Source organism: Halodesulfovibrio marinisediminis DSM 17456 (genome assembly GCF_900129975.1).
Lineage (GTDB): Bacteria > Desulfobacterota > Desulfovibrionia > Desulfovibrionales > Desulfovibrionaceae > Halodesulfovibrio > Halodesulfovibrio marinisediminis.
In genome coordinates this window covers 115343-172308 of record NZ_FSRG01000008.1, presented here as the reverse complement: position 1 = coordinate 172308, position 56966 = coordinate 115343, and the positions used below count along the sequence as shown (strand labels likewise).

Sequence of the window (56966 nt, the reverse complement as noted above, 5' to 3'; positions counted from 1 at the left end):
CTTTCCAAAGAACTGACTGACCCGACATATTTTTCTTGGTGGCCATGGAGGTTGGGGTACACCCGATCCCATTCCGAACTCGGAAGTTAAGCCGACCATCGCCGATGATACTGCAGGGGAGCCTGTGGGAAAGTAGGTCGCTGCCAAGATTTATTTCTAAGACCGCGTTTCAAGCGAAACGCGGTCTTTTTTTGTTTCGATTTTTTATTTGTTAGAGATAAAAAAAAGCCGGTTGTCATAAGGCAACCGGCTTATCTTTTGATTGGTTGAATTAATCTTTCGCACAGCCTGGATTGAACGCTAAGGTTGCTTCTGCAATCTTGTGACCGTACTCAACGCATGCTTGAAGTTGTGCTTCGTCTGGTACGAATTTGATACGTAACCCGTCATCTACACGTTTTATTTTCAGATCATCAAGAGTGCTATTGATTTGGCGTACGCCTTCGCCACCCCAGCCGTAAGAGCCGAAACCGGCACCGAGCTTATTCTTAGGCTTGAGGCCTTTGATATAGTGTAGGAAAGCTGCCATGCTTGGGATAACTCCGTTGTTAATGGTTGGGCTTCCCATAACTATGGTGCTTGCGGTAAGGAATTCTTCCATGATTGCACCACGGTGCCATGTTTTAAGGCTACAGATTTTAACTGGCACATTTTTTTCTTCAATGCCTTGGGCAATGGCGTTAGCCATGAGTTCTGTAGACTTCCATTTAGTGTCATACACAATTAAAACTTCTTTGGAATGCTTCTGGCAACTCCATTCAGCGTAGGCTTCCAAAATTTTTTCTGGATGGCTGCGCCAAATGTAGCCGTGATCTGGCGCAATCATGCGAATGCCTAAGTTCATTGCCTCCAGTGCACGCAATGTCTTTTTAATAAGCGGGGAAAGAAGGTTGAGGTTATTTGCATAGAAGAATTTTGCTCCCTTAAGAGGAATTGCAATATCCACCTCATCATCAAAACGCTCGTCTGACGCTATATGTTGACCAAAGGCATCGTTTGAGAACAGAATGCCATCTTTTTTTAGGTAAGAGAACATTGAGTCAGGCCAGTGGAGCATGCGGGTCATAATGAAATGAATTGTTCTTGCACCTAAAGATATTTCATCTCCGCTCTTAACGACTTCAAAAGGCCAGCTTTCATCATGGAAGTGGGCAATAATGGCGTCTTTTCCTGCAGCGGAACAGAAGATTTTCTCAGGCTTAATGGTGCTGATGATTTCAGGCAAGCTACTGGAGTGATCTGGCTCAACGTGGTTGACGATCATGTAATCAATTTTTACAGGATCAATAATATTACGAATACGATTCCAGAACTGGTCGCGGTGAGAGTATTTGACTCCATCAACTAGAGTCACTTTTTCATCAACGATCAAGTATGCGTTGTAACTTGTGCCTGCATACCCGCTAGAAGGTGGGATATCATGGTCAACAGCGCCGACCCAGTAAATGCCTTTTGCAAGTTTGATATCATTCATCTTTTGCCCCTTATCTATTTCTCTTGAAATGAGATACTAAAAATTCTAATAAAAAAATATCAGTGTATTTAGTTACTATTATTATTAACTACTATATTTTTGTCACTATCGTGTTGTGACTTTCTTTGCAAGATGAAACTTATTTCGTTCTGATTATTGGTTATTTTTCAGTAATTGATGATATTTGATTCTCATGTGACTAAAATGAATTTTGATTTCAGAGTGTTTAATTAAGGTATTTTTACTAGTGGTGGAAAAAGGATTGTAGATGAAAAAAGAATACCAAGACCTTACTGTCGCTGAAGTAAGGGAGTTTATGGCAAAAACAAGAGAAAATGAATATCAACTCGTGGATGTTCGTTTTCTCGATGAATATGAAGAAGATCACTTGGCCGGAGCGATTTTGTTGCCAGTCGATGAAATTGAAGAGCGAATTTCTGAGCTTTCTTCTACAAAAGATACGATCGTGTACTGTCTTTCCGGTAGGCGCTCTGTAGCAGCTTCTGTTTTTATCGGGACTCATCCTGATTTTAAAGGGAAGGTATACAATATGCTTGGCGGCTACCTCGAATGGGATGGGCATTACATTGAAGATATGCCTAATTTGAAAGTATTTGATATGGAAGGCTCTGACGCGGACTTATTGTATCAGGCCATGAATCTTGAGAAAGGTGCCCATAAGTTTTATGAGCTTGTATTGGAAAAATTTCCGAATGCTCCTTTTACTCCGGTGATGGAGAAGCTTGTTAAGGCGGAAGAAGCTCACGCCCATATGATTTATAAGTTCTGGGAAAAGCTTCAAGACAATCCGCCATCTTTTGAAATTGTTTATGAGGGACTCCCAGGCGATATCCTTGAAGGTGGGCTTAACTTTGATGAGCTTGCTGCTAAACTTATGCAGGAAGGTACAGAGTGTCAGAACGTAATTGAAATGGCGATTACAATCGAATTTTCTGCATACGATCTATATCGCAATATGGCTCACCTCTATAAAGACACTGAAATGGAAAAACATTTCCTTTCATTGTGTCAGTCTGAAAAAGAACATATGCGCATTGCAGCGGATGCCTTGCATCACTGTCGATAACAATAAAGCTTCTGATGAGTATTTCATCAGAAGCTTTTTTATTACCTATAAAAAATATTGTAGCAGGTACAGTGTTCCCATTCCGGTAAGGATAGTGAAGAAAATATTTCTTGATTTGTAGGCAACCAGTAGGGCGAAAATGCTGGCTGACAGGCGCTCTTTTCCGTGTAGTGAGGCAACCATACCTTCGTGATAAAAAATTGCTGGGGCTATCAATGCAGCAAGAACAGAGGCCGGAATAAATCTAAGAATCTCTGAGAATTTGTCACTCAGCTTGAATCGTTCTGCTGTAAGGATAAATGAGCCGCGCTGGAGGATGGTTGCGATGCCGATGACGGAGATAACAATCCAGAAGGTACTATTGCTCATGGCAGACTCGCTTCCGTTTGCTAACAAAATATCCTGTAAAAATGCCTGCGAATGCGCCAGACATCAGTCCCATATTATATGGCAATGAAACGGAGAGAATAGCCACAGTGGCGGCGACTGCTGCGGCTAATGCGGATGGTCTATCCGTAATGTTCGGGGCGAGCAGGGCAAGAAAGGTGAGCGGTACTGCGAAGTCAAAGGACCATTCTGGGGGAATTAGCGCACCGAAAAAGATACCGCTGATGGTCGACACCATCCATGTGACATAGAGCGAGGTACATGCACCGAAGAAAAACGGGAGTTTTTGATACGGGCTGTCTTTCTTAGTGAATTCCACAATAGAAACAGCATAGGCCTGATCAGATAATGTATAGGACAGATATAGGCGTTGCCATGGACGTAATGGACCAAGGTATGGCGTGATTGATGCGCTGTACATGACAAAGCGCAGATTGATCATGATGGCTGTAGCAACAATGATGATAGCAGAACTGTGTTCTGACATTAGCTGCGCAACAGAAACCTGAGCCGCTCCGGCGAACATGAAGAATGTCATGAAAATGGCTTTGAGCGGAGAAATTCCGGTGGCAATGGTTACTACACCTGTCAGCATGCCGAAAGGAACAATTCCTGGCATGACGGGGATAATAGTACCGGCACCGGTGAAAAATGATTCTTTAGTAGAGCGGGATTTTGACATTCTAACAGGATACTATTGGACCCCGCACTCTGTCGAATTCTTTTCGCGTTACATGTTGGTGACAGGTAGAGCTATCCAGCTTGTGGCAGACATTTTTGTGGGGCTTGCATTATGCTTACAATGTTTGGAATTTCTTGCGGAGGAATCGGGCGTGAGAACAAGTATCCCTGCGAAAAGTCACATCCAGCTTCAAGCAGCATAATACGTTGCTCCTCTTCTTCCACTCCTTCTGCAACAACGGTCAACCCTAAGGCGTGCGCTAATGCGACAACTGCTTTGACGATTTCGTAGTTTGCAGGATTTTTTTCCATGTCATTAACAAAGCTTCTGTCGATTTTTAAATTACTGATAGGAAATTGTTGCAGATACATAAGGGAGGAATATCCTGTACCAAAGTCATCGATGCATAGCCCGACTCCCAGCGCTCTCAGACGGCGGAGGGTAATATCTGCATAGTCAGGATTTTCCATGAGCATGGTCTCTGTTACTTCCAGACGCAGGCACTCTGGTGGCAGATTGGTTTTTGTAAGGATACGGGAGACGATATCCGTTAATTCCAAGTCGGAAAGCTGACGTGCGGAAAGGTTGACGTTCACCTTCAAATTTTTGAATAGCGGATTTGTCCTTCGCCATTCAGCAAGGGTAGAGCAGGCTTCAAGTAGTACCCATTCTCCAAGTTGTAGAATAAGTCCTGTTTCTTCTGCCAGCGGAATAAATTTTGTCGGAGAGATGATTTTTCCCTGACTGTTTTTCCAGCGGATAAGCGCCTCAAAGCCAGTCACGGCACGTGTGATCGTATCAACAACAGGTTGGTACACTAAGAAAAATTCTTGATTAATTAGTGCATTATGAAGGTCCAGCTCCATGCTGATGAGTTTGAGCGCATTAGAGAATATCTGTGCATCATAAACGGTGACGCCGTCTGTTCCGTTGGAACGTCCGTGATTCAGTGCTACGTGAGCGTTTTGCAGGTAGCGTTCTGGAGTGTCTACTTCCATCTCGCCATGCATAATGCCAAAACTGGCAGACATATGAATCTGCTTATTGTTCCAGGCAATTGGACGCTTAATACCTTGAATAAGAGCTTCTATTGAGCGGTGCACTGATTGATGGTCGGAAGTGTCTTCATATATTAACACAAATTCGTCACCACCAATACGGAAGACAGTTTCAAATCCGTAGGTGGCATCGCGGAGGCGGTCAGCAAGTTTGCATAGAATCGCATCACCTGCTTCATGTCCGAGGGAGTCATTAATGTTTTTGAAGCGATCAATGTCGATATAGACGATGGAAAAATTCCAATGCCCTGTAGCTTGAGCACGGGAAATTGCTTTTTTGATTTTTTCAATACACTTGCTTCGGTTGGGTAGTTTGGTAAGGCTGTCATGCCAAGTAAAGTGCATGAGCTGCTGTACTACGCTGCGATGTGATGTGATGTCGTGACAGAATGCACGGATGCCGCAATAGCATCCGTCGGAATCAAGGGCACGGCTGGCTTCAAACTTCATCCAGCGTTTTTTGCTGTCTGGAAGTCGAATTTGAAATTCTGCCGTTGCATAATTTTCCCCCTCATCCAACTTGCGCCATAGCCCGTACCATAGCGGAAGATGTTCTTCGATGAGGATGGCTTCCATGAACCTTGAGTTACGGTAAAAGTGCTTTGCTTCGTACCCGCAGCATGTTTCGCAAGCGTTGGAGACCACTTCAAGTGTTCCATCGGCGGAGTACCAAAATTCCCATAGAGGTGAGTAAAGCACCATGTCGCGTGCAGAGTCGTTTGCAGAGAAAATAGACTTAGTTTGCCGTGTGCGTTCTGTCTTCTCTGGCTCTGTACTTGTTGGAACCGTAGCTCCTGCCATATCTAACTCCCTTTTATTTAGATTGCGCAGGATGAATCCCGTCGAATAGACTTAGTAGATTAACAATGACGCTAGTACGCTGAATAAAAAGAACAAGTTTGATGTGTACTATTCATTAACCTAGTTACATAAAAAAGTATAATTAAGGAACTGATTAAAAAATAAGGCACCCTGTTCTGACGTACGGATCAGAACAGGGTGCCTTATACTTTTGTGGAGGGAATATTATGCAGCGATGTGCGATAATACTTCTTTGGTTGCCTCATGCTCTGGGTCGAGGCGTAAAATTTCGTTGAATTCAGCAATAGATTCTTCTTTACGGTCTGTAGAGAAGAGACAGGTTGCGTAGGAGAAGCGAACAGCAGTATCGGTGCTGTCTTCTTCAAGGGCACGTGCAAAAGCAGGAAGGATTTCCTCAACGCGCTCAGTGCTGTATCCCTGCTGGAGAAGGCAGTTAAGTGCAACTTTGTCAACTGGGTTAATGGAAAGAGCAGTAAGGAAATGGGTAAAACTCTCATCGTGGTTACCCTGTTCCGCAAGAACAAGGCCGATACCGGCATGCGCACGGGAGCTAGGTTCAATGGAAGCAGCCTGTTTATACAGAGTAAGTGCGGATTCGTAGTCTCCTTCGAAGATGCTTACTGCTGCGAGGCCGAGAAGCGGCTCAGAAGATTCGTTGTTAAGCTCCATAGCGCCTTCAAAGCATTCAATTGCTTTTTTGGTATCGCCTAACGCGAGATGGTATTCGCCAAGTACTTTTAATGTCTGGTAGTCGCTCATACGGGTATCCTTATTGAGTTTAGCTACATCCCCACAAATTTATGCGATTAGGCGTGTAGGAAAAATAGTTCTGCTTTTGTGTTTCTGCAGAATATTCAGCAACTACTGTGCCAAAAAAAATATGTCCCCCATTTCTTACGAGTGACAAATCTCTGTCACTCAGTTTCTTTTTTTCTCGATAAAAGCCAGTCTTTCAATAAAAAGTATAATAAAAATAAGTCGTTGTAAGTGTGGAACGCCTTTTGCTTTGTATTCAGTACCGTTGCCTTCTCAAAAAGGGGTAAGACGGGAAGATTAAGTAAAAGGAGGGTACCTGCATGAAAGGGTTATTTGAAACCCCTATGTTGCTCAGTGCAAAGGTTATGGACATGCAGCTGCAGCGTCAGAATGTTGTCATGAGTAACATGGCTAACATTAAAACTCACGGGTATCTCGCCCGTAGAGTTAAGTTTGAAGAAGATCTTCAAAAAGCGCTGAACATTGACGGTCGTGGAAAAATGACACGTACGTCCGGCAAACATGTTCCTGCTACATTCGATCCGAAAAACTTCGGCCCTGAATGGGAAAAGAAAATGCCGATGCGTATTGTTCATGGTGAAGACCGTGTGGATATGGATAAGGAAATGGCTGTAATGGCTAAAAATACCATGCGCTACAACACACTGGCTACAGTGGTCAAAAGTAACTTTGAAGGCTTAAAAAGCGTTATTTCAAGCGGAGCTAAATAATGGATTTCATGACAGCACTCGATATCGGAGCTTCTGCGCTCAGTACTGAGCGTACAAGCATGAACATTATCTCTATGAACCTTGCTAACGCTAAGACTACTCGTACACCGGAAGGCGGTCCGTATCGTCGTAAGACCGTAATTCTTGAGGCAACTGAGGTAGACCATCCATTCAGTAAGCAGATGCAGTCTGCAATGGACAGGGATTTACGCGGTGTACGTGTGAAGCATGTTGCGCAGGATAAGCGCCCACTTAAGCAGGTGTATGAACCTGGTCATCCAGATGCAAATGAAGAAGGATATGTATTTTATCCGGACATCAACGTGGTGGAAGAGATGGCGAACCTTATGACTGTACAGCGCAGCTATGAGGCAAATATCACTTCAATGGATGCTGTAAAAACCATGTACAACAAAGCATTGGATCTTGGCCGCGGCTAAGCGGATAAATTTGGGGAGTAGGTCATGTCTATTCAAAGTGTAGGAATGAAGGCGTATTCAGAAGCGTTAAGCAGCTTTGCGTCTGGAAATAAAAAGGTGCAGCAGTCCACTGCATCTGAAGAAAAAACAACCACATCTTTTATGGAAACTGTTGAAGCATCTGTGAAGAAAGTAAACGACATGCAGCAAGAAAAATCTGGCATGATTGAATCTTTCGCTTCAGGTGAGCAGCAGAATGTTCACGAGCTTATGATTACGTTGCAGAAAGCAAGTGTTGCAATGAACCTTACATCAGCCGTACGTAATAAGGTTCTTAATGCATACAACGAAATCAGCAAAATGCAGTTCTAGTCCTACTGTTATATCGCCATTTATTAACTGTATTTTTTCGGAGTAAATAATGTCCCCCATGTTAAACGATGCTGTCGATCGCACTAAAAATTTCTGGTCGAGTATTACCCTCTCGCAAAGGGTCTTTATCGGCGGTCTTGCACTTACTGTGCTCGGCGTATTCTTTGCGCTGTTGTTTTGGCTGAATAAGCCGGACATGCAGTTGTTGTATTCTAACCTTGCTCTTGAGGATGCAAATAGAATTGTTAAAGTCCTTCAGGCTGAAAAAGTTTCCTATAGCTTGGAGAACAATGGTTCCAGCATCCTTGTTCCAGCAGATAAAGTATACGACATGCGTATCAAGATTGCCGGTGAAGGTGGTTTAACTGGGCAGGGCATTGGCTTCGAAGTCTTTGACGATGTAAAAGTCGGACAAACAGAATTTGTACAGAAAATTAATTACCAGCGTGCTCTTCAGGGTGAATTAAGCCGTACTATTACAGAATTCCCTGCGGTTGAATCCTCACGTGTACATCTGGTGATCCCTCAGAAAAGTCTGTTTATTGAAGAAGAGATGCCACCGTCTGCATCTGTTGTTTTGACCATCGCAGAAGGTAAAAAAATGACAGACAAAGACGTAATGGCAATCGTCAACCTTATTACCATGTCTGTTGAAGGTCTGGATAAAGGTCGTGTGTCCATTGCGGATACTAAAGGTACTGTGCTGTACCATCCTGAAGACGAAAATTCCGTTGAAGGCATGACTGCAACCCAGTTTGATCACAAGCAGACCATCCAGAGAAATCTGGAAATGCGCATTCAGGAACTTTTGTATCCTATCATCGGCGCAGGCAAGGTTATTGCGAAAGTTAACGCTGACCTTGATTTCAGCCAGCGTACAATCCGTAAGGAACTGTACGACCCATCAAGTTCTGTTGTTCGTTCAGAACAGAAAAGCGAGGAAACAACCCGCGGCAGCGCTAACCTTGAAGCAGGCACCCCTGATGCTAACTTCCGAGGTGACGGCATCGGCGGCAGCATCAGCCAGCAGGATGCAACTCGCGAAACATCAACCATCAACTATGAAATTAACAAAGAAGAGCAGAACATCGTGACCCCTGTAGGGCAGGTGGACCGCTTGAGCATTGCAGTAGTTGTTGATGGCATGTACGCAGCCAGCCCTGATACAGGCGAAATGGTCTTTACTCCGCGTTCAGAAGAAGAAATGACGCGTATTCAAGAGCTTGTTTCAAATGCAGTAGGGTTTGAATCTTCCCGCGGTGACGCCATTGAAGTTTCCTGTATCGCTTTTGGCGAACTGGATGTAGAACGCGAACGCAGTCTTGCTGAAGTAATCGGGGACTATGCACTGCGCATGGGTAAGCCGATTCTGAACGCAGTACTCGTATTTCTCTTCCTTCTGCTCATCGTTCGCCCGGTTATTCTTGCTCTCATTCGACCTAAGGTTGAAGCAGGTGAGGTTATGGAAGGACTTGAAGGTCTTCCATTGGGTGAAGAGCGCATAGCGCTTATTGAAGGCGAAGAAGAGCTTGATGCATTGGATGCACTGAAGAAGATTGAAGACATTAAGGCGCATGCATTACAGATTTCCGAACAGAACATGGAACAGGCTGTAGGCATCTTGAAGTCTTGGCTTAAAGATACCGGAGGGCATAAAGTTGGCCACTCAGCTTAAAGGTGCGGAAAAAACCGCCGTATTACTTCTGGCGATGGGGGACAAGTTCACCGCTGAGACCTTTAAACGTCTCGACCGTGCAGACATTGCCCAAATTTCAAAAGCCATGATGGAACTGGATACAGTTCCTAAAGAAGATGTTGAAGATATTTTACGAGAGTTTCACCATTCAATGATCGCGGGCAAAGAGATGATTTCCGGTGGTGAGGAAGCCACCCGTCGTATGCTCCTGAAAAACCTTGATAGTGAAACCGCCAAGTACATTATGGATGCACTGGAACTGGATAACGGCCCAGCTCCATTCCGTGAACTTGAGAACGTAAGTCCACGCATTCTTTCTCAGATTCTGCGTAACGAACACCCGCAGACACTGGCACTCATTCTTGGTCACCTGCATTCAGATCAGGCGGCAGAGCTTATTCAGATGCTCCCTGCCGGTATCAGACCGGAAGTGCTTATGCGTCTTGCTCGTCTCGAGGCAGTACCGGAAGATATGCTTATGGCAGTGGATAAGGTGCTGCAAAGCCAGCTCATTGCAATGGGGGGCAAGGAAGGCAAGAAAGTGGGCGGCGTTGCTGCTGTTGCGGAAATCCTCAACGCAGTGGACCGTGCTACGGAAGAAGAAGTTCTCGCAGAGATCGAAGAAGAATCTGTACAGATGGCAGAAGACATTCGAAACCTCATGTTCGTATTCGAAGACGTGGCAACACTGGATGGTCGTGGTATCCGCGAGCTGCTGAAAGAAGTATCCAACGAGGATATGACTCTGGCACTCAAAGGTGCTTCCGAAGAAATGCAGGATGTGTTCTTCAGCAATATGTCCGAGCGTGCGGCAACAATGATCCGAGAAGATTTGGATATCATGGGGCCTACAAAGCTTTCAGATGTAGAGGGTGCACAGCAGTCGATTGTAAAGATTGTACGCCGTCTCGAAATGGAAGGACGAATAGCCATCGGACGCGGAGGCAACGATGTCTTCATCTAACATTCTCTCTGGCGATATTTTATCCGACACAGCCGCACCGAAAGGTGTGGCTGCGTGGGGTACCATTTTTACCGGTCCCGGTTCCGCTAATGAGCATACCCTTGAAGGCGTGGAAGGAACTCGTACCCGACAGTGGGATGATGCTACAGAAGCCGCCTACATGGAACGTGTTCGTGAACGTGCAGCAGAGCGGGCTGCAAATATTCTTGCAAAAGCACGAGAAGAAGCCGAGTGGATTAAAGAAAAAGCACGGCAGGAAGGCTATGAACAGGGATGTCAGCAGGCTGAGCAGGAACTGGCAGCAGTTCAGCAGCAGCACGCGGAGTCTGTATCCAGTGTTCTTGGTGCTATTCAAGGCCAGTGCTCCAATATCTTTGATAACTGGCGGAGTGACCTCATAACTGTTGTGCGTTCATCTGTTGAGCGTGTATGTGCAGTAGAGTTGTCAGAAAATCGTCAGGCATCCATGGAAAAGCTTTTTGCAGAGGCTGTGCAAGTTCTTGATGATCGCAGACAGCTTGTGATTACTGTGCACCCGGATGATGAATCCATGGTTTCCGCTATTATTCAGAATGCCCAGCATCATTACAATGGATTGGAAGCATGGACCGTAAAGTCTGCTCCGACTGTTGCTGCTGGTGGTATCATTGTCGAAAGCCATGATGGCATGGTGGATAACACCATCACCAGCCGTAAACAGGCTGTAGATGAAATTTTAGATCAGCTTGTGATTCCAGAGGATAAAATATGATCGACCCGCGTGGTGCCCTTGAGCTGCTGGAAAACCTTGAACCAAGCCAGTCTTTCGGCAAGGTAAACAAGGTGGTCGGTCTGATCGTAGAAGGGTGTGGAATCAAAGCTCCTCTCGGAGCGGTATGTCAGCTTATTCCGGAAGAAGGCGCAGAGCAGATTCCGGCAGAGGTTGTAGGCTTTCGAGACGGCAATATTCTTTTCATGCCGTATGGTGAGATGCGAGGCATTAAACCAGGGTCACTTATCCGTAACTCTAGCCTGCCGCCAACTTTTCCTGTGGGCAATGACATGCTCGGCAAAGCGTTTGATGCGTTTGGTAACGAGCTTGGATCAGAATCGCCTCTACTTTCTGCAGAGGCTTATAAGCCGTTGTACGCAACACCGCCAAACCCGCTTTCACGTGCACGTATTGTTGAACCGTTGGACGTTGGAGTTCGCTCTATCAACAGTCTTATTACTCTTGGTAAAGGACAGCGTGTGGGTATTATGGCTGGTTCCGGTGTTGGTAAGTCAACTCTTATGGGTATGATGGCTCGCTATACTGAGGCAGACATTAACGTCATTGCGCTGATCGGCGAACGTGGTCGTGAGGTTCTTGAGTTTATGGAAAAGGATTTGGGGCCGGAGGGTATGAAGCGTTCAGTTTTGCTCGTGGCAACATCCGACCAGTCTCCGCTTGTCCGTATGCGTGCTGCATATGCTGCAACCGCGGTGGCAGAATTTTACCGTGATCAGGGCAAAAACGTTCTGCTCATGATGGACTCTGTGACCCGATTTGCAATGGCTGCACGTGAAGTTGGTCTTGCAACAGGTGAACCGCCAACAACCAAGGGCTACACTCCGACAGTATTTACACAGCTTCCGAAGCTTCTGGAACGCGCAGGCAATAGTGATAAAGGTAGTATTACCGGAATCTACACCGTTCTTGTGGACGGTGACGATTTCAACGAACCAATCGCTGATGCCGTTCGTTCTATTCTCGACGGACATATTGTTTTAACGCGTGATCTTGCGGATAACGGACATTATCCTGCAATCGATGTATTGCGTTCTGTATCCCGTCTTCGTGGTGATATTTGTTCCCGCGAAATTATTGAGGAAGGACAGTCTGTAACTAAGTTGCTGGCTGCGTACAAGAAAGTGGAAGATATGGTTAACATTGGTGCATATTCCCACGGTTCTAACCCTGTGGTGGATAAGGCAATTTCAATGGTGCCGAAGGTAAACGAATTTTTGCAGCAGCGCGTTGAGGATCCTTGTAGCATCGAGGAAGCCTTCTCTCAGTTGCATGCATTAGTACAACAATAAATAGCAGCAGCCAAAAGCAACGGGAAGGGACGCCCGTACTCCGGCGCACTGTAACGGCGATATGACAGTACGCATCGCTGACTGGCTGCTTCGTTTTATGCAGTACACATGGAAAAGGGTCGTGACATAATGTCACGACCCTTTTTTATTTAACCGTATGTAGTGAAACTACTTGGTTGAAGCTGCTAGTTTGCCGCTTTTGAACATGAACCATGCGAAGCAGAGTGCTGCGAAAGCCGCACCAACGATAACAGAGGTTTCGTAAGGCATGTTAAAGCCTATTTTTGCATTACACAGGTAGGTTGTAGAAACGGCAGTCATAAAGGTTGCCGGAATGGTTGCAATCCAGTGTGTTTTAGCGTGGCGTGCAAGGTACACACCCGCAGTCCAGAGAACAATAGTTGCGAGGGACTGGTTGGTGAGACCGAAGTAGCGCCAGATTACTGCAAACTCAGTTTTAGTGATTGCAAAACCGACAAGGAAGAGCGGGATTGCAATCATAAGACGCTTGGAGTTCTCTTTCTGAGAGAACTTAAAGAAGTCTGCAATGATGAGACGGGCGGAACGGAATGCGGTGTCACCGGAGGTGATTGGCAGAGCAATAACACCGATGATTGCAAGCAGACCACCCACAGGTCCCATGAGGGTTGTGGAAATCTGGTCTACAACAGCAGCCGGACCACCATTTGCGAGAGCTGCCTGCAGCGCTTCTGGAGTCTGGTAGAAGCTCATGCCGAGGGTTACCCATACGAGAGCAATAAGACCTTCACCGATCATTGCACCGTAGAATACCGGACGACCGTCGCTTTCTTTAGGAAGGCAGCGAGCCATAAGTGGAGACTGGGTAGCGTGGAAGCCGGAAATGGCACCACACGCAATGGTGATGAAGATGAGTGGCCACATTGGCAGATCGTTAGGGTGTGTGTTGCGCAGATCAAGGCCGTTAGGGTAGAAGTCGTACCCTTTAACAATCAGCATAGTAAGCAGGCCGAATGCCATGATAAGCAGCGCGACCCCGAAGAGCGGGTAAATTCGCCCGATGATTTTATCAACAGGAAGAATAGTAGCGATGAAGTAGTATACAAAAATAAATCCGGTCCAGACGTATTTAGCAACCGCAGGATCGAGACCAAAGCTGATTTTCTTTGCAAGCAGTGCAGCAGGGCCGAGAACAAATACCACGCCTACGAGCAGCAGCAGGACGATGGAAATAATGTTCATAAGTTGTTTAGCAGTGAGGCCAAGGTTAGCACCAACGATTTCCGGAACTGACTTACCATCTTCGCGGACAGAAAGCATGCCGGAGAAGTAGTCGTGAACCGCTCCTGCGAAAATGCAACCGATAACAACCCAGACAAGCGCAACAGGGCCGTAGAGGGCACCAAGGATAGGACCAAAAATAGGACCGAGACCTGCGATGTTGAGCAGCTGGATAAGGTTGATGTTCCATTTTTTTATGCGGACAAAGTCAACGCCGTCTTCAAGGCGGACTGCAGGAGTTGGGATGCTGTCATCAGCACCAAAGATGTTTTCTACAAGCTTACCGTAGGTGAAGTACCCAATGATAAGCATTGCAGCAGCAATAAAAAAGTAAACCATGCTTGTTCCTTTTGCGCTAAGGCGCATGTGTTTGGGATTTCAGCTTTCAAGAGCAATTGATAGCGGAAAAAAGGGAGCCGCATATCGTGAAAGCTGTTGTTACATACAAAAAACAGCTTATAGAGCCAAAAGGAACGTTGTTAAAAAAAGTTAAAGCATAGTGTTTTCAGGTGCTTCTATGCTTTAAGTTGTTGGAATGATAGTAACTGCATCGTTTTCAAGTGCGTTGCATTTATTATGTTGAAGGAGCGCTCATCTCCTGCTTGAAAAGTAGGATATTTCTTTGAATAGCCTTGATGGTCAATGTTTTTGAACGAGGATGATGTTCGTGTCGAGGGATATAGGAAATATGAAAATGGAACATTGAGGAAACAGTGTAACAAGTTACATTGTTGTGATGGAAAGGGAGGTTATCATCTTTGGATGATATTGCTTTGGAGCTTGTTAAAAAGGGTAGAGTGGGCGCAATGGTAGCCAGTTAGGTGCGCTATTAAACACAGGATGATTCGTTATATGTGTCTATGCAGTATGTCTTTGGCAAGGTTACTGATAGCGTTTGATTTTGGTGAGTTATGGTGTCAGCAGTATATTAATGTCTCAGGATTTTGGACCAATATTGCTTGCTGTACGTCAATAGTTTGAAAAGAATCAGCAAATTTATGTAGCTCAATTTTTGGGAACGTCTCCTTTATTTCTCGGGAATGCCCTCCTTTATTTGTCGGGATGCAATTTAAACAATTAGCCAATGTTCATAGGGTGATGCGATTGCTATATATAACTTCACAAAACGAAAAATAAGTGAGGTTATTATGAATAGCGTATTTAAAAGATTAGTTTTTGCGTTTCTTTGTGTTTCTCTTTTTGCTTTAACAGCTCAGGCTGGTACAAACACCGCTGACAAAACTGTTGGCTATGGCTCATATGCTGTCACCATTCCAACTGATTTTCAGGAAGTAGGTCAGACTTCAGTAAGTATTCCTTTGAATACAGAAGTGACCGGCAGACTTCCACACGGTTCTATGCATTCAAAAGTGTTTACCAATGGCGAAACAATCCTCTTTGTTCAGCGCATGTTAGTTCCTGTAGCTAATACCTCATTAAAACCACTTGAAGGTTCAAGAGTTGTAAAGTGGGGCAAAGGTTGGCGTAAAAATGCATATAGCGTGAATGGTGCGAATACTACACGTGAATTTGCCCAGTACATTAACTTTATAAAAGAACAGGGCGTGTCTGCGTCTTCTGAATATGCGGTAGAAATGTACGATTACCTTGTCAGCCCTACAGGTCTGAACCGTGTGCTTGCTTTTACTCCTAAAAAAGCAGAAGGACTCCCTTCTGTACCGGAATCCATTGCACTTTATGCCGTTGAAAACAATAAATAACATTTTCAACGATACTTCTTTCTTATCGACAGGTCGCTAACTCTATATGAAGCCCCGCCGTGCATATGTTGCAGGCGGGGCTTTTTGGGTGGGCATAATTTTGTAGATGGTATGTGATACAAGTAACTTCGAATCAGCTTGAGGGAGTTACTCCAATTGTTACTCATGGTATTAACCTTCTTCAGCATTAAGAGATCTTACAGGCTAATATAAACAAAAAAGGGAACTCCTTGATTTACAAGGAGTTCCCTTTTGGTATTCTTCGCTAGAATTTCTCAGCATGGCGGGCTATACAGGAGTCGAATTTCTGGCTTAACTTATTTAAAATAAAGAATAATTTTGATTCGCGGTTGCATGTTACTCGTATGGTTACTCGCAATCGTGAATTTTTTTTGAACTTTTTTTCTAAGATAACGAATTTGGGGTTGAAGTAAGAGCGTAAGCTTATGGGAAGACGTCAACCCTTATAATGTCGAGGATGTTTTCACATCATATTTCTACGTAACGTATCTCAATTAACTTGCGCAAAATTCATTTTTTTATAACGAGCTGTTTCTTCAGCCTTATGCTTTGCAATTTTCTTTGCAAGCAGCGTCGTCAAACGCTCTGCGCCAATCTGGTTAACATGAAGCGGATCGACAAAATTTTCGTTTGGCCAAAAATATTTTTCATCTAGAAAATAAACATGCTTACTTCCTTGAGTCTCTCTTTTAAGTACTCCCCAATAGTGGTCTAAAATTTCATGAAATCCTTCATCGTCATTGCGCATTTTAGGCCATGGAAATCTGTAGATATAGACATTAATATTCCTTGCAGACGTTTCCTGAAGCATTTTTTTCAAGTACTTAAAAAAAACACTAGACTTACGTGCATAACCTTTAGAATAGGCATGCGGTTTCAAATCCGCCGCAGTAATATGCGAATCCCCTCTACTTACATACCCCTTAGCATAATCGAAGGAAGCCTCCACTCTCATTTTTTTTACCGAAGCTGCTTCCTTCTCAAATGCTTTGTAATTCAAAAAATAATTATTCAGCATACTATTGGCAGATTTCCTAAACATCCAGGCACCCAGTCTAGTTTTAACATACCATTTAGTAGCCTTATTGAAAGAGCAAAGCTTCATTGAAAGAGCGAGCACTACTTCTTTTAGTGAAGGACGATAATAAGAAAAATAAATATCTTTCATCCACTGCTTTCCACCTAGAAGATAAAAGCTAAAGTTAACTACTATATTTTTGGGCTGAATATCTGCCTCATCAAAGACCCTTTGGCTAAAGTAATATGCAAAAGGAATCTGCATGCCGGGACGGGCGAGGTTAACCGCTGTACTTTTAATCCCATTTGCAGCCAAAGTATCTTCAAATACAGAAGGAATTAGCCCTTGGTGTGAGCGACTATCGCCAAGAAAAAGGTACTCACCTCCCTTTTTCCAACTTGAGTCAGTAACTGAGTTCATTAAAATGTAGTTAGAGTCAAAATATGGCGCGACAAAAAACAGTCCACAATTCAAAAACATAAAAGTGGTAGCCACTATAAAAAAATACTTAAGAGTAGATGGAAATTTAAAATTGGAAATAGATAAATTGCTGGCCATTTTCAGCTCCTAAAAAGATCATTACAAAAAGAATCACACCCAGCGCAGAAGCGTGAACATAGTTATTCATTTTATAGTCTGGAGTAAGGGTATCTGAAGAGTACTGCCATAGAGAAAATAACACTAATGGGCTTGAGTAAAAGGCTAGCATTGCTAATGTGGCGAGATCTCCATCAACAAAATATGATGTCGTTGGTGCTATCAAATTTTTGTAATAGATAAGTGCGGTTGAAACACTATCCGCTCTAAATAGTACCCATAATAAGACAACAATATTTAAGGTGATAAAGATACTTAGTATTTTTGGAAGCCTAAACGTAGTCACCTGTCGAGCAATTAATTCAAAAGTTATCCATACAGCATGTAAAATGCCCCACAACACAAAGTTCCAATCGGCTCCATGCCATAAGCCAGACAATGTAAAGGTAATAAGCAGGTTTCGAATATGCCCTGTGATTCCGGAGCGTGAACCGCCTAATGGTATATAAACATAATCTCGCAACCAGTAAGATAACGTAATATGCCAACGGCGCCAGAATTCTCCTAGCGAGGCGGAAAGATAAGGCAGATTAAAGTTATTACTCAAATTAATACCTATACATTTTGCTAAGCCGCGGGCCATATCCGAGTATCCTGAAAAGTCACAATAAATTTGCAAAGCAAAACAATACGCACCAATAAGGAGGCCAATTGATGTAGTCTGATCTGGTGCAGCAAAGGCTTTATCTGCAACTTTGGCCAAGTTGTCAGCAATAAACATTTTTTTAAAGCAACCGCAAAGAAAGTATCTAAAACCAACATAGATATTCGGCCACTGAAAAGACACTTCTTTTTTAATCTGTGGTAAAAGCTTTCCAGGTCGCTCAATTGGGCCAGCTATAAGTTGTGGGAAAAATGCTACATACGTAGAAAAAGCGAGCAGACTTTTTTCTGCTGGAAATCTTTTTTGATATACGTCGATAGTATAAGAAAGAGTCTGGAAGGTATAAAATGAAATACCCGGAGGAAGAGCTATCTCTAAAAGATACCTGTCACTGGAGGAAACGTTAAATGCGTAATAAAAACTATCTAAGAAGAAATTAAAGTACTTAAAAAAGAAAAGAATTCCTAAGTTGGTACATAGGCTAGCCACTAACAACATTTTTCTTTTTTGAGTCTGCTGCTCATTTTCAAGCTTTAACCCTACCGCATAATCAACAAGTGTAGAAATCAGCAGCAGCGCTAAAAAACGATAATCCCACCAACCATAAAAAATGTAACTAGCTAATAAGATAAAGCTAATGCGTGGTGTTCCGCGTAGGAAGCAATATATTGTAAGAAAAACAGAAATAAACAACAAGAAGTCAATCTCGAAAAACAGCATCACTTCAACCTTTCATATTATTGTAGTTAAGTTGCCTTAACTACAAAACATCTTTTGTTTTTACAAGGGTTCCTCAATATGATCCTACAATAAAAATGTGGACACCAAGTTAAGCCACTTTGGGTGCGGTTGTGGTGTCCCTAAAAAGTACATAAAAGTCGGGACTAATAATTTCAGTAGGTTATAGCTGTCGTAATGTAACCCTCCCGTAAAATAAGATCAGCCAAAAGTAGAGATTTTCGATAACGTATCAGCCTATAAGGAGGCTAATTCGATGCGGAAATCTCGATTTACGGAACATCAGATCATTCGAATTCTTAATGAGGTTGAAGGCGGACGAAAGGTTGCCGATGTTTGCCGTGAACATGGCGTCAGTCCTGCGACATATTACAAGTGGAAATCGAAATATGGTGGAATGGAAGCATCTGACATACGGCGAATGAAAGAGCTTGAAGAGGAAAACCGTCGCCTTAAACGTATGTTTGCTGATTTAAGTCTTGAAAATGAAGCTCTAAAGGACGTGATCGCAAAAAAGCTTTAACGCCAGTTGAGAAACGCGAATTGATAGATTTTATGACTGAAGAGCACGGCATGAGCGTTCGACGTTCCTGTGCTGCTCTGAACCAGTGGCGATCAGTTTACAGCTATAAGCCTGCTCCACGAGACGACACACCTGTAATCGAATTGCTTCTTCAGCTGGCCGAGAGATATCCCAGATATGGCTTTGCAAAGTTATTTCGACTCATACGACGCCAAGGTCACCGTTGGAATCATAAGCGTGTTTACCGTGTATACTGCATGCTGAAAATGAACTTACGGCGCAAAGGGAAGAGAAGGCTTCCATCACGGAATCCAGAACCTCTTGCCGTACCTGTCGATGCAAACAACTGTTGGTCGATAGACTTCATGCACGATGCGCTGATGAGCGGGCAAGGATTCAGAACATTCAATGTCCTTGATGACTTTAACCGTGAATGTTTAGCTATTGAAATTGATACCAGTTTACCCACGAGACGGGTGCTCCGTGTGCTGGATCGACTTGTGGCGTGGAGAGGTTTGCCGGAAAAGCTCAGAATGGACAACGGCCCGGAACTTGTCTCTGTAGCGATGGTCGATTGGGCAGAAAGCAACGGTGTGTGTTTGGAGTACATTCAGCCAGGGAAACCCACACAGAATTCATACATTGAGCGCTTTAATCGTACTTATCGTAGTGAAGTTCTGGATTACTATCTTTTTTCTATTCTGGAAGAAGTTAAAGAACGCACAGAACATTGGATTAAGGAATACAACGAAGAACGGCCTCATGAATCTCTCGGAGACCTTACACCGGCAGAGTTTCTTGAAGCAAACTCCCCTTGCAAAATTTCTACTTTTAGGTGGCAGCAACTAGGGGAGGTTTACAGTAAGGAAAGAGAAAAAAGCGCGTTCTCAAAAAAGCAGAGAACACGCTCGTTTATTAAATTAATATCGCATGATTAAGCTGGAGTAACTTCCCAACGTTTGTTTTTCCCGCGCAGACCAAACTCGTAGGTTGAAGGCGGGATGTGTCGTAAGCTCCCAGTTTCGTCTTTGAGGTATACTTCTGTTCGATTACTGATTTTGTTTTTTGGGGTTTTGTTTCTAAATCTCTTTATTTCAGCAGGGTCATAGTCAACCATTTCTGGGATAATTTTGTCTTCCACTTTTTGGATACCAAGTACTTTTGCAAAACGATCTCGTGCGCCTAGAATCCCCTCGCAACGGGCTTTTCGATTGTCTCTTACGAAGATCCACTGTTGAAGGTATTCCCAAAAAGAATATGTTTTGTATTCTCTTACGCCATCATTGCTACTACAAAGGACAACCTCTTTTTTTTCCGGGTGGTAGAAACACGGTGCAGTAGCAAAATGTTTTCCAAAGGATCTACCCACATACATGAATAATCGTGTAACAATCTTCATGTTTTGCTTGTGGCTCTTTTTTAAATTTGCATAGCGCACTTTTACGATTGAATTAATCGTTGGGTCATTACTGAATTTTTGAAGCACTTTTTTCCATTTTGCATTAATCGCATGTATTGTTTCAGGGGCAACATGGCCAGATATCGTATTAGTGCAAATTGTGTACTCTTTCTTCTTCTGGTTAACTGTTTCTACATATATCCCAGCGATTGCGACAAAGTGATAATGTAGATTGAAGTTCATGAGCGAGTTATTTCCCACTACATGTCTATTTTTGTGAAGTAGTATGTTTTTGTTTCGAACATTATTTGTCGAAAGCATACATTGGTAGATGATACGTTTAATTTTTGTTAAAAGATTATTCTCTTTTTTTTTGTTTTCTAAGATTTTTCTTTGAACATTTTTAGGTAATGTAAATACAAAATGATAAGCTGTTGGACATTTGTACTTTAAAATAATGGGTCTTAAGTAGGATAATACATCTTTAATATTACGGCGCATCCGCGCTTCAGAGCAGTCAAAACAATATTTGCTTTGACAATGCATGACTTGGACATGTGCTTTATTATCTTCGTAATACCGAAGGATTGAACTTTCGGAGCGTCGAGTACAACTCATTAAATTGGCTTCAAGATGTTTTCCTCGTCTAGATTTAGTATGGTTTGTGACAATTTCTTGATCAATGAGCTCGCGTTTAAGATCTTTAGCTAACGAGAAGAAGGCGCTATTTTTTACTGAAATCCATCCATCTTCTTGTTTGAAATCGTAAGTAATGGGCAGTTTGCCAGTAGCGTATTGATCTGGCTCAATAGCAGGGGTAGAGGATGTGTTCATTGTTTACCCCTGCTGTTTGATCCACTTGCGAACATCTTCAGCACGCCAGACAGTAGTTCGCGCTGCCAACTTTATTGGTTTTGGGAATTTGTCTGCACGTACCCACTGCCATAGAGTTGTTCGAGATACTGGAACAAAGCTGTAAAGATTTTTTTCGCGTAGGAAGCCAGTTTCTGGGAATTTGATAAGTTCCATTTTTCCTCCAAAGAGGTTGAGCACGACATTAGAAGAAATATTCGGCGGCCATGTCATGCATTAAAAAAATGCCGAAACTGGCTTGTGTGCTAGTATGGAAGTTGATGAATTCAGATAGGTGGGGATGGTATGCGTTGTATATAACCTAAAATCTTTGTAAATTTATGCAAAGAAGTGTGCGTTGTGGTGTGTTAAAAAAGCCCGTCGGAAAATTCCAACAGGCTTTTTAGGTGGTAACAAGTAAAGTTGTGCTCGTGGAGGCTACCGCTCATGACAAAGTAAGTCCAAATGATCCGCATACCACTGCATCATCTTTTTGCGATCAGAATAGTAGTCAGCATGGTTGTAGGCTGCCCTCACCATGTTTTTTTCTTTATGGGCAAGCTGGGACTCAATCCAATCTGAATTGAATCCTTCGCGGTTGAGGGTGGTGGAAGCCATCCCTCTGAATCCATGGCAAGTCATTTGCTCTTTCGAAAAGCCTAAACGTCGGAGAGCTGCATTGATCGTATTTTCAGACAGTGGCCTTGCTATAGAGCGCACACTTGGAAATATATATTTTGCATCATGAGTTAATGGGTACAACTCATGTAAAATTGAAATAACTTGTGTTGGTAGTGGAACTTCATGGGCATGTTTCGCTTTCATTCGTTCTGCTGGAATGCGCCATATTGCGTTATCAAAATCAATTTCCGACCATGACCCAAACCTAAGCTCACTACTTCTTAGAAAGGTATAGGCAACTGTTTGCAAAGCACATTTAACAACAAAGTGGCCTTCAAACTCGTCAATTGCCCTCATGAGTTGCGTGACGTCGTCAGGAGATGTGAGGGCTGCATGATGTTTAACAATGGCTGGAAGGGGGGTGAGAAAGGCGCGGGCATTGTCGGCAGGGTTTTTGTCAATTTTTTCTAACGCAATGGCATAGCGGAAAATTCTAGAACACAACGCCCGAGTCCGTCTTGCTGCTTCGTAGGCGCCTCGTTTTTCGATGCGCTCAACTAGTTTTAGCATGTCGAGAGTTGAGACTTCGGCTATTTGTTTTGCGCCAATAATTGGAAGAACATCACGTTCCAATCTGCTTAAATCGGTGGCTCTTGTCTTTAAGCTTTTATTAATGAAGTGTTTTTCTGCCCACTCCAGAGAAATTGCTTCGAAAGTGTTTTGGGTCTTATTTTGTTGTTTGCTTATTTCTGCTTTGCGGAGTAAAGAAGGATCAACTGAGTCCGCTATCTGCACTCGCATTACATCACGCTTTTTCCGCGCTTCCTTGAGGGTGACTTCTGGATAAGTTCCTAAAGAGATCATCTTCGACTTTCCATCTACACGATATCTAAGCCGCCAACGCTTTTGACCAGTGGGCGGTACTTCAAGACACAATCCGTGAGAGTCTGTGATTCGATATAGTTTATTGCTAGGTTTTGCAGATTCAATTTTCTTGGCAGTAAGAGACATCGTGTTTCCTTATGAGTAACATGTGAGTAACTTTAAACCTAATCAAAGAAGTTACTCCAATTGTTACTCACGACTTTGAGTACACGTCAACTTTCAGCATCTTACAAAACCGAACAAACAAAAAAAGGAAACCCTTGGTATACAAGGATTTCCTTTACAGCATCTTTCAAGAAAATTGTTCAGCGTGGCGGGCTATACAGGAGTCGAACCTGTGGCCTCTGCCTCCGGAGGGCAGCGCTCTATCCAGCTGAGCTAATAGCCCGTGGGCGATTAAGTAGACTTGAGCGCCAATGATGTCAAGTTATATAACGAGTTGTCATGCACTGACTGCTTAAAATGGTGTAAGGTAACAAAACGCGGAAACGGACATTGCATAGGGTGAGTGTAGAGTATGTGGAAGGATCGCGGGTGATTCATGATGTCTCGAGGTGTCTCGGATTGCATCAGGTGTGGCGTTAGAATTACATATTTGTCATTTTAAGCTATTTGAGCTACGAATATTTTGAACTTAGTACAACAAATGACAAAAAGAGAAGTGTATTTTTACAAAATTGTACAAGAAGGCAAAAAAATTTCATTTGCAGTTTATTTCGCTAGCACTCGCATAATTAGTTTGTTAAAGCCGCTTGCAAGGCAAAAAAGTATAGCGAATTTTCGCTCAACTGTTAATTTGTCTAGCCTGCGTTTTTTAATGTACACCGGAACTGAAATGTTTCGATAGTAAGTGAGAGTCATGAAAAAGATTGTTGTAGCAGTGACAGGTGCCAGCGGCATGCCGCTGTCTGTTACGCTGCTCAAAGAACTCGCCGCTACTTCTCAGGCTGAGGTACATCTTATTGTATCTGATGCAGCCAAGACAGTCCTTGAGCTTGAATCAGGGCTGGATCTCGATCAGCTTACCTCCTACGCAAACACTGTTTACACACAGCACGAATTCGGGGCAGCACCGGCAAGTGGTTCATGGCTGCATGACGGTATGATAGTGTGCCCTTGTTCAATGGCTTCTCTTGGTGCCATTGCTAACGGCATCGGCTCTAACCTTATACATAGAGCTGCTGACGTGACATTGAAAGAACGCAGAAAGCTTATTCTTGTTCCTCGCGAAACTCCGCTCAACCGAATTCATTTGCAGAATATGCTTGCCGCTGATGAAGCTGGTGCGCTTATTATGCCGCCTACTCCAGGCTTTTATTCAAAGCCTGAGACGATAGAAGATATTTGTACTCATTTGGTAGGTAGAATGCTCGATCATTTAGGCATTGAACATTCTTTAGTTAAACGCTGGAACGGCATGTAGCCGCTTCATCTTTAGCCGGAGGACAGCACATGCAGGAACTGCAATGGAATGGACACGCAAATTTTCAACTGAAGACTCCCTCAGCAACAATTTTAATTGATCCATTTTTTGAAGGGAATCCTTCTGCTGCTACTGTTTGGCAGAAGGCATCAAAGCCGGATGCAGTGTTCGTAACTCATGATCATGGAGATCATACTGGTTCAACAGTAGATATTTGCAGAGCCACAGGTGCAAAGCTTGGTGCTATTGTGGGCACGGCGGAACGGCTTGTAGAAGCTGGCGTTCCGCAGGAACAGGTTATTAATGGTATCGGTTTTAATATCGGTGGAACAATTGTGGTGGAAGGTGTTAGTGTGACCATGACACAAGCCTACCATTCTACAGAATCCGGTGCCCCTGTCGGGTACATTTTCCGATTGGATGACGGATACACCGTATATCATGCCGGTGACACAGGAATTTTCTCAGGAATGGAATTATGGGGGCGATTGTATGACATCGATCTCGCCCTGCTGCCGATAGGCGGCGTGTTTACAATGGACGCAAGACAGGCTGCACTCGCTTGCAGCCTGCTTAAGTGCAAGAGCGTGATACCGATGCACTGGGGCACCTTCCCCGTCCTTGACCAGAACACAAAAGATTTTGCTTACCAGTTGCAGAATTATGCTCCGGATTGTCGCCTCTACGACTTGAAACCGGGTGATACTTTGAAGCTTGAAAATACAACCGCTGCAGCCTGCAAATGCTAGCAGAGGTCAGACCACTGCATAGACTGGTATCGTGCAAGACAAAACGATGTCGATAAAAAAGAGTTGGGTAGTCTATCTTGTGCAATGTTCAGATGGTTCGCTTTATTGCGGCATAACAACCGATATGAACAGACGCCTTGGCGAACATAACTCGGGAAAAGGAGCAAAATACACTCGCTCCAGACGTCCCGTGTCCCTGATTGCTAGCGCCTTTGTTCCGGATCGGAGCACTGCTTCTAAGATAGAATGTAACATAAAAAGACAGCCCTCCGGCAAGAAAGTAGAAACTCTGAATAGGTGCGTCAGAGAGCTCGCTTCTTCTGCAGCGCAGTCATAAGATGCCAGTTAGTGCATAAGGAATTTTATTATGGAAAGATGTATTTTTTCTGAACTCCCTCTTTCTCCGGAGTTATTGAAATCCATTGAAGACATGGGATTTGAAGAAGCATCTCCTATTCAGGCTATGGCTATTCCTCACCTTCTCGAAGGTAAGGATGTAATTGGTCAGGCTCAGACCGGTACGGGTAAAACCGCAGCGTTCGGTATTCCAGTTTTGGAAAAAGTGGACGTGCGTCATAAATCTCCACAGGCAATCATTCTTTGCCCAACCCGTGAGCTTGCTATTCAGGTAGCAACAGAGATGAGCCAGCTTGCGAAACGTAAGCGTGGTTTGTTTGTTCTGCCAATTTACGGTGGCCAGCCAATCGAACGTCAGATCAAAGCTCTTCGTCGTGGCGTGCAGGTTATTGTTGGTACTCCGGGCCGTATTATGGACCACATGAAACGTGGTACCATTTCTCTTCAGGATATCAATATGGCTGTTCTTGATGAAGCGGACGAAATGCTCGATATGGGCTTCCGTGATGACATCGAGTTCATCCTTGAGCAGGTACCGGAAGAAAGCCAGACTGTATTCTTCTCCGCTACTATGCGTGACGAGATTTTGCAGCTTGCAAAACGCTTCCTTAAGACTCCTGAGTTCCTCAAAGTTACTCAGAAAGTTCTTACTGTTCCTAACATCGAACAGATCTACTATGAAGTTCGTCCGTTCCAGAAAATGGATGCACTCTGCCGTGTACTCGATGTATACAACCCGAAACTCACCATCGTTTTCTGTTCTACTAAACGCGGTGTAGACGAACTTACAGCAAATCTTCAGGGTCGAGGATATCAGGCAGACGGCTTGCACGGTAACTTGAACCAGACGCAGCGTGACCGTGTTATGAACCGTTTCCGTAAAGGCAACATCGAAGTGCTCGTTGCAACAGACGTAGCTGCTCGTGGTATCGACGTAGACGATGTTGAAGCAGTAGTTAACTACGATATTCCAAACGACGTAGAATACTATGTTCACCGTATCGGTCGTACTGGTCGTGCAGGTCGTATGGGTCGTGCATTTACTTTTGTTTCCGGTAAAGAATTCTGGAAGCTTCGCGATATCAAACGCTTTACTAAAGCTCGCATCGTTCAGCATCAGGTTCCAACCATTGCGGACGTTGAAAATGCGAAATCTAGCAAGCTGCTCGACGAAATCCGTGAGAACATCCACAAGCATGAGCTTGATCGTTACCTCACAATCGTTGACGACTTCATTCAGAACGAATTTGATGGCGACCTCACTACTGCTGAGATGGCAGCTGCTCTGCTTAAAATTCTCATGCATCGTGAACTTGGCGATACAATGCCTGAACAGAAGAAATCTTTTGGTGACACTGGTGCACAGGCTGGTATGGTTCGTCTGTTCATCAACGTTGGCCGTAAGAGCCGTATTGGCGCACGCGATATCGTAGGTGCTATTGCTGGTGAATCCGGTCTTCCTGGTAAAATGATTGGTGCAATCGATATCTACGATCGCTTCTCCTTCGTTGAAGTTCCAGAAGACTACGCACAGGAAGTTCTTAATGTAATGAACGGTAACCAGATTCGCGGCAATAAACTGTTTGTTGAACCTGCTTCCCGTCGTTAAGATTCCTTAATGATAGAAATGAAAAAGGCTGCCTTTGGGCAGCCTTTTTTTTTTGGTGTTATGGATGGGGTTGGGCGTGGGTGAAACGAGTTCAGTATCTACGTGTTGAGGGCGTGTTAGCGGTGTCCTATGCAGTTGCCGCAGCTTTTTTGGATGGTGATATCTGGGTAAGGATAACACCGCTTAATACCAGACCGCACGCTATGAATTGTATGAGTGAGAGGCGGTCTCCCAGAAAGGCAAAGCCCATAAGCATAGTAAACACAGGAATAAGGTTGGTGAAGCCTGAGGCCTGACCAGCAGGAACCTTACTTAACCCGTAGTTATACAGTCCGTATGCGACCATTGTTACAACGCTTGCAAGGTAGAGGACTGCGATAGTTGCGTCATGCGGAAATTCTGTCGGGATTGCTCCCGGAGTAAATGCAAGAAGCGGCAAAAAGAATATTGCGCCGACCCATGCCTGCAATGCTGTAATGAACAATGGCGAGTAGCGGTTGGAAAGACTTTTTGCAGTGACCATGTAGCCTGTGGCAGCTACCATGGCGAGTGTTTCCAATGTATTGCCGAGCAGTGGGTTTGGTGCGTTTTCAGTAGCTGTTGCCCCCCATGAGAGCATCGCTACACCTCCTGCTGCGAGAAAGAATCCGATCCAAACTCGTAGTGCCAGCTTTTCTTTAAGAATAAAGAATGCAGCAATAGCAACAAACACCGGAAGGGTTGCGACAATCATTCCTGCCTGTGTCGCAGATGTATATTTAAGCGCGTATGCTTCTAATACAAAGTAGAGGCAGGGTTCGCATAGCGCCATAAAGATAAGTTGCTTCCAGTCTTGTCGTCGGACTTTAAGACCACGAAAATTCTTCCAAAGAACAAGAAAGAGAAAGGATGCGATAGCCATGCGTCCAAACACAACAGCAATAGGCGAAAAGCCACTCACAGCAATCTTCATGGCGATAAAGGAACTCGCCCACAGAACCATAGCACCGAAAAGCGCCAAGGTTGGAAGAAGGTAGTCTTTACTAAACATTGTTTTGAAATCCTGAAAATAGAATCAGAAAGGAGCGGCTGCTGGTTATGAATAATCAGGGAACAGCCGATCGCAGTCGAGAGAAGGGGACAGTAGAGCAGTAATCCTTGCGGAGCACTGTTATTATTGTCCGCCCTGACATAGCCTCTAAAAAGTAAAAGTAGTAGTGGTTCTTTAAGCCGCTACTACATGCAGAACACTTTGTGAGTAGTCACTTTCGATTACGTTGTAAATCAGATAGTGACGGATTTTTATTGTTCTTGAATTGCAGAACGTCGCTGTGTTTCAGTAGGTAAATTTTCTGTTGTTTTCGGGCTGGTTCGTCGTTGGCTCATCCAGACTCCGGCGAGAACAAAAACACAGGCAGCATACTGTAACACGGTGAGGGTTTCTGAGAGGATAATGTGTCCGAGGCCAAGGGCAATAACTGGAATCAGGTTGCCGTAGGCAGATGCCTGAGCTGCAGGGACATGACGTAGACCGTAGTTATAGAAAAGGTATGCCCCAAAGCTTACAGCGGTTCCCAGGTACAGAATAGCCATCACGGCCTCTGGCTGTACGTTTGTCGGAATCGTCTCACCAGATAGTAAGAGGATTGGGAAAAAGAAGAGTGTTCCAATCCATGCTTGTAAGGCTGTCAGTGTGAAGGCTGAATATGACGCACAAAGGCGCTTGGCAGTCAAAATATAACCAGTGGCTGACAGCATTGCCATCATCTCAAAAAAGTTCCCTAGAAGTGGATTTGGAGCGGTTTCTGTGGCGATGCTTTTCATAGAGAGAAGTGCCACACCACCAATGGCGGTAATAAATCCAGTCCAGACAATTCTGGGCTGCTTTTCTTTGTACAGCAGGTAGGACCCTACAGCTACGAAGATAGGAACAATGGAGCAGATCATCCCCGCTTGTGAAGCTGATGTATATTTGAGTGCATGAGCTTCAAAGATAAAGAGGAGGCATGGTTCGCACAGTACTAGGAAGGCAAAGGTCTTCCAGTGGGCACGGGGGATTTTTTTTAATTCGATCCGATGCCATTGCGTAAGAAGCACAAGAGAGGCGATGGCCATACGGCAGAACACAACCAGCATTGGTGAAAATGCTACAATGGCATATTTCATAGCTACAAAAGAGCTTGCCCACAGTGTCATGGCAGCACAAAGGGAAATCTGCGGAAGCAGAGAAGAATGTTTTGTTATCATAAGCGTAGTGCGGTGTAGAATGCCGAGATCAAAGTAGCGTTAATAGAGTTCAGTACGTTGATAGAAACGGCGTACTGAATACTCCACAAGAACAAACAGTATTACAGGAACAATGAGGAATATGAGCGTTAGCGCGCTTGCCATGGCTCTGTCAGCCCCAGTGATGAAGGGGAACAGATAACCTGTAAACGACGGTACTACGCCGCCTCCAATGAGGAATACGAGATAGTAATCGGAAAAAGCCACCAGAAAGACCACGGAACCACCAGCAACCATGCTTGGGAGCAAGAGTGGAAAGGTTACGTAGCGTAGGCGCATCCATAAGGAAGCACCGAGGTTTTTGGCGCAGAGTTCGTATTCCTCGCTGTATGCCTCAAATCCTGAGATAAGGGCGCGAAACATGTACGGGTAGCTGAAAATAGTCAAGATCAGGACAACACCTAAGAATGTGTCTGCTAGTGAAAATTTAATGAATACGTGATGGATGCCCATGGAAAATGTCATTGCTGGAATCAATGCAGGTGTAAGCAGTATCCCTTGCAGTAAGTTTTTTCCGGCAAAGTGCACTCGGGCAATATGATAGGCCGGTAGTATGGAGAGTAGCAGCGCGCAGAAGGTTGTTGCCAGCGAGTAGAGTACGGAGACTCCAAGGTGCAAGGCGATAGAATTACTGTGCAGCAATATGGATTGTAATGCCTTGGTAGAGTATTCCGCAGGAACAATATCCGGCCACGTCCATCCTGGAGCAAACAGGGAAACAATAAGTACTACAGTGGGACCGGCAAAGAAGAGTACAAAGAACAAGAAGAGCATCTGGTGGCGTAGTTTGATTTTAGTCATTGATTTTTTCCGGACGTTTTGGGGCTACAGACCGAAGATAAAGTGTAAGGAACACAGTGGAAAAAAGGAAAATACCGATCAAAATCGCCATGGCTTGTGGGCGGTGGTAAAGTTCTTTTCTGAAATACATGTTGTATGCTTCAATGCTGAGCATGGCAGGCTGAGACCCCCCGAGTAGAAATGGGATTTCAAATGCACCGAACCCGACCAGAAACAAAATGCAGAACGTTGAGTGAAGAGTGCTGCTGATATGCGGGTAGGTGACGGTACGGAAAGCACGGAAATGTCCGGCACCAAGCATATAGGCAGTCTCCAGAAGCCGCATGTCTAAACGTTTAAGTGAGGCGTAGACCATAAGAAGGGCAAATGGAATTTGTTTGTATGTATACGCGATGATCATTCCCCACCCGTCTCCGCCGAATAGAATAGAAGGAAAATCTTGTGGTGTTTTGGTCAGTCCTGCATGGAACATGGCTGATGAAATGAGTCCTGATTTTGCCCAGAAAAAAAAGACAATGAAGCCTACAGCAAGATGCGGCAGAATAAGGGGGATTTTGTAGATAATTCCTGCCTGCTGCAATAAGGATGGCATTCTCCATAATCCCACTGCTAAAAGAGTTCCGATAGCAACGGAAAAGAGTGCAGCCAGACCGCCGACTTTGATGGACAGAAGAAACGACCGCAGCATATAAGGGGTCATCAATGCCTTGTAGCTATCGAGGAGACCGCCTTCATAGGGGAATGGCAGCCCCATTCCCAGTGATTGAAGAACGGCTAGTGCTATTCCACCTACAAAAAAGAGGAAAAAAGGAATGAGCAATGGCGATAAATAGCGTAAGTGCAATGAAATAGAATTATTAGACATGTGTTTTTGCTGCTGTAGATCATAAAGAAATTTTTGGTACCTTACAGAAACCGCGGCTAACGTACAATTTGAATGCAAGCTCAACAACCACTATATCACATTAGATATTTTTACACTAAAGACATAGGGCTATATGGAATCTCAATCAAATTCATGGATGAACGTATCTCTCTCAGCCGCAGTGGTTTCTGCAGGTAGCTTTATTTCTAGAATAGTAGGGTTGTTGCGTGATGTGCTGATAGCGTCTCTTCTAGGTGCAGGACCGATAGCTGACGCGTTGATTGTGGCTTTCCGTATTCCAAACTTGTTCAGAAAATTATTTGCGGAAGGTTCTCTTTCTTCCGCTGTTACAGCAACGGTAACGCGAGTGCGTGAAGCAGAAGGTGAGGCGAGGGCAGCATCGCTTGTCCGCACTTGCTTTCTTTGGACTGTTGGAATCTTTTCTTTGCTGCTGGTGCTGGCTGAGTATGGAAGTAAGACACTCGCCAGAGTTCTGGCTCCGGGACTATCCATGTCGTCTGCTGTCTTTGCTCATGCAGATGCACTATTACAAATGAGCTTGCCTTACTTTGTATGCATCGGCCTTGTGGCGTTGCTTTCAGGTGTGTTGCATAGCCGTAAGCAGTTTAATGCGCCTGCCTTAGCGCCTTTAGTTTTAAATTGTACGTTGGTGCTGGGTGCCGGAATTGCGTGGTTATGCTCGTTACCGGTGGCTGAAACTCTTTGTATATCTCTAGTGCTAGGTGGTGTCTTTCAGGTTCTTTTGCAGCTAATGTCTCTTCGTGATGGAAGTCTTTGGTGGGGGGATTGGAAGTTGCATGATCATCATGCCGTTGCTTTAGGGAAAAATGTCGTACCTACTGTTCTAAGCGGCGCGGTGTTCCAGCTTAGCGTTGTGCTCGTCACAATGCTTGCATCGTTTCAGCCTAAGGGGACTATTGCGAAGCTTTATTTTGCGGATAGGCTTGTGCAGTTTCCATTAGGACTGATCGGGGTAGCCATTGGTGTTGCCGTTCTTCCGGCGTTGTCTTCTCTCGCTGTTTCTAACGATAAACAAAAATATGGCGAAGTGTTGTCTTCTGCTGTGCAGTTTACGCTTTTTTTGTCACTTCCGGCTGCTGTCGGGCTGTATGTTCTGGCCTATCCTGTGTTTCAGTTATTTTTTGAACGGGGAGCATTTTCTGCTCTGGATGCTGCTATGGCTTCTTCCATGTTGCAGGCTTTTACTCTGGGACTTCCAGCATTTTCCATGACTCGCCCTTTGTTAAGTGGTTATTACGCAAGGCAAAACAGTCGTATTCCGTTGTTGGCAGGTGGGTGTAATCTGGTAATAGCTGTGTTTTTGGGAGCACTTTTTATGCAGTTTTGGGGCGGTGCAGGGCTTGCTTTTGCCGTTTCTTGCGGTGGCTGGGTGAATTGTATTTTGTTGTACATCTTACTGCGAAAAGAAGGGCTGTTAGCACAGCTGAGTAAGTGGAATCTTGTGTATGTCCTGATGAGTCTCGGAGTAGGCTTCATCTGCTGGCGGATGTTGCCGTTTGGAATTGCAGGACTGTTGAGTATTCCTGTGTTGGCCTTGGGATATATTATATTCCTGTATATTGGACGCAGCCCTGACGCGCGGTTACTTTTTTTAATGGTATTAAAAAAAGGACGTAATGTTTCTAACTAAGCTAAGTTATTAATTGATTAGAAAAATTGGCTGCGTTATTTAAAAAAAAGCGGTATCTTGCATTTTCTGTGTGTTTAATGGGACTATAATCAGGCGGTATTGCAATGCTGAAGCGAATGTTAAAGCTGCGCTTTTTTCCCGACAGCTATACGAAAAATTTTATTGCAGTCAGTATTCTATTAACTGCAATATTTCTTATTCTTTTCAATATCGCATACTACCTGTTCGCAATTGATCAGCGAAAACAAAATTTTGCACAGCATCACGTAGAGCATGTAAAGGTCTTGGCAACTCATTTGTCCAGCCCGTTAGGAGCGGGGCATATCGAAGAGGCTGACAAATTTATTCATGATGAGTTGGCTTACAAAAATACTGCAGGGCTTTTTTTATATGATGCTAAAGGCAATCTGATTTGCGGATCGTATAGAGGAAAAGAAGCCAAAGAAATTCCTTCCTCAGCATCGCCTGAGTATGTTGTAGATCTCCCCATTTATTACAACGATTCTCTTGTGGGCAGGATTGTGTCTATCGCAACCTTTGAGCCCCAACATCATCATTTTCTAAGTCTTTTTCTTCCCTCGGTAGCAGCTAATATCCTGGCGAGCTCTATCGTCGTACTAATGATCATTTTGCTTATTGTCAGAACGTTACTGCGCCCATTGCGGGCACTTTCCGATACTGCCCGTAGAGTACGTGAAGAGCGAACTTATGCCTTGCGGGCAAAGCGTGAAGGAATGGGGGAGCTTGCAGAATTGACAGATTCTTTTAACGGCATGCTTGATCATATCGAGGCTCATGACATGTTTTTGCACTCAGAGAGCCGTAATCTTGAAATGCAGGTACTTGAACGGACGTTGGAGCTCGAACAGGCCACAAAGGAAGCTGAGACAGCGAACAAGGCAAAAAGTGAATTTATCGCAAGTGTAAGTCATGAACTGCGTACTCCGATGAACGCAATTCTCGGTATGACAAATATGTTGCAAACAACTGATCTAAGCAACAAGCAGCGGGAGTATGCAGAAATAATAGCGTCATCATCGCAAAGCTTACTGCATCTAATTAACGGCGTGCTTGATCTTTCCAAGCTGGAAGCAAAAAAGCTGGAGATTGAAGAAACCAACTTTATTCTTCGTGATGTGCTTGATGAGCTTGCTATTATCTTTACTGAAAAAGTTGCTGTGAAAGAGATGGATCTGGTGATTGTCGTGGACGAAGGAGTTCCGGCTGTTATGCGGGGTGATTCTTTTCGGCTGAAACAGATTTTATTAAACCTTGTGGGGAATGCATTTAAATTTACAGACCGTGGCGCAATCGAACTGCATGTAGCCGTAAAAGATGGTATTGCTAAGCCGATTCAGATTCCTCATGCTCGAGAGAACGATGAAGTGGTGCAGCTCGCCTTTTCAGTAAAGGATAAAGGTATTGGTATTGCCAAGGAAGCGCAGAAGACGTTGTTTGATACCTTTGTGCAGGCAGATGGTTCTACATCTCGTCATTACGGAGGAACCGGTTTAGGGCTTTCCATTGTGGCAGAGCTTGTTTCACTTATGAACGGCTCCATTTCTGTAGATAGTGCTGTGGGTAAAGGTAGTATCTTTACTGTAGTATTACCGTTTGCAGTGGCAGAATATGAGCGTAAGCAGTTGTTACCATTGTTTTCCGGATGGCGTGTACTCGTTCTTGAGCCTTCCATTGCTGCGCGCGCAATGTGGCGGAACCTGTTTGCAGAACTGGACATGTTTGCTGTTGTACTTGGTACAGAAAGACAGGTGTTGCTTCAGCTTGAGCACCAGTCACAGAGGGCGGAATTTGATCTTGTAGTCTTGGGCGGCAAAGAATTACTGGAGATGACAGGTGCTTTGGTAAATTATCTTTGTGAGCATCCGGAACTCAAGGTGTTGATAGCTGCAAGGCTTGGAGATGAATCTTTGCCTGAGCGCGAGCGTGCTTTTACGCTGACGGGGTTTTTACGCCGTCCTGTTACTTTTGCCCAGCTTAAGGTGCAGATACTACGTGCTCTTGATTCCGACAAAAATGTGTCTTCTGGGGGGGCAATAGAAGCTGGTTGCCTGAAGGGACTTACTGTTCTTGTGGTTGAGGATAACCCTATCAACCAGCAGGTAATTCGTGAAATTTTGGAATACCTTGGCGTGACTGTAACCATTGCAAAAGATGGCAACAGTGCCATAGAACTGCTTTCAATTTGTGCGTACGATTTGGTGCTGATGGATATTCAGTTGCCGGGTATGGATGGATTTGAAACAACAAAACGAGTGCGGGAAGATCTAGAGCTTACAGAGTTGCCAGTCATTGCCATGACTGCACATGCCTTGAAGGAAGACAGAGAGAAAGCTGCGCAAGCTGGTATGAATGGATATTTAACCAAGCCGGTAGAACTGGATGCACTCGTACAGCTTTTGAAAGAACATGCCCCTAGACAACCGCAGCCAGAATCCTTTTCGCACGATATTAATGAGACGGGACAGCTATCGGCAGAATCATCGAATTCAAGAGTTGTGGACTACCCTGTGCTTCCTGATAATCTTCCGGGCTTGGCAATTGCAGAAGGTGTGGAAAGATTAAACGGCAAAAGCCGAATTTATCTTCTTGTGGTGAAAACCTTCTTTGAGACTTATGCGGATGCCGCTAAGGATATTCGAGCTCTTTTTGATGCCCGTGACTGGAAGGGGGTAGCCGGTAAGGCGCATACACTTGCAGGAGCCAGTGGGAATATCTCAGCAAAAGAGCTTTTTGCTTGTGCGGAAAAGTTGGAACAGTGTGCGAAGGCAGGAAAAGTAGATGTTGCCGTAATTGATGCGCTTGAGGAAGCTTTACAGACTGTTTGTGCTTCAATGAAGCGCCTTTTTGTTTTGTAGCTTTAAGCCCGAAGAGAAGACACAAAAAAAGCCCCGTACGATGTACGGGGCGTTCTTACTTGGATGGGGCGAATGAAGAGGATTGAACTCTCGACAACACGGGCCACAACCGTGTGCTCTACCAACTGAGCTACATCCGCCACAAGCAGGAATGGGTTCTATAGATTTCGAGCTTTCCGGTCAAGCATAAAATTCATTTTTTTTAAATTTATTGCTTCCTAGGGTAAGTCGGCTTATACGACCTTACATGAGAGGGAGTGATATTCGTTGTATAACCTAGAATGTCTTCCTAAATTCTAATCCCATGCATAGGGCTGATCAGCCTAATTTGTCTATCGTTGTAATAATAATGAGTTTGGGCAACCAGTAGGGATGCTTCTCATATATTGTTCCAGTCTCGTATCATACAATGATCAGACTATGCTTTTCGATCTAAATTTAGCAACACATTCTTCGTATTGGATACCCATTCAAGGGAGACGTATGGAAAAATTAGTTATTCAAGGTGGGGTTCCGTTAAAAGGAACAATCCGTGTCAGCGGTGCTAAAAATGCTGCATTACCGATTTTAATGGGCTCAATTCTTCTTGCTGAGCCAGCACGTTTTACCAACGTGCCTAACCTACGCGATATCCGCACTACTATTAGTTTGCTGGATATCCTTGGGTGCCCGGGTCGGTTTGCTGACGGGGTAGTTGAAACAGAAGGTTGCAATCCGAAACCTGAAGCGCCGTATGAGCTTGTAAAAACAATGCGCGCTTCTGTGTTGTGTCTCGGCCCTCTGCTTGCCCGCCTTGGTGAAGCTAAAGTTGCATATCCTGGTGGTTGTGCCATCGGTGCACGTCCAGTTGATTTGCATCTCTCTGCACTTGAAAAAATGGGCGCAGTCTTTGAAGTGGACTCAGGGTACATCATGGGGAGATGTGAAGGTCGTTTGAAAGGTGCGCATATTGTTTTTGAAAAAGTAACCGTAGGCGGTACAGAAAACCTGCTTATGGCTGCAGCACTCGCAGAAGGCGAAACTATTTTAGAAAACGCAGCCCGCGAGCCGGAAATTATAGATCTTGCTAACTTCCTTATTGCGTGTGGTGCAAAGATTGAAGGTCAAGGTTCAAGCGTTATCCGCATTCAGGGCGTTGAACGTCTGAAAGGGTGTGAATACGCAATTATGCCTGACCGAATCGAAGCCGGTACCTTTATGATTGCTGCTGCAATTACAAAAGGTGATCTGCTTCTTGAAAATTGTCCTGATGATGCCCTTGATGCTGTGATCAGTAAGCTTAAAGAAATGGGCGTTGAAGTAACTAAAGAAGAAAACGGAACTCGCGTAAAGTATACGGGTGAGCTTTCTCCTGTGGAAATTACCACTCAGCCGTATCCAGGTTTCCCGACAGATATGCAGGCACAGTTCATGGCGCTGATGTGTTACGTAGACGGAACCTCAATGGTGGAAGAAACCATTTTTGAGAACCGTTTTATGCATGCACCTGAATTGGCACGTATGGGAGCAGATATTCGTCCTGTCGGTCGTACTGCTCGCATTAAAGGTGGTTCTGTGCTGCGTGGTGCGCCGGTTATGGCATCTGACCTTCGCGCAAGTGCTTCCCTTGTTCTTGCAGGACTCGCCGCAGAAGGCGAAACACATGTGCAGCGTATTTACCACTTAGATCGTGGGTACGAGCACATTGAAGAAAAACTTATTCCTGTAGGTGCTCGAATTCAGCGCGTAAACGAAGATTAAGCGCATAAGGCCTGCAACCGGAAAGAGGGTGCAGGCCTTTTTTTGTTCTCTAAAGTGAACACTGTTTACATTAGTGCAGGAAAAGCCTTCCTTTTCCTGTTACCGCCTGAACGGCAATGTCTTTCAGGAAGCTAATGTTTGGTCGCATAAAATTTATCAGGGCTACCTTAAGACAAACTCTTGGCACATCACTTTGTCAGTGGTATTCCATGCGCGATGTTTCGCATCATCTTGCAATCCTGTCCGGATGAGTAGCAGTTTGTTCGCAAATCAACATATTGCAGAACTGGTGCTGTATTGTTTTGTTGACAGTTGTGAAAGATAGGTTGATTGCAGGATATATTTTTTCCGGAACATTGAGGGCATAAACCATATACCTTAGTGTTCTTGTCTCTCTTGTGTTGCTTTGCAATGAGGGACAGAATGGAAAAGGGGGAACCTGGCCGGCTCCCCCTTCTCTCAGAGTAAGGCACATCCGTACAGTACGTTGGACTGCACAGATGTGCCTTACTCTGAGCGCCCCTTTCCTGTTTTGGATCAGTGCGCTGTATATTTGAAATATGCGGCGTTTTTTTACGCCGTTTTTCTGTCTTTCAATCCGCGTTGAGCTGTTTTGAGAAGTGTTAAGCGTAGCTGTTCCAGCGTGTTATCTTCTAAGATCAGATCATGTTGTTCAAGCGTGTAAACCGCGTGGGAAAAGATGGTCTCAAGCTCTTTTTCCATATCAAAATCCGACATAAAGCGTGCCTTATCGTATATTGAGCCGATGTAGGTACTCATAATGTCGTTGGCAAGCTGTTGTGATTGCGGCCGAAGAGAGGTTTCCATGCCTAACGGTCTGCTGAGATGTACTTTCTTTTGCGCAGACCTGCGTATCTTTACGATTCCCCATATGGCTGCAAGTAACAGCAGCAACGCTGCTAGATAGCAGGAAATACTTTCGTCCATTGCATATGCAAGGTACGGAAGTACCAGTACTAGAATGCAGCAGAAATAGAGGACGATCTTGGATATGGACACGGTGTTACCAGCTTTGTTTATATAACTCCATGTAGGCTGTTGCCATCTTCATATCGGTAAATAGCTGAACACGCTTATTACCGCCTTCTACAAGGTTCGCACGTAGTTTCTCGTCCAGCATAAGATCGTGTAGAAGCTGTGCGAGCTTTTCATGGTCATGGTTCGGGAAGGTCAGTCCACTTTTCTGGTCTTCAACCAGTTCAAGATTGGACTCAAGGTCAGATGCCACAACTGGAAGCTGGCCTACCCATCCCTCTTTTATGACGCCTGATGAGCCTTCACCGTTTACGGATGGTACAGCCAATAGGTCGAAATACGGAAGCTGGTCGCGGGCATCCTGACGTCCCAGCAGGGCGATGTGGCTGCTGACTTCAAGCTCTTCAGCCAGTTCTTTTATTTCTCCGAACAGAGGGCCGTCGCCTACAAAGCGTGCTTCCCATGTTGGAAGGTCTTTGTATTTGATAAGCTCACCAAGTGCTCTTACAAGAACAACATGGCCTTTTTGTTCTGTCAGCGCGCCAATCATACCGATGATCATACGTTCGTCGTTACGATCTTTCTTGGCCTGATAGCGTGACGAATCAATTCCTGAATGAATGGTGAAAACTTTTTTGGAGTCGAGTTCTGGAGCAGATTCCAGCATGGTGTCGGAAATTTCCTGACTGACGCCCACAACGGCATCTGCGAGTAAATATTTTTTGCCGCTCCATCCCGTTTTAAGAGGGTATGAAACTCGGCGGGTGTGGATGAGGCGAAATGCGTCACCGCACATTTTTTTGATAATGGCACCAAGAGACGCGCTCTTTGCACAGTTTGTGTGGATTACCTGTGCACCATGTTTTTTCACGGCGCGGCGAAGTTTATATATGTTGCGTACGTCCCAGTCGGAGGCGCTGGAAAGAGGAATAATGGTTACCCCTTCCACTTCGGCTGCGTGTGTAAGTAATGGTGCGTTGGCAGGAGCGGCCAGCGTTACTGTGAATTCTTGAGAACGAGCCAGTGCCCGCGCCAGATAGAACACTTGCCATTGTCCACCGCGCATTTCTTTTCCGAGATCAAGCAACAAGATGTGCATACGTATTTTCCTGACTATCCAGCCCGACCCCTTTCCACGTGGATTCGTGCTGTGACGTTATTATTTCTAGTGAGGTAGCAGACTCCAGAGAGTCTTTTTGTCGATTAAGACGAAGTCGCACACTGTTTGCTGCTGGTTACTGCAAGTTTTTAAGGAGAAGAAACAACTAGTGTGCAGCGATGCGAAAAAATGTTCAAAACATACGTAACAGTACGTGAGAATGATATTTTTTTAAAGTAGTGTGGCAGTGTACGGAGGTGTCGTCAATCCGTTAAAAAGCCGGTGCCGTTAAAAATAAACAGCACCGGCTCTATATTATATCATGCATGCAAGCAGAGCCAGAGCCGATAGTACATGGTCGATGCATACTTTGCATGTCGGGACTATCGGCAGATAGTCACATGAGTTTGACTACAGTGGCAGTCCGTTTGCTTCCAGATCTTCTTTGAGAAGTTTTCTGATTTGTTTGGCAACAGGCCCCGGACGAACATCGTTGATGGGTTGACCTTCAAAGCGGACAACCGAGATACAGTCTGATGTTGTACCGAAAATGAGAACTTCTTTAGCTCGGTAAAGATCGTCCTCACGAACTGGGCTAAATTGAATTTTGATCTTGTCTTTCATCAATTCAACAGCGCGCATAATGGTTGTTCCCGCAAGCGCATTGGAGAATTCAGGAACAAGAAGTGTCCCTTCCTGAGTAACAAGAGCAACATTTTCTGTTGCACCTTCAGCAATGAAGTCGTCTGAATCAAAGCTGAACGGGATATCAAAGCCGCGTTCATCCGCTTCGCGCTTCATGAGCACATTAGGGATGTAGTTCGCACTCTTAACCCGCGCCATGTGCGCAGGTTTTGCCGGAATGGAGGAACGGAAGGCGGTTGCGCCTTTTTCAAACCATTCTTCCGGCTTCGGCTTGAACTTGTAGGCTATAATGTACAGGCTGCTTACCGGACATTCTTTCGGGTCGATACCGAATCCGCCAGGGCCGCGACCAATAATGATGCGCAGCAGACCGTCTTGTGTTTTTGCTGCCTTGGCGACGTCAACAGCAAGCTCTGTAAGCTTATCCCATGTACAAGGTGGCGACAGGTGCAGTCCCTTAACAGACTGTTTCATGCGCTCAATGTGCGCATCAAGCTGATACAGTTTTCCGTTTACCCATTTCATGTTTTCAAAAACGCCATCACCTCTGTGGGCAAGATGGTCGTCCATTGGCAGCAGCATCAGTCTCGGGTTTTTGCAAATACAGCCGATACGGTGCTCGTAAAAGGCCAGCACGTTGCGTTCTCCGGCTCGACGGCTGTTCAGGATTTTAGAAATGTACTCTTCTGTATCACATACTGTCGCCACGGTTGCTTCTCCTAGTCGAATACGGTTGTGTCTTTCACACCAAGAAGGTCGCGCTTAATCAGTTCTTCAGCAATCTGTACAGTGTTGAGGGCCGCACCTTTGCGGATGTTGTCTGCAACAATCCACATGTTCAGACCATTTTCAATGGATTCGTCTTCGCGGATACGTCCAACGAAGGTGTCATCCTGACCTGCAGCATCAATTGCCATTGGGTAGATTTTTTCACCCGGGTTATCAAGTACGGTTACGCCCGGTGCCTGAGTAAGGATAGCACGAGCTTCTGCTGGGGTAATCTTCTGTGCAGTCTCAATGTTTACGGACTCACTGTGACCGTAGAATACAGGGATACGTACACAGGTAGCAGTTACCTTTACGGAAGAATCGTTGAAGATCTTAACGGTCTCGTTAACCATCTTCATTTCTTCTTTGGTGTAGTCATTATCCATAAAGACATCGATCTGTGGAAGTGCGTTGAACGCAATCTGGTACGGGTACACTTCCGCTTCCGGCTGCTGCATGTTGAAAAGCTGACGGGTTTGTGTCTCGAGTTCGGTAATTGCTTTCTGACCTGAACCGGATACCGCCTGATATGTAGAAACAACAACACGCTTGATTTTAGCGGTGTCGTGCAGCGGTTTGAGCGCTACTAACATTTGGATAGTAGAACAGTTCGGGTTAGCAATAATACCGTTGTGCTTCTCGAGTGCTTCCGGGTTTACTTCTGGAACAACAAGCGGGCAGCGGTCATCCATACGCCATGCACTGGAGTTGTCTACAACAACACAGCCAGCTTTTGCGGCGATTGGAGCAAATTTTTCAGACGTGGAACCACCGGCGGAAAAGAGCGCAATATCAACGCCTTCGAAAGAGTCTTCAGTCAGTTCTTTGACTTTAAGTTCAGCACCCGCAAAAGGTACTGTCGTGCCTGCGGATCGTGCGGATGCGAGGGCAATAACCTCGGTAGCTGGAAAATCACGACCTTCCAATACGGAAAGCATTTCCCGCCCTACAGCACCTGTGGCACCGACAACGGCAACCACCAAACGATCTTTACTCATTTAAACTCTCCTTGAGCACATAGAAATTGGGTAATAGTCGACACAGTATACTACAGAAACCGCCATTTCTGTTTATGCTGCACCTTGATTTAATAAAAACTCAGCCATCTTCCGATCTATTTCATTGATATGATTAAACCACCAGTCAGTAAGGTAGTCTAAGAGCTCAGGAGTAATATCTGCTTTATCATTAAGATAATCCAGCAGGAATCCAATAGCATTGGAAAAGAATTCTCTATGTTGCTCCATGTGCCCATCAAAGTCTGGAATCTCTTCTCTGTACGCGCTCATTAAATCAGCTTCTGTGGCAAAATGCATGTGTGCGTAGTCATTCACTTTGTGAATAAGCGGGCTAAGAACGGTGTCTTCTTCTCCGTCCATATATGCATAGTACAGGGTATTAATAATCTGCGTAAGTTCAGCATGTTGTTCGTCAATTACAGCAATGCCGGTATTCATTGAAGAGTTCCACTCAAATGTCGCCATGCATATCTCCCGAATAGCATCCCTTTGGGAAAGGGCTAGGTGTTCCTTATCAATATACTTTCACGGCGAGACAATAGGACAACAATGGCAGTAATTCAATCAGTAATATAGAGTGATGGTATTAATAGCGATTTACAAGGTATGCGCCAGCTATAAGAAGCACTATTCCTAGTATACGCATAAGGGTTACTGGGCGGATTGTGTATCCGACAAGTCCGAAATGGTCGAAGACGACGGAACCGATAAGTTGTCCGCAGATAATAAGTGAGACCATTGCTAGAGCGCCGAGGCGGGGGGCAAGGAAGGTGAGTGTTGTGACTCCGACAGCCCCAAGAAGGCCGGCAAACCACGCGTACCAAGGAACAGTAGAAGTGGCGAAGGGGGGAATAGGGGTTTTGCTCATGTAGACGAAGAGACTTAATGCAATCGTCCCTACAAAAAAGGAAATGAGTGACGCGATGGGGGCGCTATGGCTCCAGTGCAGGTTTACCATGGCGTTCAGCCCCATTTGCAGGGGCATAAATGTGCCGACACAAAGTGCAAGAAACAGCAATGCGGTATGCATAAGCTTACCCCTCTTAGCGCGGTGCCTTTGGCTTATCTGCCACAAGTGAAAGAGCCCTCAGCAGAATTCGGGGCTCAACTGCGATGGTCGCGCTATGCTAGCGTGGATAACGCCTGCACGATGGGAATGTCTGCTTTTAGGAAATTGAGCTTAGAGGCTTCATGAGGCATAACCCATTGTACAGTATGTCCTTCCTGAGGGATAAGTGTACCTGTAAATGCGGTTATGTGAAAGAAAAGAAGCGTAACAATAAGCTCCTCGTACTCATGGGTAACTGTCTGCCAGTACTTCCATTCGGTAGGCGTAATGTTCAGCTCTTCCTGAAACTCTCGTACAAGTGCGGCTTCCGGTGTTTCGTCCGGTTCAATTTTACCGCCGGGGAATTCCCAGAAACCGCCGAATGGTGCATTGTCCGGTCTTCTTGCTGCAAGATAGCGCTTACCATCCCATACAATACCGGCAACGACTGTAATGGTTTTTTTCATGACTAGCTCGTGAGCGCTTCGCGCTGTTGTTCCAGTTCGTTAATCTCTATCTCGAGTTCGCCCATTTCTTCCATGAGTGCTTCACTGTCATTCTGGAGTTGTCCAAAACGTTTGAGTGCTTCCTGCATTTCTGCTGAGTTGGACACGAAATCAGGATCAGCCATTTTTGTTTCCAGTTCGCCTTGTTCTTCCAGCATGAGCATGAGTTTTTCTTCCATTTTCTCATATGTCTGCTGTTTAGGCTTTAGTTCTTTGTAGATGCGGTTACGCAGTTCAGCCTGCTCGCGTTTGAGGCGCTTTTGTTCTTCACGGCTTAAACCGCCGCTTGGAGAGCTTTCTTTATATTTGCCGCTGGCAAGGGCATTTTGCTCTTTCCGGTACTTGTCATACTCTTCAAAACCGCGTTCATGCACCATGAGACCTTTTGGAGAAAGGCTCCATAACTGGTTTGCTACTTCTTTTAAGAGGTAACGGTCGTGCGCAACCATCAGAATAGTGCCTTCGAATGACGCGAGTGCTTCGACGAGTGCTTCACGGGACTCAAGGTCGAGATGGTTAGTCGGTTCGTCAAGTACAAGGAAGTTGCAGCGCGAGAGGAACAGAATAGCCATCATCAGACGACTCTTTTCACCGCCGGATAATTCTCCGACAACACGCTCGAAGTAGCTTTGTCCGAGCATAAAGAGGCCAAGAACAGACATCAGTTCTTCTTCAGTTGTTTTCGGGTCGGAAAGACGACGAATTTCGCTGAGTACTGTGTTCTGTGCATTCAGTGTGTCCAGTTGATGCTGGGAGAAGTAGCCCATTTTTGCCTTGGATGCCATCATGATAGAACCTTGGTTCTTTTCCAGACGTCCGGCAATAAGTTTGAGCAGGGTGGATTTACCGCAGCCGTTAGGGCCAACAAGGGCAATCTTTTGACCACGGTACAGTTGAAATTCTAGGTCTGACCACAGGGTAACACCGTCAGGATAGGTGAACCGCAGGTCGGATACGCTGAGAATGAGCTTTTCTGCAGGGGCAGGCTCCGGCCATGCAAAGGCAAGCTGTTTGCGCTTGGTTTCGAACTTAATACCATCAAGTTCTTTCTGCAGGCGTTGTGCCATTTTCTGCTTGGAACCGGCCTGACGTGCTTTGGTCGCCTTAGCTTTAAAACGGCGCACAAAGTCCATGTTGCGAGCAATATCTTCCTGAAGCTTGGCTGCTTCACGTTCCTTTTGCGCTTCAAATTCTTCCTGAATCACGAGGAACTGGGAGAAGTTGCCTTTGCGGAACATTGGCTTGTTGCCGCCAAGGAAAAGCACATGGCTACCTACTTTATCCATGAAGATTCTGTCGTGCGCAACGAAGATAAGAACACCCTGATAATCCAGCAGGAAGTTCTCCAGCCATTCCACGGCGTCGAGATCCAGGTGGTTTGTCGGTTCGTCAAGAAGCAGAACATCTGCACCGGCGGTGAGTACTCGGGCAAGCTTTGCGCGTTCGCGCCAGCCACCGGAAAGCTCGCGCATAGGCTTGAGCCACTTATCTTCGCTGAAACCGAGACCAGTGAGAACAGTCTTTGCCCTGTGTTCAGGGTTGTGACCGTAAATCTGCTCAAGCTCTGCCTGACGTAGGCCGAGACGTTTCAGGGCGGCTTCATCTTGAGCCTGACTCGCTGCTTCCCATTCTTCCCAGAAATTATTCCAGTCCGGCAGAACTTCCAGCACCCAGCTGAGTAGAGGCAGGCCAAGAAGGGATTCGTCCAGTTCCTGTTGGACAAAGCCGAGGCGACATCCTTTTGGTAGCAGCACGCGTCCGGAATCAACGGACATGATACCGGCTACCATTTTAAGAAGTGTGGATTTACCGCACCCGTTGGGGCCGCAAACGCACAGACGGGTACCATCCGCAATATCCAGAGAGAATTTAGGGATGATTTCGTCGCCACCGAAGAATTTAGATATATTGTCTAATGTAATGCTCATAATTATCTCGCAAGATGGCTCAAATACCAGATGCTGTATGGAAACACCAGTAAGTTAATGTGTACTGTTTTTTATCTTGTATCTATCTGATATATAATGTTTTGTATTTGAGTTCTTGATGCCTTTTCGTATGCGTCAGTCTATGTGCAGATAGGGTTGGGATGGCATTGTTGCTTTATGGTTGCATAACTCGTTCATGATCAAGGAGTTGGGATATGATTCTTGGAGTAGAAGGAAGTCCGCGCAGAGGCGGTAATTCAGATGCGATGCTTAAGATGTTTTCTGCTGTCAGTGAGCAGGCTGGCACTCCTTTTTATAAAGCCCACTTGCGGGATTACAGATATGAGCCATGTGTGGGGTGCGAACGTTGCAGGAAAGATAAAATCTGTACGAAATTTAATGACGGCATGACATTGCTTTACCCGCGGATTCAAGAGGCTAAAGGATTGGTGCTCATCTCGCCTGTGCATAATTATAATGTGACAGCATGGGTGAAAGGGTTCATTGATAGGCTCTACTGTTTTTATGACTTCACGAATAGCCGCCCTAGAGGTTGGTCTAGCAGATTGGCAGGACAAGGCAGGAAAGCAGTTATTGGTGCTATTGCTGAGCAGGAGAGCATGGCGGATATGGGCATGACATTGGATGCTATGCGTATGCCGCTCGAGGCTCTTGGATTTGAAGTAGTTGCCGAGCTGGCGGTGTTAAATACCTTTGATGCTGGCGGGATAAAAAAGAACAGCGACGCTGTAGCTCGAATAGAAGACGCTGCTAAAAAATTGGTTGGGTCTGTAAGCAGCTAGTGATGTCATAGGGTTGTACCTCCACTACTGGCATAAGTTTGTCAGCTGCGTAAAAAGAGGAGAATTGTGTTGTTTCCAGAAGCCTTGGAAGCCGCACCGTTCTCCTCTTTTTCTTTGTTGTCCTGTTTGCTGGTGAACTTGGCGTATATTCTTTGGCGCACGTTTTGCAATTATCATCCTGACAGAAATTCCACATGGGAGGATGAGTCATGCAAAGCAGTGTGTATAGCGCCCTGTTCGGTGCTCTAACAAATGAACACCGTCTTAACAATATAAGTAATAATTTGGCTAATATAAATACAACAGGCTACAAGCGTGACACCCTTGCGTTTAAGGATACCTTTGTCAAGTTTGCCCATGATGAGATCATGGAACCTGTAGCAAATGTTCGCTCAGAAAAGCTCTTTCCAGAGCCGAAACATATGGCAAGACCGCGTATTGCACTTGCTCAGACGGACTTTACGCCTGGAGCTGTAAAAGTCACCGGAGGCCCGCTGGACGTGGCTATCCACGGGGAAGGATTTTTTAAAATCCAAACTCCTGACGGTGAATTTTTGACTCGTAATGGAAAGTTCCGTCAAAGCAATGACGGAACTTTGGTTACAGATAGAGGGTATCCCGTACTCGGTGATGGCGGTCCGATTACGTTGCCGCGTAATGCGAACGTAATCGTTGGTAAGCGTGGTGAATTGTACGCAAACAACGTGCAGGTTGGTCAGATTCAACTTGTTACTGTTGATGACCTGCGCGGATTGGAAAAACTCGGACAGAACATGTTCAGAGTGCGTGAAGGTGCCGATATTGCGGAACAGCCAGCGGCACAGGCTGAGCTTCAGCAAGGTGCGCTGGAATCTGCAAATGTCGAGGTTGTTTCTGAGATGGTGAATATGATTGAAGCACACCGTCAGTTTGAAGCCTATACCAAGATTATGAAAACCAGTGGTGAACTGGACAAAAACTCAACGCAACGTCTGGGTAAATCCAGCGCTTAGTCCTATGGAGGATAGTAGTTATGATGCGTTCCCTTTGGACTGCTGCGTCCGGCATGTATGCCCAGCAGCTGAATATTGATACCATTTCGAACAACCTTGCGAACGTGAACACCATCGGCTTTAAAAAAAGCCGCGCAGAGTTTGAAGACCTTATGTACCAGTCCATGAAAATTGCTGGTTCGCCAACCGCTGATGGTGGACAGGTTCCAACACCGGTTCAGGTTGGTATGGGTGTTCGTCCTGCGAGTGCACACAAGTTTTTTACACAGGGCGATTTCCAGAACACCACCAACCAGCTTGATTTCGCCATCGAAGGCGATGGCTTCTTTCAGGTAGAAGTGAACGGTGAGCTTCGTTACACCCGCGCAGGTGCGTTCAAGCTTGATAAAGATGGCACTATTGTTACCTCAAACGGATACAAGCTTCAGCCGGAGTTTATTGTACCGCAGGATGCTAAACGGATAACTCTGTCCGCGAACGGTCGTCTTGCAGCGATTGACTCTCAGGGGAAAGAATTAGCTGCAGCAGATGTTCCGTTGTACACATTCATTAACCCGGCTGGTCTCGATCCACTTGGTCGTAATATTTATTCTCAGACTGAAGCTTCAGGTGAAGCTGTTGAAGGCGTTCCTGGTCAGGATGGAACTGGCACCCTTGCTCAGGGATTCCTTGAGATGTCTAACGTTGAGATTGTAGACGAGATGGTAAACATGATTGTCGGCCAGCGTGCTTATGAGATGAACTCCAAAGCGATCCAGACTTCAGATTCTATGTTGCAGCTCGCAGCACAGCTTAAAAGTTAAGAAATAACTTTCGGAACATGCGTATGCGTATTTTATCCTTCATTTTTATGAAGCGGGTTGTCCTGTGTTGCATGGCTGTGTGCATGCTCTCAATGGTCGGTAACGCTGCTGCTTCTGAAACCAAGTGGCATTTTACTGTATTGCCTGCTGCTGTCGTAACAGGAGATGTTGTGCTGTTAGGTGATATTGCTAAACCTTCTGGCGACATCGCGTTTCAGTCATGGCAAAACTTTGCCAAAATAAAATTGTGGCCGGCTCCGCGCAAGTACGGAAGGCCAATGTCCATTACCCGTCCTAAGCTTCGTAATGCGCTGCAGAAGTATCTGGGCGGTATGGCGAGCAAAGCTATTCTTCCTGGCTCCATTGCTATTCAGCGTGGGGGCAAGGTTGTGCAGAAAAATACGCTTTCGCAAATGGTTACACGTACTATCAGCAATGCAACACAGCAGCTGGAAGGCGAAGCTGTTTTGCGCGACATGACGATTCCGAATTTTATTTTTCTTCGTGATTCAAAAAACCGGCTCGATATTGAACCGCTGCGCACAGTGCAGGCAGGACGTATCGGCATCAGGTTCAGAGAAATTGATCCTACCGGACAAGTTGTCCGTCGCATAACTGGCGGTGCTTTTTTGGACTTATGGGTAACAGTGCCGTGTGCCGCAATTCCTTTGAACAGAAATGAGTTGCTTACACCGGATAGTATTACGCATGAGCGCAAAAATTTGGCGTACCTGCGTGGCGAACCATGGGACGGTCGAGGGGGACCATATCGTGTAACACGAACCCTCGGCGCTGGAACTCCAATTTTTGAAGGCGATCTGGAAGGCGTTCCTGTGGTTGTAAAGGGTTCTCGTGTTGAACTCGTATATAAGGGGTCTGCAATCCGTTTGTCCGTAACTGCCAAGGCAATGGAAGACGGGCGCACAGGAGAAGTCATTCCGGTTCGTAATTTGCAAAGTAAAAGGCAAGTTTACGCCACCGTGTTGGACGACAGCACCGTGATTATAGAAAGAAATCGCTAAGATCCTTGATATTAGCCGATATAACAAAGTTTTTGAGTACGAGGTATTCCATGAATGTTCGTTTTTACAGTGTCATCATTCTGGCAGCGCTCATGCTGACAGGATGTCAGGCTGCTAAGGAAAAGCCGGTTCCGTCCATGCCGGTTGCAGAGCCGCCGCAATTGCTCACACCGGAAATGGCGCGGGCAAATCCGGGGTCACTCTTCCAGCCTACCAACGCAGATTTTTTGTTTGCAGACAACCGTGCACGTCGTGTTGGTGACATAGTTATGGTGAATATTGTGGAAAATGCCAGCGCCAAGAACAAGGCAGATACTACAAGCGACAAGGATTCTTCCATTGATCTTGGTGTAGATGCTTTCCTCGGCAAGTCTTCTCTTCCGTTACTTGGCAAGTTGTCCAACCCGATGGTGAAGGCAAGTGGTAAAAATAAGTTTAAGGGGGAAGGCGAAACAAACCGGGAGAACAAGTTTACTGCAACCGTTGCATGCCGCGTACTGCGGGTAAGTCCCGGTGGCCTGCTTCAGATCGAAGGTGTTCGTGAGACTCAGGTGAATAATGAAACGCAGTATCTGATGCTCACCGGCTTAATTCGTGCTCGAGATATTGCGGATAATAACAGCATTCTCTCAAGTCAGGTTGCGAATGCCCGTATTAAATACTTCGGTGAAGGCGTTATCGCAGATAAGCAGAAGCCCGGCTGGATTACACGCCTGATGGATACCGTGTGGCCGTTCTAAGATAGGTATAGATAGTATGAAACGTATTCAACACATAGCTGTATTTCTGGTGTTCGCATTTGTCATGGCTGCTGCGCTTCCGCAGGCGGCAAGTGCTGTTCGTATTAAAGATATAGCTGACTTTGGCGGCGTCCGTGATAACCAGCTTGTCGGTTATGGTCTTATTACCGGTCTAAGCGGCACAGGTGACAGCTCATCTTCCACTTTTACCACGCGTGCTGTTGTAAACATGCTGGAAAAAATGGGTGTGAGTGTAAGTCCCCGCGATATTAAATCAAAAAACATTGCTGCGGTAATGGTAACAGCAAAGCTTCCTGTCTCTGCAAAGCCAGGGTCAAGAATTGACGTTACTGTTTCCAGCCTTGGTGATGCAAAAAGCCTGCTTGGCGGCGTACTCCTCATGACACCTCTTAAAGGTGTCGATGGACAGGTGTACGGTCTTGCACAGGGACCAGTAGCAATTGGTGGTTTTTCTGCAGAAGGTAAGGCAGCCAAGGTTCAGAAGAACATTACCACCGTGGGACGTATCCCAAACGGTATGAACGTTGAACGTGCAGTACCGTTTGAGTTTAATAGTCAGGAGTCTTTGACTCTGAATATGCATAACGGTGATTTTTCCACAACAAATCAGGTTGTAGAAAGCCTGAACAGGGCCATTGGCGGTAATTTTGCCTTTGCCAGAGATATTTCAACCATCACTTTGGATGTTCCTCCGCAGTACAGGAATAATATTGTTCCTCTGATGGCAGCTATTGAGAACATTGAAGTGACACCGGATCAGAAAGCACGTGTTGTTGTTGATGAAAACACAGGAACCGTTGTTGTGGGGGCAAATGTTCGCATCTCACCAGTGGCAATTGCGCACGGTTCTTTGCAGATCGTTGTTAAAGAAGACGAGAAAGTTTCTCAGCCTAATCCGTTTTCTGACGGCAAGACTGTAACTACGCCGCAGACTGATGTGAAAGTGAAAGAAGAAAATAAACGTCTCGTTTTGATGAAAGGTGCAACCCTTCAGGAATTGACCGACGGTCTGAACGCTATCGGTGCAACACCGCGTGACCTTATCTCAATCCTCAATGCTCTGAAGGCAGCCGGTGCGCTGCATGCGGAACTGGAGGTGATCTAGATGGTAGCTCCTGTTGATTCTGATATGCTGAATGCTTCTATTGGGGCACAGCAGCTTAAAGCAAAAACAAAACAGCTCTCCGCCCTGCAAAAGGGCGGCGGGGCTGAAAGTGCTAAGTTGCGTGAAGCGGTGGAAGGATTTGAGGCCATATTTATTCAGAAAATGTGGCAGCAAATGCGTAACACTGTTCCGAAAAGCGGCATGTTCAAGAGTCGTGAGGAGCAGATGTGGCAAGGCATGTTTGATCAGGAACTGTCTGTAAAAATGGCTCAGTCAGGCGGTATTGGTCTGGCAGACATGCTTTACAAGCAGCTTTCTGAAAAACTTGGCGATGCCAGCCGTGATACCAACAGTAAGGGCGGTAATGTTGCGCTCCGTGATCTGTCTTCAACCGATGTCTTCAACAAAGTGAAGGCAGTATCAAACCGTGCTGAAACACCTACTCCTTCATCTCTGGATGATTTATATTCGCCGATGGAAGAGCAGGAACTGGAAACAGATCCTACTGCGACCCGTGTTATCAATACCAATCTGCAAGCCATGACAGACAAGGATGTTGTGGAAAATGTGAATGAGCTTGAGCGTCAGCTCGTTATGGAGCTTATTTCAGATCCGGATCGTGTTGTGCCTGATCCAGTGGAGCCAGCCTCGGAGCAGCAGGCAAAGGTTGAATCGGTTCCTGTAGCGCAACAGATTGCAGTTGAAGAAGATTTAATAAAATCGGCAACCATTGAAGCTTCAAATGAAGTCTCACAGATTGTGGGCATAGGTGGACCGATTGAGCCTTCACCGGATATGGCGACAGTCAATTGGCCGCTTCCGGGACCGATTTCTTCAAACTTTGGTTGGAGAAAGGACCCGTTTACTGGGAAAAAAGCATGGCACAGCGGTGTTGATATTGCCGGAAAGACTGGTGATCCAGTCGCTGCTGCATGGGATGGTAAGGTTATCTATTCCGGTGAAAAGAAAGGATATGGCAAACTGGTAGTTCTGGAACACCCTAACGGATGGCGCAGTTACTACGGTCACAACAGCAAATTGAATGTAGAAGTTGGCGAAACAATCGCGGCTGGCAAGAAAATTGCTGAAGTAGGTAGTACAGGACGTTCCACAGGGCCGCATTTGCACTTCGAAGTGCGACAGGGCGAACTTGCATGGAATCCTCAACAGATCAGATCTCGCCTGATGGCGGGGCTTCCAATCGGTCGGGTAACCTAAAGGAGATACCATGTACACAGAAACTTACCAGAATTTGCATCGTCAGGAAAAAGCGCTTGAGGTGCTTGAGGCATTACTTACGGAAGAGTTTGCCGAGTTACGCGAGCGTAAACCGGAATCAATTACCGGACTTGAGTTTTCGATTCATGAACTCATGCGTCAGATTGCAAATGAACGTACAACGCTAAAAAATTCTTTGGGTGGACAGCGTCTTGCTGGTGTTCTCCAAGTTCTTGCAGAAGAAGAACAGGCAGCACTTAAAGAACTGCTTGGTCGCATAGATGTTTTAGAAAAACGTTGTTCCCGTCAGGCTTCAATGAACGCAGAACTGGCGCTAGCTTTGCATGATCAGAGCCAGTCACTGCTCAATCACTTGCAAAGTCAAATTCAACCTCGCAACAACGCTACCTACGGAAGAACCGGAGCATACACGCAAAGTCGTCCGGAGGCCGTACTCATACACGGGAGACTGTAAATGGCTATAACCTCGTTACTCAATTTAGGCGGCAACACCGTCTACACTCCTCCTAAGGACATTAAGCCTACTGATAGCAACATTCCAGTACGCAATACAGGGACAGTTGCGCCTGCAGACCAGCAGCCTGGTCAAAATACCGGTATTTACTATCTGCCGGGGCTTATGAATATCAGTACGACTGGTAACGAGGTGATATCCCGTTTTGTGGAGCAGGTAGAGCACCAGACTATTGCCCGAACCTCAGACTTTGCACGTTGGGATAGTCAGCGTGAGATGTTACTTAATGTCGATTCTATGTTTGCCACAGAAGAGGCTCTCGGCTCTCAGGATAATATCAGCCGTTTTTTTGATAACTGGAAAACGCTGAGTCAGAAGCCGCAAGATGCTACTGCAAGGCAAAATGTTCTTAATAGTTCAGATGCAATGGTGCAGATGCTTCGTGGGCAGCGCGAGATGCTTGAGTCTACTTCAAAGGCAATTTCTGAAGGAGTTCAAGAATCTCTGGTAGAGCTGAATGAAAAATTACAGGCGTTAGTGGATGTGAACGCACGCCTTGCTTCACCGGAAAGTGTTGGTGCCCGCAGTGACTTGATTCGTGAGCGTAACGCGATTGTTCATGCTATTTCTGAGAAGCTGGATATTGAAACCAGCATCAACACTCGTGAACAGATGCAGGTTTCCACCCGTTCCGGCTTTACCCTTGTTGATGGAACTTCTGCATACACATTGCATTTAAGTGAACCGTCTTTGACACCGCGCCTTACCCCGGCTTCTACTTTTGATGGTTCTGTGACCTTTGAAGGAACTTCTTCTCGTGAGGTTGTTTTAGAGGTAACGCAGGGTGGTGCTGTAGGGACAGGAGAAGTGCGCTTTAGAGCTTCATTGGACGGCAAGCGTTCATGGCTTTCCGATGCTGAAGGAAACGATATCCAATTTACGGTTGCAGCAAACGGTTCTGCGCCTTCAGTTCAGGGACTGAATATAAAATTTAACTCTAATTCAGGTATGTTGGCTGCAGGGGATACTATTAATATTGTTCCTAAGCAGCATGTGACGGGATTTACTCCTCAGGGCTGGGTAAATGTTACACCGCAAAGTTTCTTTGACGGTAGTGACAATGAGTTGCGCATTACTGGAGGACAGATTTCTGGCCTTATGCAGTTGCGTGACAATAAGTTAGGGAAGTATTTAGAAAAGCTGGATAGCCTTGTTTCCACCATTATTACAGAAGTGAATAAATTGCATGCGCAAGGTGCTTCAACCATTCCGCAGTCTGAAATCACTGCGACAAATGGTGTTATTAACGCAGATGCTCCGCTTTCCAGCAATGCTTCCGGCCTTGCTACAAGACAAACTGTTTCTGCTGGTAAAATGACATTGTTTGCCATTAATACCGAAACAGGCAAGCCAGCGCCGACAACTGCCTACGGTATTATCGATTTTTCCGGCGTTGCGCCGTACGTCCGTGAGTTTGATCCGGCAGTTCATTCTTTGAACAACGTGCGTGATGCCATTAGCAGTTCTTTAGGCCAGTTTGGTTCTGCAACAATTGAAGAGAATGTATTGCAGATAACTGCTGCCGAGAATTACACGCTTTCTTTTGGCGAAGATAGTTCTCATCTTTTTGCCGCACTGGGAATGAATACATATTTTGCGGGAACAACTGCAAAGGATATGAAAGTGCACGAGCGTGTGCGTGACGATGAATCTGCAATTAACGCTGGCATTGTAAACAATGCGGGGGCTGTCGCAGCTGAAAGCAGTGAGACAGCGAAGTTCATCGCTGCGTTGAAAGATAAAACTTTTTCTTTCAACACCCCGGGTGAAGCAACAAAAACTGTCAGTGCGCGTGAATATTATTCCTCGTTAAGTGCTCAGGCAAAAGATGATGCAACAACTGCATTATACAAAACGCAATTTAATGAAGCCCTGCTACTTGACCTTTCTCGTCAGAATGCCACAATACACGGCAGTAATTTGGATGCTGACATCTCTGAAATGACGAGATTTCAGCACTCATATAAGGCAGCTGCGAAGCTTATTACATCTGCGGAAGACATGATGCAGGTTATCGCGGGGATGCCTAACTAGTATAAAAACACTGTGAAATGACGGATGCCGTTTGTCGCAGTTGTTCCTGCGATAGCAGGTTTTTGTCATAAACCTCAGCAAGAGTAGTGACGCCTATGCTTATACTGACCCGACGCGCGGGGGAGAGCTTGTGCATAGGGGACAACATAAAGGTCACAGTCCTCAGTGTACAAGGAAAGCAGGTAAAAATTGGATTGGATATACCGGATAAGATGCCGGTATACCGGGAAGAAGTTTATTTGCGAATTAAAGAACAGAACCGTCAGGCAAGTGAAACGCTCGACACAGACTTTTTAATGGCTACAGAATTATGGAAGAGCAAAAAGAAATAGTAATCGAAACCCGTATTGGGACACAGAGTATCTCTATGGACAAAGTCATTGAGTTCCCACGTGGACTGCTGGGTTTTGAGGACCATCACAGCTTTACGCTGCTTCAGCTTCGCGATGCATCTCCATTTCTTGTTTTGCAAAGTATGGATGCTCCGAATCTGGGTTTTCTTGTGGCAGACCCATACAGCTTTATTGATGATTATCCAGTCATCATTAACTCAGCAGATGAAGAAACCTTACAGGTTGAAGACCCTGCTGACGTAGCCGTGTTGGTAACAGTGACTATCCCTCATGGAAGGCCAGAGAATACAGCGCTGAACTTGTCTGGTCCGATTCTGGTAAACAGAAAAAGTCGTCGTGGTGTGCAGACTCCGCTGACTGACCGAAACGTGCCAACCCAGCTCTATTTGAATATAGAGGGCAAATAATTTTCGCAGTAGCGAAAATAGGATGCAAATAAAAAAGGGTGAGTTGATTTCAATCAACTCACCCTTTTTGTGTTCTATTTTGTAGTGGCTATCTAACGGTTAGATAACTTTGTTCAGAGCGTATTCGATGATGCCTTCTGCACCTTCTGCTTTCAGGCGTGGAATCAGGTCGCGAACAATGCTCTGGTCTACAACAATCTCAACAGAATGCCATGCTGTGTCCGTGAGCTCTGCAATGGTAGGAGAGTTCAGGGAAGGAATCTCGTTAAGAATTTCTGGCAGCTTGTCGCTAGGTACGTTCATTTTGAGACCAACGAGGGATTCTGCACGCAGTGCGCCCTGAAGCAGCAAATCAATCTGCTCGATTTTGCGGCGCTTTTCAGGATCAGCCCATGCAGCTTCGCTGGTGACAAGCTGGGTGTTGGTAACAAGAACTTCTGCGATAATACGTAGACCGTGTGCGCGGATAGTTGTACCGGTCTCGGTTACTTCTACAATCGCATCAGCAAGTCCTTCTACAACCTTTGCTTCAGTTGCACCCCAGGAGTACTGAACATCAACGTCGATGCCTGCATCTTCGAAGTATTTTTTAGTAACGCCGAGCAGTTCGGTAGCAATGCGTTTACCAGCGAGGTCTTCCGGACGTTTGTACGGGGAATCGCCAGCAACAGCCAGAACCCAGCGCGCAGGGCGGTTGGAAACCTTAGAGTAAATAAGGTCTGACACTACTTTTACATCAGCGCCGGTTTCCAGCAGCCAGTCTTTACCGGTAAGACCTACATCAAGGATGCCGTCTTCAATGTACTTAGGGATTTCCTGTACACGGCAAAGGCGTGCGGTGATTTCCGGATCATTGATCTCTGGGAAGTAGTTTCTGTGGTGCTGGTGGATTTTCCAACCGGAGCGTTCGAAGAGGCTGAGGGTTGGCTTTTCAAGAGAACCTTTAGGCAGACCAAGCTTGATAATTGAGTTGGTAGAAGACATTATTTGTAGACCTCCTTAGGGTCGAAAACTAACGGCGAGCAGATTGAAATTTCGCCTTCATTGTTACGTTCACGATAAAAACAGCTTTTATACCCTTCATGGCAGGCCGCGCCGCCTTTTTGCTCTACGATCAGCAGAATAGTGTCGCTGTCGCAGTCAAGGCGCACGGCCTTGATATGCTGGGTATGTCCTGACGTTTTGCCTTTATGCCAAAGCGCGTTACGGCTGCGGCTAAAGTAATGGGCTTCGCCCGTTTCAAGAGTCCTGTTCCAAGCTTCTTCATTCATATAGGCCATCATGAGCACATCGCCGGTCGCTGCATCTTGAGCGATGGCGGGAACAAGACCACCTGTTTTCGCAAAGTCAGGGGTAAAGTCTGTCATTTAAGTCCCTTTGGTAGTCTTTGTTATAATGTTTCGGGAAGGATTTTCAAATTTGTAAACTGTATGCCTAACTAATAATTCAACGACTTGCAATACTCAGAGTCCGTAAAACATGCGGCCTGCGGCGCTTTTTTTGCTTTTAGCGAGTCTGCGGCGCTTTTTGTCTCCGACGGCTGGGGAAAACCTTTCTGTAGAAAGGTTCTTCCCCAGACCCCTTTCCAAAGACTTTTATTCGCGAGGGCAGCTTCTTTTTTGTATAAGTTTGCGTTTTATATTTAGATGCCTTCGTGAAAGAAAAAATATTATCGAACTACGTCTACATGGATAGAGGCTAAGTGTTCTAGCTCTTCGCTGAGTGAAAGTGCGTGGCTAAGTGTGTCTGCCCAACATACGAGTCCGTGTTTTTCCATGTATACCGCGTCGTGTGTCATGGCGGCTTTTCCAGTTGCCTG

At 45.4% G+C, this 56966-nt stretch carries 53 protein-coding genes, 2 tRNA genes, 1 rRNA gene and 1 pseudogene (1 of these 57 cut by a window edge); 29 read left to right on the top strand and 28 right to left on the bottom strand.

What is annotated here, in order from left to right; genetic code table 11:
* Positions 1–34 precede the first annotated feature (34 nt).
* A 5S ribosomal RNA gene (gene rrf, locus BUR09_RS15915) occupies positions 35–149 on the top strand.
* A gap of 122 nt (positions 150–271) precedes the next feature.
* Here rrf and BUR09_RS15910 read toward each other — a convergent pair.
* Positions 272–1474: an FprA family A-type flavoprotein gene (locus tag BUR09_RS15910; protein WP_074217934.1), complete on the bottom strand. Its 1203-nt coding sequence runs from the start codon at positions 1472–1474 to the stop codon at positions 272–274.
* 268 nt (positions 1475–1742) lie between these two features.
* On the opposite strand from BUR09_RS15910, the gene BUR09_RS15905 reads away from it, so the two are divergent.
* Complete coding sequence (locus BUR09_RS15905; protein ID WP_074217933.1) at positions 1743–2561, top strand: rhodanese-like domain-containing protein; 819 nt, start codon at positions 1743–1745, stop codon at positions 2559–2561.
* A 45-nt stretch (positions 2562–2606) separates the two neighbouring features.
* Here BUR09_RS15905 and BUR09_RS15900 read toward each other — a convergent pair whose 3' ends face one another.
* The 4 genes from BUR09_RS15900 to BUR09_RS15885 all read right to left on the bottom strand — a co-directional run bounded on the left by BUR09_RS15900 (position 2607) and on the right by BUR09_RS15885 (position 6269).
* Positions 2607–2930 carry an AzlD domain-containing protein gene (locus BUR09_RS15900; protein ID WP_074217932.1) on the bottom strand — a complete coding sequence of 108 codons (324 nt, stop codon included), beginning with the start codon at positions 2928–2930 and terminating at the stop codon, positions 2607–2609.
* A complete protein-coding gene (locus tag BUR09_RS15895; protein ID WP_074217931.1) occupies positions 2920–3630 on the bottom strand; it encodes an AzlC family ABC transporter permease in 711 nt (236 codons plus the stop codon). The genes BUR09_RS15900 and BUR09_RS15895 overlap by 11 nt, the downstream gene beginning before the upstream one ends.
* A 71-nt stretch (positions 3631–3701) precedes the next feature.
* Positions 3702–5489: a putative bifunctional diguanylate cyclase/phosphodiesterase gene (locus tag BUR09_RS15890; protein WP_074217930.1), complete on the bottom strand. Its 1788-nt coding sequence runs from the start codon at positions 5487–5489 to the stop codon at positions 3702–3704.
* A 225-nt stretch (positions 5490–5714) separates the two neighbouring features.
* A complete protein-coding gene (locus BUR09_RS15885; RefSeq protein ID WP_074217929.1) occupies positions 5715–6269 on the bottom strand; it encodes a tetratricopeptide repeat protein in 555 nt (184 codons plus the stop codon).
* Positions 6270–6586: 317 nt separating this feature from the next.
* Between BUR09_RS15885 and flgB the strand changes: the two genes are divergently transcribed.
* From flgB to BUR09_RS15850, 7 genes are read left to right on the top strand one after another with little or no spacing between them, the layout of a single operon-like run.
* Positions 6587–6997: a flagellar basal body rod protein FlgB gene (gene flgB / locus BUR09_RS15880; protein WP_074217928.1), complete on the top strand. Its 411-nt coding sequence runs from the start codon at positions 6587–6589 to the stop codon at positions 6995–6997.
* Complete coding sequence (gene flgC / locus BUR09_RS15875; protein WP_074217927.1) at positions 6997–7437, top strand: flagellar basal body rod protein FlgC; 441 nt, start codon at positions 6997–6999, stop codon at positions 7435–7437. Before flgB ends, flgC begins: the two co-directional genes overlap by 1 nt.
* A gap of 24 nt (positions 7438–7461) precedes the next feature.
* The gene (gene fliE, locus BUR09_RS15870; RefSeq protein WP_074217926.1) at positions 7462–7788 is read left to right on the top strand and encodes a flagellar hook-basal body complex protein FliE; all 327 of its coding nucleotides are present in this window, start codon (positions 7462–7464) and stop codon (positions 7786–7788) included.
* A 49-nt stretch (positions 7789–7837) separates the two neighbouring features.
* Positions 7838–9463 (top strand): flagellar basal-body MS-ring/collar protein FliF, encoded by a 1626-nt coding sequence (gene fliF / locus BUR09_RS15865; RefSeq protein ID WP_074217925.1) that lies wholly within the window; start codon positions 7838–7840, stop codon positions 9461–9463.
* 34 nt (positions 9464–9497) lie between these two features.
* Complete coding sequence (gene fliG / locus BUR09_RS15860) at positions 9498–10448, top strand: flagellar motor switch protein FliG (RefSeq protein WP_245796752.1); 951 nt, start codon at positions 9498–9500, stop codon at positions 10446–10448.
* Positions 10435–11199, top strand: a complete 765-nt coding sequence (locus BUR09_RS15855; RefSeq protein WP_074217923.1) for a FliH/SctL family protein — start codon at positions 10435–10437, stop codon at positions 11197–11199. The genes fliG and BUR09_RS15855 overlap by 14 nt, the downstream gene beginning before the upstream one ends.
* On the top strand, positions 11196–12509 hold the full coding sequence (locus tag BUR09_RS15850; RefSeq protein ID WP_074217922.1) for a FliI/YscN family ATPase: 1314 nt from the start codon (positions 11196–11198) through the stop codon (positions 12507–12509). The genes BUR09_RS15855 and BUR09_RS15850 overlap by 4 nt, the downstream gene beginning before the upstream one ends.
* A 168-nt stretch (positions 12510–12677) precedes the next feature.
* On the opposite strand, the gene BUR09_RS15845 is transcribed toward BUR09_RS15850, so the two are convergent.
* Complete coding sequence (locus BUR09_RS15845) at positions 12678–14108, bottom strand: carbon starvation CstA family protein (RefSeq protein ID WP_074217921.1); 1431 nt, start codon at positions 14106–14108, stop codon at positions 12678–12680.
* A gap of 809 nt (positions 14109–14917) precedes the next feature.
* Between BUR09_RS15845 and BUR09_RS15840 the strand changes: the two genes are divergently transcribed.
* Positions 14918–15490, top strand: coding sequence for a hypothetical protein (locus BUR09_RS15840; protein ID WP_074217920.1), 573 nt, complete (start codon positions 14918–14920; stop codon positions 15488–15490).
* Positions 15491–16001: 511 nt separating this feature from the next.
* Here the strand turns inward: BUR09_RS15840 and BUR09_RS15835 are convergent.
* Together BUR09_RS15835 and BUR09_RS15830 are read right to left on the bottom strand one after the other, a co-directional pair.
* Positions 16002–17087, bottom strand: coding sequence for a hypothetical protein (locus tag BUR09_RS15835; protein ID WP_074217919.1), 1086 nt, complete (start codon positions 17085–17087; stop codon positions 16002–16004).
* The gene (locus tag BUR09_RS15830) at positions 17056–18450 is read right to left on the bottom strand and encodes an MBOAT family O-acyltransferase (RefSeq protein ID WP_074217918.1); all 1395 of its coding nucleotides are present in this window, start codon (positions 18448–18450) and stop codon (positions 17056–17058) included. The genes BUR09_RS15835 and BUR09_RS15830 overlap by 32 nt, the downstream gene beginning before the upstream one ends.
* A 274-nt stretch (positions 18451–18724) precedes the next feature.
* Between BUR09_RS15830 and BUR09_RS15820 the strand changes: the two are divergent.
* Positions 18725–19830: pseudogene (locus BUR09_RS15820) on the top strand (IS3 family transposase); the annotation flags it as partial.
* 95 nt (positions 19831–19925) lie between these two features.
* On the opposite strand, the gene BUR09_RS15815 reads toward BUR09_RS15820, so the two are convergent.
* From BUR09_RS15815 to BUR09_RS15800, 4 genes are all read right to left on the bottom strand, one after another.
* On the bottom strand, positions 19926–21224 hold the full coding sequence (locus tag BUR09_RS15815) for a hypothetical protein (RefSeq protein ID WP_074217916.1): 1299 nt from the start codon (positions 21222–21224) through the stop codon (positions 19926–19928).
* A gap of 3 nt (positions 21225–21227) precedes the next feature.
* A complete protein-coding gene (locus BUR09_RS15810; RefSeq protein WP_084539529.1) occupies positions 21228–21419 on the bottom strand; it encodes a helix-turn-helix transcriptional regulator in 192 nt (63 codons plus the stop codon).
* Positions 21420–21680: 261 nt separating this feature from the next.
* Positions 21681–22874, bottom strand: a complete 1194-nt coding sequence (locus BUR09_RS15805; protein WP_074217914.1) for a tyrosine-type recombinase/integrase — start codon at positions 22872–22874, stop codon at positions 21681–21683.
* 185 nt (positions 22875–23059) lie between these two features.
* Positions 23060–23136 (bottom strand) — tRNA-Arg (locus BUR09_RS15800).
* A 471-nt stretch (positions 23137–23607) separates the two neighbouring features.
* On the opposite strand from BUR09_RS15800, the gene BUR09_RS15795 reads away from it, so the two are divergent.
* Genes BUR09_RS15795 through BUR09_RS15780 form a run of 4 tightly spaced genes read left to right on the top strand, consistent with a single transcriptional unit; the run spans position 23608 to position 26886 of the window.
* Positions 23608–24171, top strand: coding sequence for a UbiX family flavin prenyltransferase (locus tag BUR09_RS15795; RefSeq protein ID WP_074217913.1), 564 nt, complete (start codon positions 23608–23610; stop codon positions 24169–24171).
* 29 nt (positions 24172–24200) lie between these two features.
* The gene (locus BUR09_RS15790; RefSeq protein ID WP_074217912.1) at positions 24201–24920 is read left to right on the top strand and encodes a metal-dependent hydrolase; all 720 of its coding nucleotides are present in this window, start codon (positions 24201–24203) and stop codon (positions 24918–24920) included.
* Positions 24921–24966: 46 nt separating this feature from the next.
* Complete coding sequence (locus BUR09_RS15785) at positions 24967–25257, top strand: GIY-YIG nuclease family protein (RefSeq protein WP_074217911.1); 291 nt, start codon at positions 24967–24969, stop codon at positions 25255–25257.
* Positions 25258–25287: 30 nt separating this feature from the next.
* The gene (locus BUR09_RS15780; RefSeq protein WP_074217910.1) at positions 25288–26886 is read left to right on the top strand and encodes a DEAD/DEAH box helicase; all 1599 of its coding nucleotides are present in this window, start codon (positions 25288–25290) and stop codon (positions 26884–26886) included.
* A gap of 127 nt (positions 26887–27013) precedes the next feature.
* Here BUR09_RS15780 and BUR09_RS15775 read toward each other — a convergent pair whose 3' ends face one another.
* From BUR09_RS15775 to BUR09_RS15760, 4 genes are all read right to left on the bottom strand, one after another.
* Positions 27014–27916, bottom strand: coding sequence for a DMT family transporter (locus tag BUR09_RS15775; RefSeq protein WP_074217909.1), 903 nt, complete (start codon positions 27914–27916; stop codon positions 27014–27016).
* 251 nt (positions 27917–28167) lie between these two features.
* Positions 28168–29112 carry a DMT family transporter gene (locus tag BUR09_RS15770; RefSeq protein WP_074217908.1) on the bottom strand — a complete coding sequence of 315 codons (945 nt, stop codon included), beginning with the start codon at positions 29110–29112 and terminating at the stop codon, positions 28168–28170.
* A gap of 39 nt (positions 29113–29151) precedes the next feature.
* Positions 29152–29952: an ABC transporter permease gene (locus BUR09_RS15765; protein WP_074217907.1), complete on the bottom strand. Its 801-nt coding sequence runs from the start codon at positions 29950–29952 to the stop codon at positions 29152–29154.
* Positions 29945–30817 carry an ABC transporter permease gene (locus BUR09_RS15760; RefSeq protein ID WP_074217906.1) on the bottom strand — a complete coding sequence of 291 codons (873 nt, stop codon included), beginning with the start codon at positions 30815–30817 and terminating at the stop codon, positions 29945–29947. The genes BUR09_RS15765 and BUR09_RS15760 overlap by 8 nt, the downstream gene beginning before the upstream one ends.
* Before the next feature lie 133 nt (positions 30818–30950).
* Between BUR09_RS15760 and murJ the strand changes: the two genes are divergently transcribed.
* Both murJ and BUR09_RS15750 read left to right on the top strand, forming a co-directional pair.
* Complete coding sequence (gene murJ / locus BUR09_RS15755; RefSeq protein ID WP_084539528.1) at positions 30951–32489, top strand: murein biosynthesis integral membrane protein MurJ; 1539 nt, start codon at positions 30951–30953, stop codon at positions 32487–32489.
* A 104-nt stretch (positions 32490–32593) separates the two neighbouring features.
* The gene (locus tag BUR09_RS15750; protein WP_074217904.1) at positions 32594–35365 is read left to right on the top strand and encodes a hybrid sensor histidine kinase/response regulator; all 2772 of its coding nucleotides are present in this window, start codon (positions 32594–32596) and stop codon (positions 35363–35365) included.
* Positions 35366–35429: 64 nt separating this feature from the next.
* Here BUR09_RS15750 and BUR09_RS15745 read toward each other — a convergent pair.
* Positions 35430–35505: transfer RNA gene (locus BUR09_RS15745), tRNA-His, on the bottom strand.
* 343 nt (positions 35506–35848) lie between these two features.
* On the opposite strand from BUR09_RS15745, the gene murA reads away from it, so the two are divergent.
* On the top strand, positions 35849–37105 hold the full coding sequence (gene murA, locus BUR09_RS15740; RefSeq protein ID WP_074217903.1) for a UDP-N-acetylglucosamine 1-carboxyvinyltransferase: 1257 nt from the start codon (positions 35849–35851) through the stop codon (positions 37103–37105).
* Positions 37106–37678: 573 nt separating this feature from the next.
* Here the strand turns inward: murA and BUR09_RS15735 are convergent.
* The 8 genes from BUR09_RS15735 to BUR09_RS15700 all read right to left on the bottom strand — a co-directional run bounded on the left by BUR09_RS15735 (position 37679) and on the right by BUR09_RS15700 (position 45114).
* Positions 37679–38125 carry a hypothetical protein gene (locus BUR09_RS15735; RefSeq protein WP_074217902.1) on the bottom strand — a complete coding sequence of 149 codons (447 nt, stop codon included), beginning with the start codon at positions 38123–38125 and terminating at the stop codon, positions 37679–37681.
* A 4-nt stretch (positions 38126–38129) separates the two neighbouring features.
* Positions 38130–39200: a glycosyltransferase family 4 protein gene (locus BUR09_RS15730; protein WP_074217901.1), complete on the bottom strand. Its 1071-nt coding sequence runs from the start codon at positions 39198–39200 to the stop codon at positions 38130–38132.
* A 411-nt stretch (positions 39201–39611) separates the two neighbouring features.
* Positions 39612–40553, bottom strand: coding sequence for an aminotransferase class IV (locus tag BUR09_RS15725; RefSeq protein ID WP_074217900.1), 942 nt, complete (start codon positions 40551–40553; stop codon positions 39612–39614).
* Between the two features lie 11 nt (positions 40554–40564).
* On the bottom strand, positions 40565–41611 hold the full coding sequence (locus tag BUR09_RS15720) for an aspartate-semialdehyde dehydrogenase (RefSeq protein ID WP_074217899.1): 1047 nt from the start codon (positions 41609–41611) through the stop codon (positions 40565–40567).
* Positions 41612–41683: 72 nt separating this feature from the next.
* Positions 41684–42097, bottom strand: a complete 414-nt coding sequence (locus tag BUR09_RS15715) for a bacteriohemerythrin (RefSeq protein ID WP_074217898.1) — start codon at positions 42095–42097, stop codon at positions 41684–41686.
* Between the two features lie 121 nt (positions 42098–42218).
* Complete coding sequence (locus tag BUR09_RS15710) at positions 42219–42662, bottom strand: DMT family transporter (RefSeq protein ID WP_074217897.1); 444 nt, start codon at positions 42660–42662, stop codon at positions 42219–42221.
* Positions 42663–42754: 92 nt separating this feature from the next.
* Positions 42755–43147, bottom strand: a complete 393-nt coding sequence (locus BUR09_RS15705; RefSeq protein WP_074217896.1) for a (deoxy)nucleoside triphosphate pyrophosphohydrolase — start codon at positions 43145–43147, stop codon at positions 42755–42757.
* Positions 43148–43149: 2 nt separating this feature from the next.
* Positions 43150–45114, bottom strand: coding sequence for an ABC-F family ATP-binding cassette domain-containing protein (locus tag BUR09_RS15700; RefSeq protein ID WP_074217895.1), 1965 nt, complete (start codon positions 45112–45114; stop codon positions 43150–43152).
* A 215-nt stretch (positions 45115–45329) separates the two neighbouring features.
* On the opposite strand from BUR09_RS15700, the gene BUR09_RS15695 reads away from it, so the two are divergent.
* The 11 genes from BUR09_RS15695 (at position 45330) to fliW (ending at position 55147) form a co-directional block, all read left to right on the top strand.
* Positions 45330–45917: a flavodoxin family protein gene (locus BUR09_RS15695; RefSeq protein WP_074217894.1), complete on the top strand. Its 588-nt coding sequence runs from the start codon at positions 45330–45332 to the stop codon at positions 45915–45917.
* A gap of 209 nt (positions 45918–46126) precedes the next feature.
* A complete protein-coding gene (gene flgF / locus BUR09_RS15690; RefSeq protein WP_074217893.1) occupies positions 46127–46909 on the top strand; it encodes a flagellar basal-body rod protein FlgF in 783 nt (260 codons plus the stop codon).
* 20 nt (positions 46910–46929) lie between these two features.
* A complete protein-coding gene (flgG, locus tag BUR09_RS15685; protein WP_074217892.1) occupies positions 46930–47712 on the top strand; it encodes a flagellar basal-body rod protein FlgG in 783 nt (260 codons plus the stop codon).
* Between the two features lie 23 nt (positions 47713–47735).
* Positions 47736–48734, top strand: coding sequence for a flagellar basal body P-ring formation chaperone FlgA (gene flgA, locus BUR09_RS15680; protein ID WP_175566053.1), 999 nt, complete (start codon positions 47736–47738; stop codon positions 48732–48734).
* 50 nt (positions 48735–48784) lie between these two features.
* Entirely contained in the window at positions 48785–49474 is a 690-nt protein-coding gene (locus BUR09_RS15675; RefSeq protein WP_074217891.1) for a flagellar basal body L-ring protein FlgH, read from the top strand.
* A 16-nt stretch (positions 49475–49490) separates the two neighbouring features.
* Positions 49491–50600, top strand: coding sequence for a flagellar basal body P-ring protein FlgI (locus BUR09_RS15670; RefSeq protein ID WP_074217890.1), 1110 nt, complete (start codon positions 49491–49493; stop codon positions 50598–50600).
* Positions 50601–51818: a peptidoglycan DD-metalloendopeptidase family protein gene (locus BUR09_RS15665; protein WP_074217889.1), complete on the top strand. Its 1218-nt coding sequence runs from the start codon at positions 50601–50603 to the stop codon at positions 51816–51818.
* A 10-nt stretch (positions 51819–51828) separates the two neighbouring features.
* Positions 51829–52293, top strand: coding sequence for a flagellar protein FlgN (locus BUR09_RS15660; RefSeq protein WP_074217888.1), 465 nt, complete (start codon positions 51829–51831; stop codon positions 52291–52293).
* Entirely contained in the window at positions 52294–54387 is a 2094-nt protein-coding gene (locus tag BUR09_RS15655; RefSeq protein WP_074217887.1) for a FlgK family flagellar hook-associated protein, read from the top strand.
* A 95-nt stretch (positions 54388–54482) separates the two neighbouring features.
* The gene (csrA, locus tag BUR09_RS15650) at positions 54483–54719 is read left to right on the top strand and encodes a carbon storage regulator CsrA (RefSeq protein WP_074217886.1); all 237 of its coding nucleotides are present in this window, start codon (positions 54483–54485) and stop codon (positions 54717–54719) included.
* Positions 54698–55147, top strand: a complete 450-nt coding sequence (gene fliW / locus BUR09_RS15645; protein WP_074217885.1) for a flagellar assembly protein FliW — start codon at positions 54698–54700, stop codon at positions 55145–55147. The genes csrA and fliW overlap by 22 nt, the downstream gene beginning before the upstream one ends.
* A gap of 99 nt (positions 55148–55246) precedes the next feature.
* On the opposite strand, the gene hisG is transcribed toward fliW, so the two are convergent.
* The 3 genes from hisG to tsaA all read right to left on the bottom strand — a co-directional run.
* Positions 55247–56131: an ATP phosphoribosyltransferase gene (hisG, locus tag BUR09_RS15640; protein ID WP_074217884.1), complete on the bottom strand. Its 885-nt coding sequence runs from the start codon at positions 56129–56131 to the stop codon at positions 55247–55249.
* On the bottom strand, positions 56131–56514 hold the full coding sequence (gene hisI / locus BUR09_RS15635) for a phosphoribosyl-AMP cyclohydrolase (RefSeq protein WP_074217883.1): 384 nt from the start codon (positions 56512–56514) through the stop codon (positions 56131–56133). Before hisI ends, hisG begins: the two co-directional genes overlap by 1 nt.
* Before the next feature lie 302 nt (positions 56515–56816).
* A protein-coding gene (gene tsaA / locus BUR09_RS15630; RefSeq protein ID WP_074217882.1) for a tRNA (N6-threonylcarbamoyladenosine(37)-N6)-methyltransferase TrmO crosses the window boundary here: on the bottom strand, positions 56817–56966 show its final stretch. 834 nt of this gene lie beyond the right edge of the window; the window shows 150 of its 984 coding nt (coding positions 835–984); its start codon lies beyond the right edge, outside the window; it ends in the stop codon at positions 56817–56819.

Excerpts from the sequence above, each read along its gene's own strand:
- BUR09_RS15670 (WP_074217890.1), top strand. The coding sequence starts at position 49,491 with ATGAAACGTATTCAACACATAGCTGTATTTCTGGTGTTCGCATTTGTC.
- BUR09_RS15790 (WP_074217912.1), top strand. The coding sequence starts at position 24,201 with ATGCAGGAACTGCAATGGAATGGACACGCAAATTTTCAACTGAAGACT.
- BUR09_RS15885 (WP_074217929.1), bottom strand. The coding sequence starts at position 6,269 with ATGAGCGACTACCAGACATTAAAAGTACTTGGCGAATACCATCTCGCG.
- BUR09_RS15655 (WP_074217887.1), top strand. The coding sequence starts at position 52,294 with ATGGCTATAACCTCGTTACTCAATTTAGGCGGCAACACCGTCTACACT.
- BUR09_RS15900 (WP_074217932.1), bottom strand. The coding sequence starts at position 2,930 with ATGAGCAATAGTACCTTCTGGATTGTTATCTCCGTCATCGGCATCGCA.
- BUR09_RS15660 (WP_074217888.1), top strand. The coding sequence starts at position 51,829 with ATGTACACAGAAACTTACCAGAATTTGCATCGTCAGGAAAAAGCGCTT.
- BUR09_RS15780 (WP_074217910.1), top strand. The coding sequence starts at position 25,288 with ATGGAAAGATGTATTTTTTCTGAACTCCCTCTTTCTCCGGAGTTATTG.
- murJ (WP_084539528.1), top strand. The coding sequence starts at position 30,951 with ATGGAATCTCAATCAAATTCATGGATGAACGTATCTCTCTCAGCCGCA.
- BUR09_RS15730 (WP_074217901.1), bottom strand. The coding sequence starts at position 39,200 with ATGCACATCTTGTTGCTTGATCTCGGAAAAGAAATGCGCGGTGGACAA.
- murA (WP_074217903.1), top strand. The coding sequence starts at position 35,849 with ATGGAAAAATTAGTTATTCAAGGTGGGGTTCCGTTAAAAGGAACAATC.
- BUR09_RS15665 (WP_074217889.1), top strand. The coding sequence starts at position 50,601 with ATGGTAGCTCCTGTTGATTCTGATATGCTGAATGCTTCTATTGGGGCA.
- hisG (WP_074217884.1), bottom strand. The coding sequence starts at position 56,131 with ATGTCTTCTACCAACTCAATTATCAAGCTTGGTCTGCCTAAAGGTTCT.
- BUR09_RS15895 (WP_074217931.1), bottom strand. The coding sequence starts at position 3,630 with ATGTCAAAATCCCGCTCTACTAAAGAATCATTTTTCACCGGTGCCGGT.
- csrA (WP_074217886.1), top strand. The coding sequence starts at position 54,483 with ATGCTTATACTGACCCGACGCGCGGGGGAGAGCTTGTGCATAGGGGAC.
- BUR09_RS15695 (WP_074217894.1), top strand. The coding sequence starts at position 45,330 with ATGATTCTTGGAGTAGAAGGAAGTCCGCGCAGAGGCGGTAATTCAGAT.
- fliW (WP_074217885.1), top strand. The coding sequence starts at position 54,698 with ATGGAAGAGCAAAAAGAAATAGTAATCGAAACCCGTATTGGGACACAG.
- BUR09_RS15850 (WP_074217922.1), top strand. The coding sequence starts at position 11,196 with ATGATCGACCCGCGTGGTGCCCTTGAGCTGCTGGAAAACCTTGAACCA.
- BUR09_RS15840 (WP_074217920.1), top strand. The coding sequence starts at position 14,918 with ATGAATAGCGTATTTAAAAGATTAGTTTTTGCGTTTCTTTGTGTTTCT.
- BUR09_RS15760 (WP_074217906.1), bottom strand. The coding sequence starts at position 30,817 with ATGTCTAATAATTCTATTTCATTGCACTTACGCTATTTATCGCCATTG.
- BUR09_RS15710 (WP_074217897.1), bottom strand. The coding sequence starts at position 42,662 with ATGCATACCGCATTGCTGTTTCTTGCACTTTGTGTCGGCACATTTATG.
- fliE (WP_074217926.1), top strand. The coding sequence starts at position 7,462 with ATGTCTATTCAAAGTGTAGGAATGAAGGCGTATTCAGAAGCGTTAAGC.
- BUR09_RS15890 (WP_074217930.1), bottom strand. The coding sequence starts at position 5,489 with ATGGCAGGAGCTACGGTTCCAACAAGTACAGAGCCAGAGAAGACAGAA.
- flgA (WP_175566053.1), top strand. The coding sequence starts at position 47,736 with ATGCGTATTTTATCCTTCATTTTTATGAAGCGGGTTGTCCTGTGTTGC.
- flgG (WP_074217892.1), top strand. The coding sequence starts at position 46,930 with ATGATGCGTTCCCTTTGGACTGCTGCGTCCGGCATGTATGCCCAGCAG.
- flgB (WP_074217928.1), top strand. The coding sequence starts at position 6,587 with ATGAAAGGGTTATTTGAAACCCCTATGTTGCTCAGTGCAAAGGTTATG.
- BUR09_RS15805 (WP_074217914.1), bottom strand. The coding sequence starts at position 22,874 with ATGTCTCTTACTGCCAAGAAAATTGAATCTGCAAAACCTAGCAATAAA.
- BUR09_RS15830 (WP_074217918.1), bottom strand. The coding sequence starts at position 18,450 with ATGCTGTTTTTCGAGATTGACTTCTTGTTGTTTATTTCTGTTTTTCTT.
- BUR09_RS15905 (WP_074217933.1), top strand. The coding sequence starts at position 1,743 with ATGAAAAAAGAATACCAAGACCTTACTGTCGCTGAAGTAAGGGAGTTT.
- BUR09_RS15845 (WP_074217921.1), bottom strand. The coding sequence starts at position 14,108 with ATGGTTTACTTTTTTATTGCTGCTGCAATGCTTATCATTGGGTACTTC.
- BUR09_RS15715 (WP_074217898.1), bottom strand. The coding sequence starts at position 42,097 with ATGGCGACATTTGAGTGGAACTCTTCAATGAATACCGGCATTGCTGTA.
- flgC (WP_074217927.1), top strand. The coding sequence starts at position 6,997 with ATGGATTTCATGACAGCACTCGATATCGGAGCTTCTGCGCTCAGTACT.
- BUR09_RS15810 (WP_084539529.1), bottom strand. The coding sequence starts at position 21,419 with ATGGAACTTATCAAATTCCCAGAAACTGGCTTCCTACGCGAAAAAAAT.
- BUR09_RS15910 (WP_074217934.1), bottom strand. The coding sequence starts at position 1,474 with ATGAATGATATCAAACTTGCAAAAGGCATTTACTGGGTCGGCGCTGTT.
- BUR09_RS15705 (WP_074217896.1), bottom strand. The coding sequence starts at position 43,147 with ATGAAAAAAACCATTACAGTCGTTGCCGGTATTGTATGGGATGGTAAG.
- BUR09_RS15795 (WP_074217913.1), top strand. The coding sequence starts at position 23,608 with ATGAAAAAGATTGTTGTAGCAGTGACAGGTGCCAGCGGCATGCCGCTG.
- BUR09_RS15835 (WP_074217919.1), bottom strand. The coding sequence starts at position 17,087 with ATGGCCAGCAATTTATCTATTTCCAATTTTAAATTTCCATCTACTCTT.
- BUR09_RS15675 (WP_074217891.1), top strand. The coding sequence starts at position 48,785 with ATGAATGTTCGTTTTTACAGTGTCATCATTCTGGCAGCGCTCATGCTG.
- BUR09_RS15750 (WP_074217904.1), top strand. The coding sequence starts at position 32,594 with ATGCTGAAGCGAATGTTAAAGCTGCGCTTTTTTCCCGACAGCTATACG.
- hisI (WP_074217883.1), bottom strand. The coding sequence starts at position 56,514 with ATGACAGACTTTACCCCTGACTTTGCGAAAACAGGTGGTCTTGTTCCC.
- BUR09_RS15770 (WP_074217908.1), bottom strand. The coding sequence starts at position 29,112 with ATGATAACAAAACATTCTTCTCTGCTTCCGCAGATTTCCCTTTGTGCT.
- BUR09_RS15775 (WP_074217909.1), bottom strand. The coding sequence starts at position 27,916 with ATGTTTAGTAAAGACTACCTTCTTCCAACCTTGGCGCTTTTCGGTGCT.
- BUR09_RS15700 (WP_074217895.1), bottom strand. The coding sequence starts at position 45,114 with ATGAGCATTACATTAGACAATATATCTAAATTCTTCGGTGGCGACGAA.
- BUR09_RS15765 (WP_074217907.1), bottom strand. The coding sequence starts at position 29,952 with ATGACTAAAATCAAACTACGCCACCAGATGCTCTTCTTGTTCTTTGTA.
- BUR09_RS15720 (WP_074217899.1), bottom strand. The coding sequence starts at position 41,611 with ATGAGTAAAGATCGTTTGGTGGTTGCCGTTGTCGGTGCCACAGGTGCT.
- fliG (WP_245796752.1), top strand. The coding sequence starts at position 9,498 with ATGGGGGACAAGTTCACCGCTGAGACCTTTAAACGTCTCGACCGTGCA.
- flgF (WP_074217893.1), top strand. The coding sequence starts at position 46,127 with ATGCAAAGCAGTGTGTATAGCGCCCTGTTCGGTGCTCTAACAAATGAA.
- BUR09_RS15855 (WP_074217923.1), top strand. The coding sequence starts at position 10,435 with ATGTCTTCATCTAACATTCTCTCTGGCGATATTTTATCCGACACAGCC.
- BUR09_RS15785 (WP_074217911.1), top strand. The coding sequence starts at position 24,967 with ATGTCGATAAAAAAGAGTTGGGTAGTCTATCTTGTGCAATGTTCAGAT.
- fliF (WP_074217925.1), top strand. The coding sequence starts at position 7,838 with ATGTCCCCCATGTTAAACGATGCTGTCGATCGCACTAAAAATTTCTGG.
- BUR09_RS15815 (WP_074217916.1), bottom strand. The coding sequence starts at position 21,224 with ATGAACACATCCTCTACCCCTGCTATTGAGCCAGATCAATACGCTACT.